We start from the raw sequence: 56961 nt of genomic DNA on the forward strand, positions 1-56961 counted from the left end.
CTCCGACGTGTTCAAAAGAACGCCTCCGTGGATATCGAGTGTGCGTTTCGCTCCATTGCGCAACGCTTGTGTTACAACACTATCCCGCCGGGTTACGGACGTCACATCGAGGGGGTAAATCTGCGCAGAAGCGGCGTTTTGGCCCTAATTCGACGCCCTGCCAGGCCTGCGATCGCCACGCGGAGTCCGGAATGCGGGGCGATTTCTGCTAGGGCGCTGTCTGCCAGCAGGGCGGCGTCGACCGCCGCGGCGTCGTGCGGCAGGTAGGCCGCGACGGGGATCTCGGGTCCGAAGCGCTCCCATGTCTCGGCAAGGGCCTGGCGCGGCGAGGCGCCGACATTGGCCGCGGAGACCTTGTTGAAGACCACTTTCATCTCCAGCTCCCCCAGCACCTCGTGCAATTCCTCCAGCGCCCGGATCAGTCTGGGCACACCGATGCTGTCGGCCGCGCCGACGGCGTAAATTTCATCGGCAACGCGCAGCATCGCCGCGGTGACGCCATTGCGTTGCGGGGCAGCGGTGTCGAAGGACAGTTCCTCGTCGAGTTCCAGCGGAGCCGCGACGTCGACGACGATGGTGTCGCAGCCTTCCTGCAGGGCAAGCACCGCCCGGCGCAGCGCGGTCGGGCGCAGCTCGGGCCACCGGCTGGCCCGCGGCAGCCCGGTGGCGACGCGCATACGGGCACCGGCAATCACCACTGGCGCACAGATTCGCTCCAGCTTCGTCGCATCGAACCTGCCCGAATCCACGGTGCGGCAAATCTGGGCTATGCCCGCTGCCTCGTCGAGCAGGCCCAACTGCACCGCCTGGGACGCTCCGTAGGTGTCGGCGTCCAGCAGCACCACGTCCTCGTCGCCCAAGGCACATTCAACCGCGTAGTTCAACGCCACCAGGGAGCGGCCAGGAGACCCGACCGGACCCCAGAAGACCACGACGCGGGCGCGCTTCCCCGTCGTCCCGTTCGCCGGTTCGCCGGCGTGGGCAGGGTCGGGTCCGCGCTCGCGGTGCCCAAGCTCGGCACGGGCGCGGGTGACCAGGATGCCCAGTTCCGCCGCCGGCGTTCCGGTTGGCGACATGTAGGCACCGGCGGCACGCAACCGCTGGCCCTGTGCAACGTCGTCGCAGAGCACCACCACCGGAACGCCGCGCTCGATCATGGAATCGATGTCCTGCGTATCCACCTCTTCCGCCGGACCGGCCAGGATGACCGCATCGGCGAGCCCGGTTTCGCACAGCGCGATCACTTCGGCTATTTCCGCACAACTGCGGGCAACCGTGAGGACGCCGCGGTGGCTTTCCAGCTTGTCCACCACGACACCGTCGTCCCCGTGCACCACCACGGAAATGTTCATGAGGCACTGGCTCCTGGATTGAAGACCACTGTGATGCGGGCATCGTTGGCCATGGCCTCGAGCAGGTCCGCCAACCCGGTGTCCACCACCAGGATCTCGACCAAGGTCCCGGCGGTGCCGCCGAATCCGGTGGCGCGTTCGGTGCGTGCCGTCACTTCCGCGGCGGGCAGCAGCAGGGTGGGTGGCGAATAGGCGTTGGCCGAGCGGTCCTTCAGTGACACCCAGACATCGACATGTGCACCGGCGGTGATGGCCGAAGGCAGGGCGTCGGGCAAGTCGATGGAGACCGGGCGGCGGTTGGTGCCGTCGTTCAGCCCGAGCGCGCTGCGCGGAAGCAGCTGCCCGGCGCGGATCAGGGAGTTGGCCCGCGTCCCGGACAACATTCCAGGATCCGCCGGCACGTAGCCAGCTTCCAGCGCGTCCAGCTTCACGTTGACCACGTGGAGCTTGTCAGCGGTGATTTCCTCGCCCAGCGAGATGTCCGACTTGGCCGAGTACATGGGCGTCGTGCGGTCCATCGAGCTGGTCAGGGCAACAACCCCCACGCTGGAAGCCAGCACGATGAGAATGCCGAGCAACAACCGGGGATCCTTCCAGCTCGGTCTGCCCAGCCGGCCCGCCGCAGCGGAAACCTGATCGTGTGCCTTGTCCATGTCCCACTGCACCCTCCGCCGCCCATCTCCCCGTGCGCTGACATCGGTCCGTTGTCCGGTGCGCACGATGGATGGAATGCTCCAACCCCGGGACCACTGGTCCCTTTCCGGTCCTTGTGGGCCACCCTACGCCGCGGCGGCGACCGGTGAACAGCAGGCCGCGTAACAATGTGGATAACTGGCGGCCGGTCGCTCAGCCCTCGCGGCGCACCCTGGCCAGCGCGGCGAATGGAATCACGGTCCTGCCCAACAGCGCGCCGGGCCGGCGAAACTCGTCCCGGGCATGCAGTGCCACCTCGAGGAAGTCCTGACCCACCTGGTCCAGGGTGCCGCTGGCCAGAAGCTGGCCGTCAATCCCGCCGACGCTGACCCGGGCCCGGTCGCGCACCAGCACGCGAAGGGCCTGGGAGAACCTGACCCTCCGCTCCCCCGGCTCGGGCGCGCTTCCCGCCTCGAGTGCCGCCCACCAGGCCACCGCCTGGACGGGGATCAGTTCCTCGCTACCTTCGTGCTGGAGCATCAGCCAGTCCTTGCCGATTCCGGCCAGGCGTCCACCGATGCGTTCGGCCCCCAGCAGCTGCACGTCAATGCGGGTGCCCACGTGCCGGGCCAGCCGCTGCATCAAGGACTGCCGTGCACGCTCGATCCGCACGAATTCCTGGATCTCGCTGTTCTGCTCCCGGGCAGCCTCGGCCCCGAATTCCGCTTCAAGATCTGCGAAGAGCGCTTCCCATCTCATGAGCACACCCTAGATGCTCAAAAGTTTTCCGCCTACCCCCTAGCTTCCTCCATCACGAAGTGCCATCATTCTTTTACAAACAACATCAAATGACATCAAATAACACCTAAGGAGATCGGCATGTTCACCCAAGGCGTCCGCGATACGCTGTCCCTCGCCGGCATTTCCTGCCTGTCACTGGGCATGCTTGGGGCAAGTGCGGGAATCTGGCGCTCCCTGGATGCGCGTTCCTTCACCGGGACGACGCTCGATGCGACGTCGCTGGAACAACTCACCGGATTCGTCCTGGGCCTTCTGGGCGGGCTGGTGCTCGCCTGGCTGCTGGTCTGCCTCGGACTGGCACTCGTGGCCCGTCTGGCATATGCCTGCGGCCACCGGCGCCAAGCAGCGATCCTGGCCGGAATCGTCCCCGCATTCGTTGCCCGGCTGGCACTTGCGGGCCTGGGTGGATCGCTGGTGCTGGCGACGTGCTCCCTCGCAGCCGGACCTGCCGGTGCCGCCACCGCCATTGCCGCTGAAGCCCCCGCACTGCCGCAAATGCGGCCGGAGACTTCCCCCGGGACACTCCCTGTCCACGAGGCCGTGAAGTTGCCGCCCGAAGCGGTTGTCCCGCCCGGCGAAACAGAGCTGCTCAGCCCTGGATGGATTCCCCACCGGGTCCCGTTGCAGATGCAACGGCTCGTCGGGGGCGGCAACACGCGCCCCGCCACTGAAGTGGTGGTAAGCCCCGGCGACAGCCTCTGGTCCATCGCCGCCCGAAACCTGCCGGAAGGTGCCAGCGCCGAGGAAATATCCGCATCCTGGCCGCGCTGGTACGAGGCCAACCGCCAGCTCATTGGCCCGGACCCCAACAAGCTTTACATCGGCATGGTGCTTCAGGCACCCCTAAGCGCATCACTGCGATCCTGACCTGCAGGTTCGCCACCCCTACCGACAACTTGCCCGCACACCAGGAGCCCCTTATGACCACCACAGCGATTACGCCTTCCACAACAAACGCCGAGCCGCTGCTCTTGCACGAGAACGTGTTTGCAACGCCGGGCAATGCAACGACACCGCCCATCGAGGTCAGGCGGTTCCCCGAAGCTCTGCGCGCTGGAGCCGGATCTCGTCCCCGGCGATGCCTCAGCCCCGAGCCGGGTCCCGAGTCACCGCCGCGCGGCGGGGTGTCCTCCGAAGATCGCCAAGCGAACTCCCCCGCGGAATTGGGTTGCGAGTCCGAGGAGGATTATCCGGCACGGACCCCGAACCCTGCGGTAAGAGTGGTGCTCGAACAGCTTTTCCCACCCACCAACGCACTGTTGGGCCTGGAAGAATCCGTGGCGGCAGTCGTCCATGCGGCGGCACCTGCGGTCCTGGAAGTGCTGGCAGGTGCCCGTCCCGTGCGCCAACTTCACCATGCCCTGAGCCCGAATTGCCTGGACAAGCTGGAGCAGCACATGCGTCTGGGTGCGATTCACCGGCCAGACCCCGCTGACTGCACGTACTCCAATCCGCGGGTCATGCGCATGCGCATCACCCAGGTCCTGCCGCTGGTCTTCGAGGCCGCAGTGATCCTGCGGGACATGCAAAAAGTCCGTGCCACCGCCCTACGAATAGAGCGGTGGCACGGACGCTGGCAGGTTACCGCCCTCGAAATCGGTTAGCGGCGCTTGCCCTTTTTCTTCTTGCCGCCGGCCGGCTTCGTGGCCTCGGCACCTGGCGTGCGCTCGATGTGCGTGGCCGCCTCGCCGCTCTCCTCCGGGGCCGTGTAGCGCAGGGTGGACGGGCGCGCCGGGGCTTCGAGCCCCGGGGTGCTCAGGACCGGTTCGTTGGTCATGGAACGGGCATCGGTGACACCTGGCAGCGAAACCGCAGGTGTCTGCCGGGTTTCAACCTCGATGTTGAAGAGCATGCCGATGCTTTCCTCGCGGATGGACTCCATCATGGTCTGGAACATCAGGAAGCCTTCGCGCTGGTACTCAACCAACGGATCGCGCTGGGCCATCGCACGCAGGCCGATGCCCTCCTTGAGATAATCCATCTCGTAGAGGTGTTCCTGCCACTTGCGGCCAATGACGGAAAGCACCACACGTCGTTCGAGCTCTCGCATGTTTTCGTGGCCGACGGCCTCCTCGCGTGCCGCGTACTGCAAGCGGGCATCGGAGAGGATTTCCCGTTCGAGCAGTGCGGGGGTGATGGCGTCGTGGTGCCCGGCCTCCTCGGCGACCTCTTCCAGGGTGATGGAAATCGGGTAGAGCTGCTTGAGGTTCGCCCAGAGCCGCTTCAGGTCCCAGTCCTCGGCATGGCCCTCGCCGGTGGACTCGCTGACCATGGCCTTGACCACGTCTTCGAGGAAGTGCGCAACCTTTTCATGCAGGTCCCCGCCCTCGAGGATGCGCCGGCGGTCGCCATAGATGGCCTCGCGCTGGCGGTTCATCACGTCGTCGTACTTCAGCACGTTCTTGCGCTGCTCGGCGTTGGTGCCTTCCACCTGGGCCTGCGCAGTCTCGATGGCCTTGGAAACGATCTTGGATTCCAGTGCCACGTCGTCGGGCATCGAGGGGTTGTTCATGATCCGCTGGGCAGCGCCGGCATTGAAGCGGCGCATCAACTCATCGGTCATCGACAGGTAGAAACGCGACTCGCCGGGGTCGCCCTGGCGCCCGGAACGGCCGCGCAGCTGATTGTCGATGCGGCGGGATTCGTGGCGTTCGGTGCCCAGCACATAGAGTCCGCCGGCGTCGGTGACTTCCTGGGCCTCGGCCTGCACTTGCTCCTTGGCACCGGCAAAGACGTCGTCCCAGACGCGTTCGTATTCCTCGGAGTTCGTCTCCGGATCCAGCCCACGGCGTTCCATCTCCGCGACGGCCAGGAACTCGGCATTGCCGCCAAGCATGATGTCGGTGCCGCGTCCGGCCATGTTGGTGGCGACGGTGACCGCGCCCTTCTTGCCCGCCTGCGCAACGATCGCGGCTTCACGGGCATGCTGTTTGGCATTCAGGACCTCGTGGCGGATTCCCTGCTTGGCCAACAGCCGCGCCAGATACTCGCTCTTTTCAACGCTGGTGGTGCCCACGAGCACCGGCTGCCCGGTGGCGTGCCGTTCGGCGATGTCCTGGACGACCGCGTCGAACTTTGCGATCTCGTTCTTGTAGATCAGGTCGGCCTGGTCCTTGCGCAGCAGTTGCTTGTTGGTGGGAATCTCCACCACGCCGAGCTTGTAGGTGCCCATGAATTCCGCGGCCTCGGTCTGGGCCGTACCGGTCATGCCGGCAAGCTTTTCGTAGAGACGGAAGTAGTTCTGCAAGGTCACGGTCGCCATCGTCTGGTTCTCGGCCTTGATCTCCACCCCTTCCTTCGCCTCAATGGCCTGGTGCATGCCCTCGGAGTAGCGGCGTCCTGCAAGCGAACGACCCGTGTGCTCGTCGACGATCATGACCTCGCCGTTGATCACGACGTAGTCCTTGTCGTTCTTGAACAGTTCCTTGGCCTTGATCGCGTTGTTCAGGAACCCGATCAGCGGGGTGTTGGAGGCCTCGTAGAGGTTGTGGATGCCCAGGTAATCCTCAACCTTTTCGATGCCCGGTTCCAGCACGCCGATGGTGCGCTTCTTCTCATCGACCTCGTAGTCGACGTCGAGGGACAGCCGGGTGACGAGCTTGGCGAATTCGGTGTACCAACGGTTCACGTCGCCCGAGGCCTGCCCGGAAATGATCAGCGGTGTACGTGCCTCGTCGATGAGGATCGAGTCGACCTCATCGACGATGGCGAAGTTGTGGGTGCGCTGGACGAGCTCGTCGGAGCTCCAGGCCATGTTGTCGCGCAGGTAATCGAATCCGAACTCATTGTTCGTGCCGTAGGTGATGTCGGCTTCGTACTGCTTGCGGCGCATTGCCGGGTCCTGATTGGACAGGATGCAGCCGTTGGTCAACCCCAGGAAGCGGTAGACCCGTCCCATGAGATCCGACTGGTATTCGGCCAGGAAGTCGTTGACGGTGACCACGTGGACGCCCTTGCCGCTCAGGGCATTGAGGTAAGCCGGCGCCGTGGCGACAAGGGTCTTGCCCTCACCGGTCTTCATTTCGGCAATGTTGCCCAGATGCAAGGCTGCGCCGCCCATGAGCTGGACGTCGAAGTGGCGCATGCCCAAGGTTCGGTCGGCGGCCTCACGGACTGCGGCAAACGCCTCGGGCAACAGGTGGTCGAGGGACTCGCCGTCGGCGATGCGCGCCCTGAATTTGTCGGTTTCACCACGCAGCTCCGCATCGGACAGGGCACGGAATTCGCTATCAAGCACGTTGATGGCGTCAGCGTACCCTCGCAACGTCTTCAGCGTTTTCTTGTCGCCGGTACGCAGGATACGTTCAAGCAGTGATGCCACGAGGCAGCTCCCAAATCTCAAGCACAGGAATTCTGGCGTGTTTAGTCTACGTGAGGGAATGCTCTCACCTGTGGCTTTTAGCTGAAATCGGGCGAGCTAAGTGAAAACTCCAAGGCTGCTGCCAGATTCCCCCGTGCCGAAACCACCACTCCATCGAGCCCCAACCACCGGGCCATGAGCCGCAATTCGGCTGCAAGCTCGTCCGCGGTCTGCGCTGGCGCGCCGGGCTCGGCGAAGGCCCCGCGGACCAAGAGCAGCTTGTTTGCCCGGTCCGCCTTCAAATCGACCCGGGCAACCAGATGCTCTCCCAGCAGGAACGGCAGGACGTAGTATCCGTAGACACGCTTGGCCTCGGGCGTGTAGATCTCCAGGCGGTAGGTGAACCCGAACAGCTTTTCGATGCGTCGGCGGTTGAACACCATCGAGTCAAAAGGTCCCAACAGGGCCCGGCCGGTCGCCGCCCTCGGAACGACGGTGCCGGGCAGCACATAGAATGCGTCCTTCAGCCCCTGGACGCCCACGCGTTCCAGCGCACCGCGCCCGGCCAGGTCTTCAAGCGCCACGGCGCTTTGCCGCAGCGGCAACCGGAAATAGTCGGCCAGGCAGTGCATGCTGCCCACCCCGTGCGCCTTGGCGGAAGCCAGCAGCAGCCGTTCCATCCCACGTCGGCGTTCCTGCTCCGTCGCGGGTGCCCGGGATTCGGGAAACACCTGGTGCAGTGAGGTGTAGCGGCGTTCAAAGGCACCGTTGCGGCCCTCGGTGCTGATCATACCCTCCGCAAACAACGCCTCCAGGGCGCGCTTGACCGCGGACCAGTTCCAACCCCAGGATTCCTGGTCCTTGACATGTTCATGGCCGAGTTCGGCGGCGACTTCCCGGGCTGTCAGCGCCGGTCCCTGCGCGAGCAACTCCAGGATCCGGTGCGCCAGCACTCGCCCCTCTTCGTCGATGGTCTTCATGCTTCCGGGCCAGGAGCGTTGCTGCCACGGCACGAGGTCGTGGAAATGCTCGCTGCGCACCAGGGAGGCCTCATGCGCCCAGTATTCAACGACCTTCCGCGGGTGTCTCACCGCGAGCCTGTCCAGAAGGTCCGGGGCGTAAGGGCCCAGCCGCGAAAAGATCGGCAGGTACTGTGCGCGGGCCAGGACGTTGACCGAGTCGATCTGGATCAGTTCCAGACGCGCAAAGGTCCGGCCCACCGCACCGAGGTTGATCGGTGCGGTGGGCCGGACCCGATGCAGCCCTTGGGCTGCCAATGCAATGCGGCGGGCCTGCGATGCGGAAAGAATCCTGCTCATGAACCCATCGTAGGTCCCGTGATGCTAGGCGTTGGCCGTTGCCGGTTCCGGGTCGCGGTATCGGCGGGTCTCCAGGGTCGCCTCGTCGGTGGCGTCCGGATCCAGGGTGATGGTGCCGTAGGAGTACTGCTGGGTGCCCTTGCCCTTGCGGGCGTACACGACCGAGTGTGCCCCGGTTGCCGCGTCCACGAAGAGGTAGAAGGGGTGGCCGATCATTTCCATGCGGTCAACCGCGTCATCGACGCTCATGGTTTCCGCAGGGAAGACCTTGCGCCGGATTTCAATGGGTGGTGCGCCGTTTTGGTCGGCTTCCGCGGCCAGCCGGGCTTCTTCTTCCTGCTGGGCCAGGCGCGTCGATTCGTGCAGCGGAAGCGTGCTGTTGGCCGGCTCCAGGTTGCTGGTGGCCTGGTGGACGGCCGTCGGGGTCTGGCGTCCGTGGTGGATCTTGCGACGATCCCGGGCCTTGCGCAAACGCTCCAAAAGCTTTGCAAACGCGGTGTCAAAGGCGGCGAACTTGTCCGCTGCCTTGGCCTCGGCGCGGATCGCGGGGCCACGGCCCAGGACCGTCAATTCGACGGTCAGAGCAGTGTCCGCGTTGCGGGCGTGTTGCTCCTTGGTGACCTTGATGTCCAAGCGCTGGATCTTCGTCGCAAGCTGGTCGACCTTGTCAATCTTCTCGTCGACGTACTCGCGGAACCGATCCGTAACACTGACATTGCGTCCGTTGATCGTCATCTCCATGGTGTCCTCCATCATTGCTCAGGTGACACATCAGCGACCGAGGAATTCACTCCTTTCGGTCGCTGAAGATGGGTTCTTTTCCCCTTGCGGGGTGCCCATACCTCACCCTATGACAGATGGAAGGATAATCAAGGATGTACGGATTATTACTTCATCGCGTTGAGCGAACACCGCGTTTTTCATCGGGTGCCGGAGTCGCCGCCAGGACAACTGCACCGCACACCTGCAGCCCCGCCTCGGCCAACACGCGTTTCGCCTCGGCAAGCGTCGATCCGGTGGTCAGCACATCGTCCACGAGCAGAACCCGGGCGCCCAAGACGGCGAGGCGGGCGGGCAATCCGCCTCCGCCCGCGCACATCGAATTCCGCACTGCGCCCCGGGCGCGTCGCCCCTTGCCCTTCTGCGCCGAGGTGAATTGCCGCGTCGCCCGGTAGCGCACCAGCCCGGCGACCAGCACCCGATCCGGGAGCACCCGCGTTCTTCGCAGCCGGCCCAGCAACAGGCCCACCGGGAAATAACCGCGCCGGTTGCGCGCCTGCAGGCGGGTGGGCACCGGCACCAGCACCACGGGCGCTCCGGGTTCAACAAGCGTGTCGATGGCGGACTTTACGGCGCGGGCCAGCGGCGGCACCAGCATTCCGACAAGGCCCGGCATCTGACGGTTCTTGAAGGCCAGGATGACGGCGGCCAGCTCGTGTTCGTAGGCGCCCGCCGCCACCACCGGCAGCGGCTCGTTGCGGTGATTCAGCGGCAGCGACTCGGCGCTGTGCTCGACCCTCCGGGGGCGGAGGCAGGCGGTGCGCATGGCCTTGGCGCAGGGGGTGCACAGCACGGAGTCCGGACGCCGGCAGCAGACGCAATCCACCGGTAGCAGCAGTGCCGCAGTGCCTTGCATTGCCGAGCGCACGGCGTACGCGGCACCGTGCGCCCACCAGGCATCGACACGCCCAAGCAGGGTCCGCGCCGGTGCGCCGGCGACGGGACGTGCCTGCTTGAAAATGGCGTCGGCATCATTTCGCTTCCGGTCCTTCATGCCTTCCAGCATGACCCCTCATGTTCCGTGCCGGGGACGCGCAGGCCACGTGCTGTGGACCATCCCGTCCCCGCACAAATCAGCCGGGGTAGGACAGGTCCCGCACCATGTCTTCCATTTCATGCCAGGAGCTGCCCACGCGCGAGTAGATTTCGTCATTCGTCTCGGCGTAGACGGGGCGGCGATCCCCGGGCCCGGCGGACAGGCCGACCATCCCCAGCAGCGGCAGGTACTTGACCCGGGTGCCGGTGAGGCTGATCTCCTCGGCCGTGACCCTTTCGGTGGTGCTGGCGGAAGAGACAATCACCGAGACATCCGAATTCCACACCGCCTGCGTCGCAGGTACGTCGGGATAGATGTTTTTCGGCGGCGCAAAGCCGCGCGGTGCGCCGTCAGCATCCCGCAGGATCCCGGCGATTGCCACGCTGGTCTGGCCGTCCTTGCTTGAGACGATCAACGCGCGCGTGCCGTCGCGCGAAACGCGCAGCGAGGAAACGTTGGCATCGGTGAGGCCGTCGGCGGTGATGGGGCGTACCTTCCCGTTCACGGTCGGGTCGGCGGGCACCGCCAGCACGCTGGTGGCCGAGGAGTTGTCCACGGTCCAGGTCCACCCGTGGGCGTCCATGGAGGGCCGCACCAGGTCTTCGCCGGTGGCGACCACGGAACTGCGGCCTTCCTCGTCGACGACGATAAGGGAGGTGAGGGATCCGTTCAGGAACGCATAGCGGTTCCCCAACGGGCTCATGGCCGGCAGCCGCGGCTGGTATCCGGCAATGTCTCCGATGCCGCCGACCAACCGCAGGGACCTGCCCTTGAGGTAGTACAGCGCATCGTCGACGACCCCGATCTGCGTGTCGGGAACGGCGGGATTGACTTCCGCGACCTCGAACTCCGGGTCCTTGGCTCCGATCTTTATCTCGGATTGCTCATCGCTCATCACCACCGAGCGCACGCTGCCCAGCCCTCCGAGGGTCAGCTCAAGCTGCTGTTGCATCAGCTGCCGCGAAAGCTCGGTGGATTCCAGGAACGTGGCCGAGCCAAGGTCCACCGTGGCCCGCTGTGATTCGATGGGCACCGAGGAACGGACCAGGCTGCTTCCTCCGGGGAAGGCGGAGACCACCGCGTTTTCCAGGTACTCGGAGGGGCCCGCCAGCAGTGCCTCGACCATGGCGGCCGCCACGCCCGTGCGGTTCGGGAACCAGCGTACGTCGGGCACGGCGTATGCGAAGGTGACGTCGTAGAAGTACAGCGTCTGCGGGGAGAAGACGTGGGCGAAGTTGGCGGTGTCCAGCATGATGCCGTCGGGCAGCTGCGAAATGCGCCACTGCCCGTCGACCTTTTCCAGCGACACGTCAAGCGCCCGGGTGGTGTGCGGCGGCATTTCGGTCATGATGCCCGCCTCGTCGATCTCCGAGACGAGCTCCAGCTGGATGGTGTAGGTGTTGGGGTTGGACCCGGGGATCACCGACGGGCGGTCATCGTAGACCAGGGACCGCACCGACCCCTTCCAGACACCTGACTGCTTCGGGGTCAGGTATTCGCGGGCGACCTTGTAGTCGTCCTGCGATGCGACGCCGGCCTGGATGAAGTCCTCGACGATTTCGCGCGGGCCGTCCCCCTCCGTCGGGCCCGGGGCCGTGAACTGCACGTCCCCGCCCTCCTCGTTGTTGTTCCCGTCCAGGGCGATGGACTGCACCGGCGAATTGCGCGGGATCTCCGAGCAACCGGTGAGCACCAGCACCACGCCCAGCAGCACGGCCAGGAGCGAGGCGGTCGAGGGACGTTTCCTAGTCATGCGGGTGGTGCCTTCCTGAGGTGCGCGCGGGGGTGCCCTGGACATCCGCGTCGCTGCCCGGGGTTTCCTCGGGGATCAGCGGCGGTGCCGGCTTGAAGCCGATGGCGGGGATTTCGCCGGTCAACGGGAAGGAGACGACCATGCCGTCGTCCAGTACCGCGTCCGCCAGTACGATGGGTTCCAGCGGCAGCGGCGAGGCGACGATCTGGTTGCCCAGGATCCGCGGCAGGGTCAGCCGGAAACACGATCCCACGCCGCGCTCCCCCCAGGTCTCGAGCCTGCCCTCATGCAGGCGGGTATCCTCCATCGCGATGGACAGGCCCAGCCCCGACCCCCCGGTGGTGCGGGCGCGGGCGGGGTCGGCACGCCAGAACCTGTCAAAGACCCGGCCGGCGGACTCCTGGCTCATGCCGATGCCGCGGTCGCGCACCGTGATGGCCACCGCGTTGGCGTTCCCGCCCACCGTGATGTCGATGGGGTTGCCCTCGCCGTGTTCCACGGCGTTCATCACCAGGTTGCGCACCACGCGCTCGATGCGCCGCGCATCCATTTCCGCCACCGCTCCCCCGGTCGGGGTGCCCAGGCGCAGCACCGAGCCCATGGCGTCGGCGTGCGGGGTGGCGGCGTCGATCACGCGCCGGGCCACGGAGACCAGGTCGGTGGGCTCAGCATCGAGAACCGCAACCCCGGCGTCGAAGCGCGAGACCTCCAACAGGTCGTTGAGCAGGATCTGGAAGCGCTCGACCTGGTTGTAGAGCAGCTCCGCGCTTCTCTTGTTGATGGGGTCGAAGTCCTCGCGCGCATCGTGAAGCACCTCGGCGGCCATCCGCACCGTCGTCAGCGGGGTGCGCAGCTCGTGGGAAACGTCGGAGACGAAGCGCTGCTGCATCTGCGAGAGCGTGGCCAACTGGTTGATCTGGTCCTGCAGTGACGCTGCCATGTGGTTGAACGAGTTTCCCAGCCGCGCGATCTCGTCCTCGCCGGAGACGACCATGCGTTCTTGGAGCTGCCCGGCGGCAAGCTTCTCGGAAACCTGCGCGGCGGCCGCCACGGGGCGCACCACGGCGCGGGTCACGTACCAGGTGATTCCTCCGACCACCAGCAGCAGCAGTCCGCCGATCAGGCCCATGGCCCGGTTGATGAAGTCGAGGGTGTCCTGCACGCTGGAGAGATCGTAGACCAGGTAGAGGCCGTATTCGCGGCCCGGGGGCAGGGTCACCTTGGTGCCGAAGATCAGGCCCGGCCCGGCGCTGTCCCCGGCGTTGACCTCGATGGACTGCCAGTAGGTCGCGTTGGACTCCTGGACTTGGGCGGCCATCGCCTCCGGGACGATGCGGGAGGTCAGGTTGCCGCTGGCGGTGGGGCCCACGTAGAGGTCGTCGGCACCGGGCAGCGGGACCAGCACGAAGTCGCGCGGCACCAGGGCCGTCTCGCCCTCGAGGATCTTCAGCGTGCTGGTCACCAGGGAGTGCGTGCTGGAGCGGTCGGTGGTGGCCGCGGAGTCGAAGATTGCGCGCACCTGGTTCAACCCGCGCAGGGATTCGGACTCGACCTGGTTGAAGCGCTCCTGGAACAGGCCGGTGGCGATCTGGTTGGACAGGAAAGCCCCGGCGCCCAGCATGGCCACGGCGCTGAGCAGCATCGCGGAGGTGACCGTCCTGAAGAGCAGCGAGCGGGTCCAGCGCGAACGCATGGTGTTGCGCGTGCGCACCAGCGCAGCCAGCGCGCGGCGGATCCAGGATGTCGCCCGGGCAGGTTGCGCCGGGGTTGCGGGTGCGGGTCGCACCGGCTCGACGGAGTCCATGCTTTCCGCCACCTCCTGCCTCAGGCCTGTCCCGCCTTGTAGCCCACGCCGCGAACGGTCAGCACGACGCCCGGGTTTTCGGGGTCGAGCTCGACCTTCGAGCGCAGGCGCTGCACATGCACATTGACCAGGCGGGTGTCGGCGGCGTGGCGGTAGCCCCACACCTGTTCAAGCAGCTGCTCACGGGTAAACACCTGCCACGGCTTGCGGGCCAAGGCGACCAGCAGGTCGAACTCCAGCGGCGTCAGGCCGATGGGATCCCCCGCGCGGGTGACGCGGTGGCCGGCGACGTCGATGCTCAGGTCGCCGATCTTCAGGGTCTCGGGGGCATGTTGTTCGCCGGGGCGCAATCGTGCGCGCACGCGGGCGACGAGTTCGGCCGGCTTGAAGGGCTTGGGGACGTAGTCGTCGGCACCGGATTCCAGGCCGCGGACCACGTCGGCGGTGTCCGACTTGGCGGTCAGCATCACGATGGGAACGTCGTCCTCGGCGCGGATCAGCTTGCAGACCTCTATGCCGTCCAACCCGGGAAGCATCAGGTCAAGCAGCACCAGGTCGGGCTTGACCTCGCGGAAAACACCCAATGCCTTGGCACCGTCGTAGCAGAACACGGCCTCGAACCCGTCGTTCTGCAACACGATGCCGATCATTTCGGCCAGCGCCTCGTCGTCGTCGACAACCAGGATGCGTGCCTTCATAATCTGCCCTTCCGTAGCCTTGCGCTGGACGCCGCGAAAAGCATGCGCCCGGATACCTCAAGACTACATGAGCATGCCGGGCAAATCGGCGCGGAAACGGCAATCCACCTCACCATTCACCCTCCCGGACCCGGCGCTAGACTGGAGCAAACCCAAGGGTCCGGCGCCTGGTTCCGAATCCTTGCACCACATGCGGGAACGCGACGAGAGCGGGAAGCGATGAATACAGACGGCAATTCACCGGCGCCCGGTCCCGGCGACCCCGCGGGCCCCGAGGGCGGCTGGGGCCAGCCCCCTCCCGGATGGAACGAGCCGGCGGGCGATGGCTGGCCGGCGGGTCGTGACCAGCCGCCCGGTCCGGCCGGACCCTCCGGCCAGTGGCCGGCACCCAGGCCCGGTGTGGTGGAATTGCGGCCCCTGGGCTTCGCCGACCTGCTGGATGCCACCTTCGCGGTGGTGCGCCGCGCCCCGCTGGCCACCGTGGCCAATGCAGTGCTCGCCCAGCTGTTGCCCGCGCTGGTCGCGTTGTTGCTGGTGCAGGGGCTCGATGTCCCGCTGGCCGTCCTCGAGCGCACGCTGGACCCGGATACTGCCGGCTCCGTGTCCTGGGCCGAAGTCTTTCCCCACCCCTGGCCGGTCTACGCGGGCACCGCGGTTGCCGTGCTGGCGCTGCAATTGCTGGCCAATGTGCTGGTCGTTGGACCGGCCGCCGTCGCGGGAATGCGCGCAGTGCTGGGGATGCCCACCGGATGGGGGCAGGGGCTGGCCCTGGCACGCGGCGGGATGCTGCGCATCGCCGGGTGGCATGTGTTGCTCGGTGCCGCGGCCATGGTCGTCGTCGCGGTTCCGGTGGCGGTTGCACTGCTGCTGGCCCGCTCGGTTGGCCTCGCGGTGGCGGCGCTCGGACTGGTGGGCATGCTCCTGGTGCTGGCGCCGTTGGCCCTCTGGATCGCCATCCGGATCTGCCTGGTGCCCACGCTGCTGGTGACCCGGCCACCGGGCATCCGTCGGGCCGTGCGGTCCTCGTGGTCGCTGACTCTAGGGTCTTGGTGGCGGATCCTGGGGATCCTGCTGGTGGTGGCAGTGGTGCTCGGCATCCTTGGCGGGGTGCTCTCGCAGCTTGCGGCCGTGGTCGGCGGCCAGCTATTTGGCACCGCTGCCACGACGGATGCGGTGCTGTCCATGGCCATCGTGGTCAATGCCCTGGTCGGGGCCGTGGGCATGGTGCTGACCCAGCTCATGCTCACCATGCTGCAGGTGGACCTGCGGATCCGCCGCGAACGCCTGGACTTGGTGCTGGCGGCCGAGGCGCAGGATCCCCGGAACCATCCCATTCCCGGCTACGGCGCCCGGGGCGCGGCGGAACCCCGAGGCTAGGCGTCGACGCGGACCTGGTTCAGCGCTTCCGCATAGCCGGCCAGGCGCCCCAGCACCGCGGTCGCCCCGGACGGGGAGAGGTCGGCCAGTCCCGCGGTGGGGCTCAGCACCAGTGCGCCCAAGGCCGAGTCCGGCAGGCCGAGCTGGCGCCAAGGGCGCCGGATCGCGTTGACGGCATCCACGACGCCGGGCGGTTGGGACCCCGGCTCCAGGCATCCCAGCCAGAGCCTGCTGCCGGATTCCACAGCTGCCGCCAGCAGCTCCCAACCCGGAACGGTGAGCGATGCCGCGTTGGCACCCAGCCCGTCGGCGCCGGACTCCAGCGCCGTGGTGGCCAGCGTCGTCCAGGTGCCGGGCTCGGCATCGGCGCCGATGACCACGGCGGCGGCTCCCGCCTGGTGCAGCCCGTCGGTGAGTTCACTCCACCAGCCGCGGATCTCGGCGGCCGGGACCGAGCGCAGCGTGCGGTAGCCGCTGGCGGTGGGCAGCGTCCCGTTGAGCACCGCACCGGCGTCGGGCTCGTCGATGTACACCGTGACCTGTTGCGCGCCGGTGGTGCGGGAGAGGGTTTGCAGGTGGCGAACGGCTCCCAGCGCCAGGGACTGGGCCAGGTCGCGGCGCGCCCCGTGGTCGGACACGGCACGCTCGCCGTGGTGCAGGTACAGGTTCGCGGCCAACGTGGCCGGGCCGGGGAACTGGATCTTCAGCTCGGTGCCGGGTTTTTCCTCGGCGCCGATGGCATCCGCCAGCACATTCAGGTCGGTGCGCAACGCCGAGGCGGCGCGCTTGGCGTCAATCCCCGGGGCATCGGCCAGGCGCCAGCCGTAGGGCTGCAGGTCCACCGCGAGGTCCTCGAGCAATTGCGCGCCGCGGCCGATGTTGTCGGAGCCGACGCCGCGGGCCGGGAGCTGCTGCAGGTGCGGCAGGTTCGGTTCCCCGATCTCGCCGCGGACCATCAGCACCGCTTCCAGCGGGTCGGTTCCGGGCATGGGGCCGTGCGCGCTGGCCTGCACCTGGCGTTCTGCCGGTTCGGCGGAAAGTTCCTCGTGCATGGGGTCCATCGGTGGCATCGGCTAGTTTCCGGACTCGGCGTGTGTGGCGGAAATGTTGTTGTGGTGCCTGATGACCTCGGAAATGATGAAGTTCATGAACTTCTCGGCGAATTCCGGGTCCAGGTGCGCCTCGTGGGCCAGACGGCGCAGGCGCTCGATCTGCGCTTTCTCCCGTCCCGGGTCACTCGGCGGCAGTGCGTGCACGGCCTTGAGGTGGCCCACGCGCTGGGTGGCCTTGAAGCGTTCGGCCAGCAGGTAGACCAGCGTGGCGTCGAAGTTGTCGATGCTGCTGCGGATCGACAGCAACTCCGCCATGACCTCATCCGGAACGGTGTCGGCCAGGGAGCTGGCAGTGGGGTCGTAGGCGCCGGCTTCCGCGTCGTCCGCGGCCTGCGGGTTCTTCTGTTGGCTCATGGTTCAAGTCTAGGGTTGCCACTTCATTGCGCCCAACCGTGACGTGCTGCCCGGGAGCCAGTCAGCCACGGGCTGACAGGGGGGCGGTGCCCCCGTGCCGCTCCCCCGGCCACGGATGATTCCCTGGCGGCGACCGACGGAAGCCGGGGGTGCGGTTCTGAAACCTCGGTGGACCGCACCCCCCGCGCCGGGCGCTGCGATCCTCAGACGGCCTTGAGGAAGGCCTGCCGTCGCACCGCCTGTTCCACCGGGTCCGGCACCGGCAGCGAGGCGATGAGCCTGCGGGTGTACGGGTGCTGCGGGTCGCCCATGACCTGGTTCCCGATGCCTTCCTCCACGAGCTTGCCGCGGTAGAGCACCCCCACCCAGGTCGAGAGCATGTCAACCACGGCCAGGTCGTGGGAGATGAACAGTGCCGCGAAGCCGAGCTCGGCCTGCAGTTCCTTGAACAACTCCAGCACCTTGGCCTGCACCGAGACATCCAGCGCACTGGTCGGCTCGTCGGCGACCAGCAGCTTCGGGTCCAGGGCCAGCGCCCGGGCCAGCGAGGCACGCTGGCGCTGTCCGCCGGAGAGTTCGTGCGGGAAGCGTGCGGCGAACGCGGCCGGCAGCTGCACCGCCTCGAGCAGCTCGTCGACCCGCTTGCGGGCGGCCCGGGCATCGAGCGCCTTGTGCACCAGCAGCGGTTCGGCCACGCATTCGCCGATGCTCAGTTGCGGGTTGAAGCTGGCCGCCGGGTCCTGGAACACAAACCCGATGTCCTGGCGCAGCTTCTTGAAGCTGCGCTCCTTGAAGTCGAGCATCTCGTAGCCAAAGACCTTCAGCGAACCGGAACTGACCTTGTTCAGCCCGGCGATGGCCCGGCCGATGGTGGTCTTCCCGGACCCCGACTCGCCCACCAGCCCGTAGACCTCCCCCGCGCAGATCTGCAGGGAAACGTCGTCGACGGCAGTGAACGAGGGTGTTCCCAGGCGGCCGGGATAGACGATGGACAGGTTGGTGGCCTGAACCAGCACCTCCTTGTCCTGTCCGGAGCGGGAGGTCATCCCGGCGGAGGCGGAGTTCCTGCCCAGGTGCGGGACCGCGGCCAGCAGCGCCTTGGTGTAGTCCTCGCGCGGGGCGGTAAAGAGCTCCGAGCTCGGCGCACTCTCCACGATCTTGCCCTGGTACATCACCACCACGCGGTCAGCCAGGTCCGCGACCACGCCCATGTTGTGGGTGATCAGCACGATCCCGGTGTTGAAGTCGTCGCGCACCTCGCGCAGCAGCTCCAGGATCTCTGCCTGCACCGTGACATCCAGGGCCGTGGTCGGCTCGTCCGCGACGATCAGCGCCGGGTTCAGGGCCAGGGCCGCGGCGATGATGACGCGCTGCTTCTGCCCGCCGGAGAACTGGTGCGGGTAGTAGTTCACCCGCTTCTCCGGCTCCGGGATGCCGACCTTGCGCAGCACCTCGATGGCGCGGGCCTTGGCCTCCTTGCGCCCGACCTTGCCGTGGGCGCGGATGCCCTCGGCGATCTGCCAACCCACGGTGTACACCGGGTTCAGCGCCGTGGAGGGTTCCTGGAACACCATGGATACCTCGTCCCCGCGCACGGCGCGCAGCTCGCGGGCGCCCAGGGTGAGCATGTTGCTGCCCTTGAGCACCACCGCCCCGCGGGCGACCGCCGTCTCGGCGAGCAGCCCCAGGATGGTGCGGGCCGTCACCGACTTGCCGGAGCCGGATTCGCCGACCACCGCGACGACCTCCCCGGCGGCGACCTCGAAGCCGACCCCGCGCACGGCCGGAACCTCGCCGGCGTCGGTGGTGAAGGTGACCTCGAGGTCCCTGATTTCCAGGACGGTGCCGTCGGCGCGGCCGATCACGTCCCTGCGGTGTGCGTTCATGCTGTGGCCTTTCCGCCGCGACGCTTTGCTTTTCGGCGCATCCGCAGGCGCGGGTCTGCCAGGTCGTTCATGGATTCGCCCACCAGGGTCAGCCCGAGCACCGTAAGCACGATGGCGGCGCCCGGGAAGACGCCGGTCCACCAGATGCCGCTGGTGGCGTCCGAGAGTGCACGGTTCAGGTCAAAGCCCCATTCGGCGGCCTTGGTCGGTTCGATGCCGAAGCCCAGGAATCCCAGGCCCGCCAGGGTCAGCAGCGCCTCGGAGGCGTTGAGCGTGAAGATCAGCGGCAGCGTGCGGGTGGCGTTGCGGAAGATGTGCTTGGCCATGATGCGCACGTTGGAGGCACCGACGACCTTGGCGGATTCGACGAAGGGCTCTGCCTTCAGCCGCACGGTTTCGGCACGGATGACGCGGAAGTACTGCGGGATGAAGACCACGGTGATGGATATCGCCGCGGCCATGATCCCGCCCCACAGACTCGACTGGCCCCGGGAAATCACAATGGACATCACGATGGCCAGCAGCAGCGAGGGGAAGGCATAGATGGCGTCGGCCAGCACCACCAGCACCCGGTCCAGCCAGCCGCCGATGTACCCGGAGAGCAGTCCCAGGATCACGCCGAGGAAGATGGAGAAGACCACGGCGACCACGATCACCGCGACCGCCGTCTGGGCGCCCCAGAGGGTGCGGGAGAAGACGTCGAACCCGCCCACCGTCGTGCCCCAGAGGAACCTGCCGCCGGGGGCGGCCTGCGTGGGGAAGTTTCCCTCGGCATCGGAGGCCTGGGCGTAGCCGTAGGGCGCCAGCAGCGGGGCGAAGATCGCCGCCAGCAGGAAGAGTGCGGTCAGGACCAGGCCCGCCACGAGCATGCCGCGCTGCAGCCCGGCGCTCATCCTGTAGTGGGAAATGATCGGCAGCCGCGTCCACAGCGGCTTCCTGGCCCCGAGGGCCGTGGGCGTTGTGGTGGCCATGGCTAGAACCTCACTCGGGGGTCGATGAGCGCGGCGATGATGTCCACGATGAAGTTGGTGAGCGCGACGATGACCGCCAGCAGGACCACGATGCCCTGCACGGCCACGAAGTCCCGGGCAGTGAGGTACTCGGCCAGCTGGAAGCCCAGGCCCTTCCACTCGAAGGTGGTCTCGGTGAGCACCGCGCCGCCGAGCAGCAGCGCGATCTGCAGGCCCATGACCGTGATGATCGGGATCAACGCGGGGCGGTAGGCGTGCTTGGTGAGCAGTCGGTATTCGGAGACCCCGCGCGAGCGGCCGGCCTCCACGTAGTCGCGGCCCAGGGTGCCGATGACGTTGGTGCGCACCAGGCGCAGGAACACCCCGGCGGTGAGCAGTCCCAGGGCGACCGCCGGCAGGATCGCGTGCTCGATGACGTCGGATGCCGCGGCCATGTTCCCGGAGCGCAGCGCGTCAAGCAGGAAGATGCCGCTGGGGTTCTGCAGCGATGTCAGGGCAAGTTCGGCGTTGATCCCGGCCCGGCCGGCAATGGGCAGCCAGCCCAGCCAGACGCCGAAGATGAGCTTGAGCAGCAGCCCGGCAAAGAACACCGGGGTGGCGTAGCAAAGGATCGCGAAGACGCGCAGGATCGCGTCGGGCCAGCGGTCGCGCAGTTTGGCCGAGAGCAGGCCGAAGGGAATGCCGATCAGCAGGGCGACGACCAGCGAGTTGAAGGCCAGCTCGGCGGTCGCGGCGCCATAGGTGGCCAGCACCTCGGTCACCGCGCGGTTGTCGGTGAGGGTCCGGCCGAAGTTGCCGGTGAACACCTGTCCGAGGTACTCGAAGTACTGGACCAGGACCGGGCGGTCATAGCCCGCGGCGGCGATGCGCTCGGCCAGCTGGTCGGGGGTCAGGCGACCGCCGAGGGCGGCGGTGATCGGGTCTCCGGTGACGCGCATCAGGAAGAACACGAGTGTCACCAGGATGAAGATGGTGGGGAAAATCAGCAGGAAGCGTGTGACGAGGTAACGTACAAAGCTGCCCCCTGCCTTGGTTGCCGTTGCTGCCGGTGTCGGTGGTGGCGACTCGGCTTCGGCGAGGTCGGTCATGATGGCCATGGATGGTGCGTCCTAGCTAGGTTGGGGCTGTGGGAGGCGGGCCTGACATGGCCCGCCCCGGCTCCCCTCCATCGAAGGGGAACCGGGGCCGGGGTGTCGGCGGAACCCGCCGGGGTGGGTGGCTACTTGGAGATGACACCCATGCGGAACTTGAACGACGGGTCGAGGGTCTTCTCGACTCCCGAGACGTTGGCTCCCGCGACGGCAACCTGGGCACCCTGCAATAGCGGAATGGTGGAAAGGTCGCCGGCGACCTTGGTCTGGATTTCCTCGATCAAGGCGGTGCGCTTGGCAGCATCGGTTTCCACACGCTGTTCGCTGATCAGCGTGTCCACTTCCTTGTTGTCATAGGCGTTTCCCAGGAAGTTGTTCTTGGCGAAGAACGGGCTCAGGTAGTTGTCGGCATCTGAGTAGTCCGGGTACCAACCGAGCTGGTAGGACGGGTAGTCGGTGACGCGCGACTTCTGGTAAGTCACCCATTCGGTGGACTGCAGGTCGACCTTGAACAGGCCGCCCTTTTCCAGCTGGCTCTTGACCAGGGCATATTCATCGCCCGAGCTGGGGCCGTAGTGGTCGGGGTTGTACTGGAGCTTGAGGTCGACCGGTGTAGTGACCCCTGCCGCCTCGAGGACCGCTTTGGCCTTGTCCAGCGACGGCTTCCCGTCTTCCCCGTACATGTCCTTGAGCGGTTCGATGGCCCCGGTGAAGCCCTGCGGCACGAAGGAGTACGCCGGCAGGTAGGTGCCCTTGTAGACACCGGTGGCAATCGCCTCGCGGTCAACCAGGTTGGCCGCCGCCTGGCGGACGGCAAGCGACTTCGCCGGGTCGGCGTCATCGGTCTTGGCACCGAACGGCATGATGTCGAAGTTGAAGACGATGTAGCGCAACTCGCCGCCCGGTCCGGTGAGGACCTTGACCTTGGAGTCCTTGCCCAGGTCCTCCACATCGGTGGGCGAAAGCGCGCGCCACGCGACATCGATATTGCCCTGCTGCACGTCGAGCTTCAGGTTGTTGGAATCCGCGTAGTACTTGATATTGGCCGCGCTGTTCGCCGGCGCCCCGAGCAGACCCTTGTAGCTTTCATAGGGCTTGAAGGAAACCAGCGAGTTCTTGGCATAGCTTTCGATCGTGTACGGACCGGCAAAGGACTTCGCGGCGACAATGTCCTCGTCGGAGGCGACCTTGTCGGCGGGGAAGGCCTCGTCGTCGACGATCGGGCCGACGGGGCTGGTGAGCACCTGCGGGAAGGTCTGGTCGTTCCCGCTCTTGAGCGTGAACACGACGGTGGTGGCATCCGGTGCCGCGACGCTGTCCAAGTTGCCAAGCAGCGAAGACGGCCCGTTGGGATCGGCGATCTTCACCTGGCGGTCAAAGGAGTGCTTGACGTCCTTCGAATCGAGGGCAGTGCCGTTGGCCCACTTCAGGTCGGCTTTGAGCTTCACGGTGTACTCGGTTGGCGTGGTGAACTCGGCCGATTCGGCAATGTCGTTCACCGGGTCCGCCGAGCCGGGTACCGAGTTGAGCAGGAACGGGAAGACCTGGTTCATGACCATGAACGAACCGTTGTCGTACGAGCCTGCCGGGTCGAGCGAGGTGACCTTGTCCGTGGTTCCCACGGTGATTGGGCCGCTGGCAGGGGCGGTTTCGCCGCCGGTGCCGGTGCTGGGTGTTTCGGCCGGACCGGTGCAACCGGTCAGGACCAAGGCGGAGATGCCGATAACGGCTGCGGCGAGTCGCAGTCCGTTTTTCTTGCGGGCCATGAGCATTCCTTTTCTGTCAGCGAGCATGCGAGGTGATAGAAAACACATGCTTCATACAGCCTAAGTGATCATCGTCACTAAGCGCCATCAACTGTCGCCCTCAGTCGTATCGAAATGAAAATGTAACCAGGCAGTCCGTTCCCTTCCGCCGCCGGCAGGCCCCACCGGCGCTTTGCCCCCGTCCGTCCCCGCTCCCCGGCGAAGTGGCCTAGGGTTAAGCACGATGATGACACGAAGAGACGCTGCGATTGCGTTGGATATCCCCATGGAAATGGCCAAGCGCCACGGCATCCCGCCGCGCCTGAGCGAGGCCGCATTCGCCGAAATGAACGCCAATCCCCCGGCTTGGCTCATCCAGTCGCGCGCCAACCGCACCGGCAAGCGCCCCGTATGGGTTCACCTGACCTGCGCCGTTTGCGGTTTCGCCGAGACCGAGCGACCCAAGAAGTGGTGGCCGGAATTCGATTTCGTGCACTGCGCCGAGCACGGCCCGGCCCAGCTCCCGCGGCTCGAAGCTGGCAAGACACGCCTGGAATACCCGGACATCACCCCGCGCATGTACGGAATCGTCGACGAGGCCAAGGCCTAGCCGCACCTTTTGCATAAAAACGTCCCGTGTTCCGTCCCGCTTCCCGTAGGGACGGAACACGGGACGTTTCGTGTGGAATGCGCCACGCGGATGGTGGGAACGTGCCCTCGAGTGCGCTTCCCCGAGCTGTGGGAACCGGGAACGAGTGCGCAGGGCCTCTGGCCCAACGGCTGCCGGTCCGAAGAGGCAACCGAAACAATCCCGCGGTTCATGGCGGTCGGCGGCGGGACCAAGCGGGAATCTGGATTCGCCGGGTTGAGGGATTGCGCGTGCACCGGAGTACGATCTTGGCCGATCGATCGAGACCGGATGGGAGCAACGCTGGGTTATTGCTCGCTGTCGATGGCCTTGGCCGTGTCTACCGTTTCCGGAGGTCCCTCGAGCCGCCGGTAGCGGACCAGCATCACACCGCTTGTGAAGGACCTCGGCGGCTCGACCACTTCGAAGCGGGTCGGGACCGTGCCTGCCGGAAAGAGCCGCTTTCCCTCCCCGATCACCACCGGGCAGACCCACAGGTTCACCCGGTCAACCAGGCCTTCGCGAAACAGGGTCTGCAGGAGGTTCGCGCTTCCCCAGGTGTGGATCTGCTCGTGCCTCTGCCGCAGGTCGCGAACCTCCTGTGCGGCATCGGAAACCTGCGTGCTGGTGGCCCAGGTCAACTGCGGCTTGCCGCGGGATGCCACGTACTTGGGCACCCGATTGAAGACGCTTCCGATCTCGTCGGTCGCGCTCGGCCAGTAGCCGCGGAAGATGTCGTAGGTCGTCCGGCCCAGCAGCAGCGCGTCGGATGCCTGCACGTCTTCTACCAGCAAGTCGGATGACTCTTGATCCCAATATGGACGTTCCCATCCGGCGTACTCGAAGTCCCCGTCTTGTTCGTTTGGGCCTCCATTGGCCTGGATCACGCCGTCAAGCGTGATGTTCATATTGACGTGTAGCTCGCCCATGATGCCGTTCCCCTGATCATTCGCACAGTGTCCGCCGGACCACCCCTGCAGCCAGTATCCGACCCGGGCCTCGAATCGACAACAGGCAGGCCCTGCTGTTATGCGTCGGGGGGGCCGCTGCGACTTTGCCATTCACATGGCCCAAGGCCAATGAGTTGCTGCGGACCAATGTTCCGCCCTTCAGGGCAGGGTGTCTTAATGTTGGTTCTTGACGTCCTGCACGGAACGCGACAGCAGGCAGAACTCATTTCCCTCGGGATCACCCAAGACGACCCAGCTGACATCCCTTCCCTGGCCCACGTCCTTCCGCTTCGCGCCAAGGGCAAGCAGGCGCTCAAGCTCCTCGGCCGTGGACACGCCATCCGCCCTCAGGTCGAAATGCAGCCGGTTCTTCACGGTCTTTCCCTCGGGCACCGCGAAAACATCGATGGAAGGCCAGGTTTCGTCTTTTGGCGCGATGCTGATTCCATCGTTGTCCTCTTCGACAATGTGCCAGTCCAAGACGGCGCACCAGAAATCCGCCACTACCCGTGGCCTGATCGCATCGATGGCAACGGCAGCTATACGACTGGACATGGGTTCACAGTAGACCAGGACGTGGTGCCATGGACAGGTCCACCAATTCTCGATTTCACTTCGGATCAAGAGCGTCCCGCATGCATCACGTGAATGATTCACCCGCGGCATCGGCCTACCGCGGACCGGGTCGACAGGTATGCGCTTTCGATCCAGGGGGCACAGGTGGTCACGGTTTGGGGACCCTATCGGACGGTTTGCGATGCGGAGGCATGGAAACTGGCAGTAGTTCCGCCGGCCTGTCTGCCTAAGACTTGATAGGCACGAGGGTGTAGAGGTCAAGCCCACATTGGTTGGCCCCAAGTTGGAAGCCGCGTCGGGTGAGCAGCTTGGCCGAAACGGTGTTGGCCGGATCCACGCGGGCAAAGAGTTCCCGGGATTTGTAGACCTCGGGAATCGTCGTCAGCGCGCCATCGAGCATGGCACCGGCAATGCCTCGACCCCAGAGTTCCGGTGACACCCAGTATCCGATCTCGATGCCCTCGTCCTTCCGAGTGGAAACCACGATGCCGACAGGTTCGTCTGCCTCCATGGCCAGGAACCAGCGCGATGCTCCCGCGAGATCGAGGGCGTCCTCCGCAAGCGCTGCACGAACACGGTCATTGATGGTTTGCCGGTCCCAGGGCCGACCGTCACCAACGAAGCGGGTCACCCGTTCGTCGGAGGCCATGCCGGCGAAAAATGCCGCATCGGACTCTTGAAATGGTTGCAGGGTAATGGGCGGAGGTTGCTGCATTGAGTCTCTTTCGCAGTTGGCGGGGACTTGGCCAACCTATCAAGGGCCCGGGATTGCGGTGCATCGCCTGGCGGGCCCCGGCATCCTGAGACTTGGCTGTTGGTCGCGGTCGGCCGGATACTCGGCGCCGACCGCGACCATGCCCCTCTAGTCTGCGATGAGTTCCACGACACGGCCCTGGTGCAGTGCCCTGTAGATATCGTCGCGCATGAGATTGGCTTCCCGAGCGGTGAGGGTGCTTTCGATCGGCCGGAGCGTAATGCGAATCAGTGCGTTCGCCTGCCCTGGTTCGATCTGCAGCCTGTCCCGTGCCGCCGCAGGCAGGTCCTCGCAGTCGGTCAGTCCAAGAAGCTCAACCGATTCAAGGTCGTCCATGCGTTCCTTCAGCGCTTGTCGGACTTCGTCGCCCAGGATCTCCTCGTCGAAGGACGTGGGGACGACGATCGAGATGTCACGCCGAATCGGGGGAAGAAGCGAGACCGGTTGCCACGGCGCCAGATCGAGCATCTGGGATCCGATGCGTTGGTCGCGGGCACGCAGGAGTCGAATGTCGGGAATGCCCTTGCGCAGCATCAGGGCCCGGTCCAGGCCCATGCCCAGGGCGAGGCCCGACCACTGTTCCGGGTCGAGTCCGGCCCCGGCGAAGAGGTGCGGCGCCATCATGCCGCACTCGGCGAGTTCCAACCATGCGCTGCCAACCATGACATCCACTTGCAGCCCCTTGGTCGTGTAGGGATGGACGGCAGGCACCGTGCGCCATCGGGCACCGGGCAAGACCGCTTCGACGAGAACGGCGATCATCGATTCAAGGTCGACCGGCCCCAGTGCCGGGGATGGAAATATCCGCCAGAGGTCCACCTGGTGGGGTGCGCCGACGTGTGTCCGGTCGATGGCGTCCCGTCGATACACCAGCCCGGGCATAACGACCAGTTCGTCCAAGGCGCCGGTTCGCGGCAGATTTCTGAGCAACGAAGGGACCGATGCCGAGGTGTGGCTCCTGAGCATCACCGTGGGGCTCACGTATCGCGAATACCGTTGGTCGCGGGTCACGGTCGACGCGGAGAAGCCCAGGTTGTCGTAGTTGTCGGCGACCGAGACCAGCGGGCTGTTTCGCACCGTCTTGGCGGCTACGCCCCAATGGCGGGTGAGAGCCGCGGTGACCTGGCCCAGCAGCTCCTGCATCGCGTATGGGCCGTGCTCGGGATTGGAGAGGTCACGCATCGTGAGAGCGCCGTGGAGTTCATCGGCGGAAAGATAAGTAGTCATGGAAAGTCCTTGGGTGGGTTTGGATCGGTGGATAATCCCCCGATCCGCTCCGCCGCCAGGACCTAGGCGCGCGCCTCAGAGCCCTCGCGACCGGCGACCGGTCGGGGGCTGATAAATCGCAGTGAGTTACGCATGTAGCCGAGGCTAGCAGGTCGCCCATTTCCGTCCAAGGAAACGGCGAGACTCATGAAAAGTGCCCACAAAATGGGGTCCGTGCCTCAATATGGAAAGTGCTCGCGAAGTCTCTGGCGCACGTCCGGATACCTTGGTGTGCAAGTTCCGTGGCCCCGGCGAGCAATACGGGGAACCTTCGACGGGGTTTTCCAACAGAGTCTGACCCATGGGCCACGTCCACTGGCCGGGCACGCGGAAGGCCCCACCGGTTGGGCTGATCCAACGGGCGAGGCCTTGCCGGCGCTGCGGTAGGGGTGACTCAGGACACCAGTGACGGGTCCCAGGCGGTGGAACGGGCCGAATCGATGGTGGCTTGGCCCAGCACGCGGGTGCCCTGGTAGATCACCATGGTCTGGCCCGGGGCAACCCCGCGCATCGGCTCGATGAGCGTGGCGACCAGGACGTTGGACCCGTCTTCCTGCGGCTCGACGCGGGCGCGGGCATCGACGGGGTCCCCATGCGCACGCACCTGGACCATGCAGTCGAACTCGGTGCCGGCCTCGGCATCTTTGATGGGCAGCCCGGCCCAGGAGATCCTGATGCCACGCAGCTCGTCGACGGCCAGCAGGGCCTCGGGGCCAACGATGACCTTGTTTTCCTTCGGGCGGATCTCCAGCACGAAGCGCGGCTTGCCATCGGCCGCCGGCGTGCCGAGCTTCAGGCCCTTGCGCTGGCCGACGGTGAAGGCGTGGGCGCCCTCGTGCTCGCCTAGGGCCTTGCCCTCCTGGTCCACGATCTCGCCCTTGGTCATGTCAATGCGCTCGGCGAGCCAACCGCGGGTGTCCCCGTCGGGGATGAAACAGATGTCGTGGCTGTCGGGCTTGTTCGCCACCGAGAGCCCGCGGGCCTCGGCCTCGGCGCGGACCTCGGCCTTGGAGGGGGTCTCGGCCAGCGGGAAGATGCAGTGCTCCAGCTGCTCGTGGGTGAGCACGCCCAGCACGTAGGACTGGTCCTTGGCCCAGTCGGCGGCGCGGTGCAGCTCCGGGTTGCCTTCCTCGTCGCGGATCACCTTGGCGTAGTGCCCGGTGCAGACAGCGTCGAAGCCCAGCGCGATGGCCTTTTCCAGCAGCGCGGCGAACTTGATGCGCTCGTTGCAGCGCATGCAGGGGTTGGGGGTGCGTCCTGCCTCGTACTCGGCGATGAAGTCGTCGACCACGTCTTCCTTGAAGCGCTCGGAGAAGTCCCAGACGTAGTAGGGGATGCCGAGCACGTCGCAGGCACGCCAGGCGTCGTTGGAGTCCTCGACGGTGCAGCAGCCGCGGCTACCGGTGCGCAGGGTCCCGGGCATACGGCTCAGGGCCAGGTGCACGCCGACGACCTCGTGGCCGGCCTCGACGGCGCGTGCCGCCGCGACCGCGGAGTCGACCCCGCCGCTCATTGCTGCCAAAACCTTCATCGTGTAAACCCTGTCCCTGCCGTTTGGATGCTGCTGACTTGTGCGGCCATGCCGGCCTTTTTTGCCCGTGCATAGGCCTCGGGCAATGCCGCCACCAACTTCTCAACGTCGGAAGCGCTCGTTGTATGCCCGAGAGTGAAGCGTTGTGCGCCACGTGCCGTCGCTTCGTCCCGCCCCATGGCCAAGAGCACGTGGGAGGGTCGCGGCACCCCGGCGGTGCACGCGGAGCCGGTGGAGGAATGGATCCCGAGCATGTCCAGCACGAAGAGCAGCGAGTCTCCCTCGCAGCCCGGGAAGGTGAAGTGCGCGTTGCCCGGCAAGCGGGTGCCCGCGTGTCCGGGATCCGCGGTGCCGTTGAACACGGCCCCGGGAACCAGCCTGGATACCCCGTCGATGAGGGCGTCGCGCAGCGTGGCCAGGCGCTCTGCTTCGGTCGCCAGGTTGGCTGCGGCATGCATGGCTGCGGCGGCGAACCCGGCCGCGGCCGCGGCGTTCAGCGTGCCGGAGCGCAGCGCGCGTTCGTGCCCGCCGCCGTGCTGCACGGGGGTGAGCACCACGTCGCGTCGCACGAAGAGTGCGCCGATTCCCACCGGCCCGCCGATCTTGTGCCCGGAGACCGCCATCGTGGCCAGCCCGGAGTCGGCGAAGCGGGTCGGCACGGAGGTGAAGGCCTGGACCGCGTCCGAGTGCACGGGGATGCCGTGGGCGTCGGCGAGCGCAACCACCTTGGCCACGGGCTGCACGCTGCCGACCTCGTTGTTGGCCCACATGAGGGTGATGAGGGCAATGTCGTGGGGGTTCTTCGCGATTTCGCCTTCGAGGGCGTTGAGGTCGATGACCCCGTCGGTGTCCACGTTCAGCCAGGTGACGTCCGCCCCCTCGTGGGCTTGGAGCCATTCCACGGTGTCCAGCACCGCGTGGTGCTCGATCACGGAGCAGAGGATGCGCTTGCGTGCCGGGTCGGCGGCGTTGCGGTTCCAGAACAGGCCCTTGAGTGCGAGGTTGTCCGATTCGGTGCCGCCGGAGGTGAAGACGACCTCCGAGGGGTGGGCCCCGGCCGCGGCGGCCAGCTGCTCGCGGGCTTCCTCGGTGACGCGGTGGGCGCGGCGGCCGGCGCCGTGCAGCGAGGAGGGGTTGCCGGTCTGCGCCAACTCATGGGTCATGGCGGCGAGCGCTGGGCCGGACATGGGTGTCGTGGCTGCGTGGTCTAGGTAAATGGGGCTCGTGGACACCGAACAATTCTAGCCCTGTTGCCGGTCTCCGGGGCGGAGTGATTCCTCACAGCGCCCCCGCATCCCCCTCCCACGCGCCCACAGGGGGCTAGTTGCCTTCCCCCTGGAAGTACTCCCCCGCCAGTTCCTCGGGATCGAAGGGTTCGTCATCCGCCGCCGGCAGCTCGTTGCGGGTGTCTCCGGCCGCATCGAGCCGGGAGTCGGCGTCGACTTCCCAGGCCTCGATGCCGGCGCAGCCCAGCAGGGCGTCGATGAGCCCGCGGCTGCCGCCGACGATGGTGGAATCCTCGTAAAGCTCGGTGGACATCAGCCAGGCGCGGTCTTGGGGCCAGGCGAGGTTAGGCGACTGGCGCTGTTCACCCAGGGAGGTCCGTGCCCACAGTGGGCTGGCCAGGTCTTCCGCATCGCCGCGGAAAACGTAGAAGGAGCGGTAGCCGGAACCGATCTGCAAGGTCGGCGCGTTCCTGACCTCTTCGGAAAATGCCGGTGCCTTGGCACGGGCGGCAAGTTCCTCGGCGCGCCTTGCGTTTTCTTCCTCGGTGAGGGCGGGGTCGTTCTCGATCACTACCTCGACCTGGTCGCCGCCGTGGATGAACGCCAGCCCGTTCCAGAGCGCCAGGTGGATCTCGCCAGGGGTTCCGGTGTGCGCCGCCAGCAGCGGGGCGATGGCGCGCAGCTCGGCGGCACCCAGCCCGTCCCAGCCGGGGGCTTCTCCCTCCCAGGAGTCTTCTGCCAGTGGCACCCCGTCCTCGCCGATCCCGGAGAGCGCGGCGAACTGCGCCAAGGCGTGCATGGTGCTGCCGCGCCGTTTGGCGATCTCATCCCAGCGCACGGGCTGCCCGTCGGTCCCCATGGCCGGGTGGAAGATCCGTGCATAGGCGGCAAAGCCGCGGGGCACCTGCCCGGCAACCAGGTTTGCCGTGTCTGCGTCCCGGCCTTGTTCCTGCAGGGCCTGCACTATCCATGCGCCGGCATCGGGGGCGACGAAGTTCAAAGTCATTCATACAGGGTACCCAAGCCCGCGCCCGCGGTGCGCCGTGCCGTCCGGCCGTGGAGCCTTGCAATGGGCTTCATCCTCCCCAAAGCTTCTAAAACTGGTAAGAATGGTCTAACAGATCATTGCTAGGAGCCCGCATGAGCATGTACCTACCCGCACTTCGCCACCCGGTCCACCGCTTTGCGCACCGCAGTATTGATTTCAGCGCGCGGGTCGCGTTGATGGCGATTATCAACCGCACGCCCGACAGTTTCTATGATTCCGGGGCCACCTTCGCCCTGGGCTCCGCGGTGGACGCTGCGCTGGAAGCGGTGGACGCCGGGGCCGACTGGATCGACATCGGCGGGGTGCCCTTCTCTCCCGGGCCCGCGCTGTCTTGGCAGGAAGAGGCCCAGCGGATCGTCCCCGTCATCCGGGCGGTTCGGGCGCAAAGCGACGTGATCATCTCAGCCGACACGTTCCTGCCCGAGGTCGCTTCCGCCGCCATGGCCGCGGGAGCCGACGTCATCAACGACACCACCGGGCTGAGCGACCCGCAGCTCGGGCGCGTCGTGGCCGAGGCCGGGGCGCACCTGGTCATCACGCATTCGCTCGCCGCACCGCGCACCATCTACCCGCGCCCCACCTACGACGACGTGGTCGCGGAGGTCACGGGGTACCTGCGTCGGAAGGTCGACTTCGCACTCTCCCTGGGGATCGCCGAGGAGAAGATCATCGTGGATCCCGGCCACGACCTGAACAAGAACACGCTCCACACCCTGGCCATCACCGCCGGGTTCGAGGCCATCGCCGCACTGGGCTACCCGAGCCTCGCTGCGGTCTCCAACAAGGACTTCATCGGCGAAACCCTGGATGTGCCCAAGTCCGAACGCACCGCCGGCTCGATGGCGGCGGCCAGCATGTGCATCATGAACGGGGCACGGATCATCCGCATGCACAACATCCCCGAATCGGTCTCCACCATCCGGATGCTCGAGGCGGCCATGGGGTGGCGCGAGCCGGCGTACCTGGTGCACAACATGGGCGAGGTCAATCCCCCGGCGCACCCCGGTGCCCCGTCCGGTTCCCCGGTTCCTGATGACCACTCCGTCCGCAGAACCGCCCGGGAAGGTTCCTGATGCGGCGCCTGCTCCCCGACCCCGCCCCGGACCTCGACGACACGGCCCTGCTCGAGTCCTACGCGCCGCCGGGCTCGGGGGATCCCTTCGTCCGCTTCAACTTCATCTCCTCGATCGACGGTGCGGCAACGCTCGGCGGCCTTTCCGGTGACCTGGGCACGGATGCCGACAAGCGCGTGTTCATGCTGCTGCGCCGGGTGGCCGATGTCATTTTGGTGGGTGCGGGGACGGTGCGGGCCGAGGGCTACGACGGCGAGTTGCTCGATGCCCCCTCGCGCGCCTGGCGCCTGGAGCGCGGCATGCCCGAGCGCCCGTTGCTGGCGGTGGTCTCCGGGCACCTGGACCTGGATCCCGGGAGCGAACTGTTCACCACGAACCCCGGCAAGATCCTGCTCCTCACCTCGGGCGCCGCGGATCCGGAGCGGGCGGCGGCCCTGGGCGCGGTGGCGGAGGTCATCGCTTCCGCGGAACCGGGGCCTGCCATCGACCCGCGGTGGATCATCCGGACGCTGCATGGCAAGGGCCTGCGCATGATCCATTCCGAGGGCGGGCCCACGCTCCTTGGCGACTTCCAGCGGGCCGATGCGGTGGACAGCCTCTGCGTGACTTTCTCCCCGCTGCTGGTGGGCGGGGATTCGCGCCGGATTGCCCGCGGCACCCCCACGGATGTGTCCCGCGAGATGTCCCTGCACCTTCTGCTCGAGGAGGATAGCGGCCTGCTGGCCGAATACCGGCGGGCGCACGTGAGCGGTCCTGCAGGGCAAACGTCCATCGGCAACCGGTAAGATCGCTTGAGCAACATCGCGCATCGATGCCTGCATTCCCGATCCGAAAGGCAGCCACGTGGCCCAGCGGAAAACCCATTACGAGGTCCTGGGCGTTGCCCCCACCGCCAGCGCCACCGAGATCAAGTCCGCCTACCGCAAGGCTGCCCGCCTGACCCATCCGGACCACGGCGGAGACGCCCGGGACTTCGCCGCCGTGACGCTGGCCTACGAAACGCTGATCGACCCCGCTGCCCGCACCCGCTATGACCGCAGCTACGGCACCGAATCAAGCTACCGGCGCGGCAAGGCGCCAGCCCCCGAGGCCGGCGGAAGCCCGTCCGACGGCGGCTCGATGCGTTTTGGGACCGGCAATGCCCGCCCCTCGGCCACCGACGCCACGACCTACCTCCCGGCGCTCGATGTCCCCGGTGCCATTGACCGGGAAACCTCGGTCCGCCAGGTGCATGGCACCCCGCGCAAGCGCGGGATCTTCGGTGCCCAGGCCCGGCTGGCGCGGGAGAACCGCACGGTCCAACTGCTGGTCCGCAGGGTGCTGCCGTCGCTGCCCTCCACGCGTCTGGTCAACGGGCTGCATGCCCCGGGCGGGGGCTACATCGACCACGTCCTGCTGGGCGGCTACCGGCTGGCGCTGATCCACTCCATGATGTTGCCCAAGGGCGTCTACCGCTGGGACGGTGCCTCGCTGCTGCGCGACGGCAAGCACATCGACCCGCCGCGCATTGCTCCGCTGGTGCACGAGATGCAGCGCCTCTTCCCCGAGCTGAACGTCACCGGCTGGACGGTCATCCTGTCCCCGGACGGAAACCTGCACGAACCTGTCATCGACTATGCCCGCGGCGCCGAACCCGGCCCCATCAACGCGCTGAATGTCGTCAACGCCATCAACCTGGTGCGGGAAATGAAGATGTTCCTGGGCACCGGGCCCGCCCCGCATGTGGTGGATCGCACCATTTTGGCGCGCCTGCTGGGCGGAATGTACTAACCACGCGGCACAGCTGCCCGCCCGGGCGGACCGCGGGCCGCGCCATGGACCGGGCCCCTGCGGGCGTCGAGGCCCCGGCACCGTAAACTGGGGGGCGTGTTCCGAATCCTTTTTTACACTCCCGAAATTCCCGGCAATACCGGCAATGCCATCCGCCTGGCCGCCGTCACCGGCGCGCAGCTGCACCTCGTCGAGCCGTTGGGCTTCGACTTCGAGGACTCCAAGCTGCGCCGCGCGGGCCTCGATTACCACGACCTGGCAGTGGTCACCGTCCACAAGGACCTCGAATCGGCGTGGGCGGCGCTGGCCCCCACACGCGTCTTCGCCTTCACCTCCGAGGGAGAGACCATGTACACGGATGTGGCCTACGAGCCGGGCGACGTGTTGCTCTTCGGCCCCGAATCCGTCGGCCTGCCCACCGTGGTGAAGCAGGACGCGCATGTGACCGCCACGGTGCGCCTGCCCATGCTGGAGGCCCGCCGCTCGCTGAACCTGGCCAACTCCGCCTCGATCGCGCTGTACGAGGCCTGGCGACAGCACGGCTTCGCCGGCACCGGCACCGGCACGCGCTAGGCGCCCGGTGCATGCGGCCGGTCTCCGGCCGGCACACACTAAACACCTAGGCTTCTCGCCTATGCTTACACGTGGCATTCCCCGGCCACCCCAACTCGATTTCCGAAGGACGGCAACTCATGACCGGCACCGATCCCGCCACCCCCGCGCACCGCGGCGACGAGAACGAAGAGGACCTCGGCATGGATCTGGTGGACCAGGTGTCCACCGATGCCGAGCGCCCGGCCCGACGCCCGCTCAAGAGGTGGGTGCTCGTGGTTGCAGGCCTGGCAGTGCTCCTGATCGGCCTCATCGCGGGCCTGTCGACCCTGGTCCCGACCAACTACGTCTCCAAGGTCGAGCGAGCCTCCGACCAGGTCGTCGTCCAGGCGGAGCTGGAAGGCGGCGGGAACGCGGTGCTCACCACCTCGGCGAAGGCCGATGCAGGCATGATCGAGCTCACCGGCCTGCCGGACGTGGGCTCGAGCGAGACCTACTCGGTGTGGCTCATCGAGGCCTCCACCGACAGGCCCACCCTGCTGGCCAACGTCGTTCCCGGGGAGGAACCGGCGCAGGAGGGATTCAACGGCGTCGAGAAGATCGCCTCCGTCATGGTCTCGCTGGAGCCCGCCGATGGCAGCAGCACCGCCCCAAGCTCCGCGCCGCTTGCCGTGCTTGACCTTCCCGAGCCGAAGTAGCGATTCATCGGCGCACCGGCGCCGCAGACGACGGTGGGCCGTCTTCCCCTACGCGGGGAAGACGGCCCACTGTGCTCTGGTCCGATGAACGCTAGAAACCGGCGATGGTGTCGGCCGCGTTGACCGCCACCACGTGGAAGGCCTCCGCCAGGGCGCCGGGGGCCAGGCCCGCCTTGGCTCCCTGGTCCGCGCTCTGGGCCCGCACATAGCGTTCCATGGCCGGCACGTCGGGGTGCTGGCTCAGGTGCTGGCGAAGCGCGGAGAGCTTGAGGTCGAACACCTGGGTGATCTCCACCCGGTGGTTCTCCCTTTCCGCCGGTGCCCCGTAGAGCCAGAGCCACGGCAGCTTGTACGCCTCGAGCCCGGCCTCCAGCAGCTCCGGGTAGGAGAAGGGGTTCTCCACCGCCGGGTAGATCGCGCGGGTCACCGCCTCGCCGCAGGCCAGGTGGTCAGGGTGCGAGCGCTGGATCCGCTCCCAGTTGCGTTCCGGGTGCATGGCCACCACCACGTCGGGGCGCAGCGTGCGGATCAGCTTGACCACCTGTTGCATGACCCGGTGGTTGGGTTCCAGGAAGCCGTCGGCCTCCCCCAGGAAATGCACGGTTTGAACGCCCACCAGCGCGGCGGCCGCGCGCTGCTCGGCGTGCCGGGTGGCGGTGATCTCCGCCGCGGTTCGCGTATCGAATCCCCCGGCGTCACCGTCGGTCATGATGCAGTATTCGACCTGCACGCCGGCAGCGGTCCAGGCCGCCACGGTGCCCGAGGCCCCGAAGTCCAGGTCGTCGGGGTGCGCGCCGAAGCACAGCACCCGGTTGACCGGCTCCGTCTCCGGGTCAAAGATGCCCACGCCCGCTAGCCCTTGCGCCGGCGGATCTCGGCGGCTGCCTGCGGCAGCACCGTGGCAAGGTCCCCCACGATTCCCAGGTCCGCGATCTCGAAGACCGGGGCGTCGGGGTCCTTGTTGATCGCGATGATGGTCTTGGCCGTCTGCATGCCTGCCTTTTGCTGGATGGCCCCGGAGATCCCGGCGGAGATGTACAACTGCGGGGAGACAGTGGTGCCGGTCTGCCCGACCTGCGCCGAGTGGTCGATCCAGCCGGCGTCGGTGGCGGCGCGCGAGGCGCCGACCGCCGCGCCCAGCGCATCGGCCAGGTCCTCGACGGGACCGAAATCCCCGTCGACGCCGCGGCCCCCTGCCACCACGAAGCGGGCCTCGGAGAGCTCCGGGCGCCCGGTGGCGGTGTGCGGTGCGGTGGCGGTGATGCGGGCAGCCGGAGCCGTGTCGCCGATTTCGAGTTCGTGCACCGGCGCGGTTGTGCCGCCGGCGGGCGTCGCCTCGGGCACCTCGATGCTGTTGGCCTTCAGCGTGATCAGTGCCGGCCCGCGGGTGGCCTGTGCCTTTACGGTCCAGCTGCCGGCGAGCACCGGCTTGGTCACGGTCAGCTCGGCGTCCACGTCGATGGCGTCGGTGATGACTCCGGCGTCCAGGCGCACCGCAGTCCGGGCGGCGATTTCACGTCCCTCGACGCTGTTGGGCAACAGCACCGCCGAGGCGCCCGATGCGCGCACCGCTGCCTCCAGCAGCGAAACGGCGGGGGCGATGAGCCCGTCGGCGTCCAGGCCGCCGGCAGCGGCATAGAAAGCGGTGGCGCCGGCTGCGCCAAGCCCCGCCAGTGCCGCGTCGTCGGCCGGGCCGCCGAGCACCGCGCTTGCATCGCCCAGCCGGGCCGCCAGCGCCAGCAGCTCGCGCTGGCCCTTGGACGGCGTGCCGGCGGGGGCGTGGATGTAAACCAATATCTTCATCATGCGTGTATCCCCTTGGGTAGGTGCTAGATCAGCTTGGCGTCGGCAAGGAAGTCAACCAGCGCGATGCCGGCCTGGCCGGAGTCGGTGATGATTTCGCCGGCGGCGCGCGGCGGGCGCGGATCGGCGCCCAGGACGCGGGTCGCGGACCCGGCGGCGCCCACTGCCGATTCGGCCAGGCCCAACTCGGCGAGCGTGAGCGTGGTGACCTTCTTCTTCTTGGCTGCCAGGATCCCGCGGAAATTCGGGTAGCGCGGCTCGTTGGCCTGGTCGGTGACCGAGAGCAGCACCGGCAGCCCGGCTTCCAGGGTCTGTGCCCCGTCCTCGCCCTCGCGCACCGCAGTAACCGTGTTGGATCCGGGGTCGAGCTCGACCTTGGACAGGTTGGTCAGCTGCGCAATGCCCAGGCGTTCGGCCAGTTGCGCCGGCACGAGCGAGGTTTCCGCATCGGTGGAGGCCATGCCGGTCAGCACCACGTCGAAGCCGCCCAGCTGCTTGATGGCCGTGGCCAGCACCAGGGACGTGGCCCCGGCGTCGGAGCCCGCCAGCGCTGGATCGGAAATATGCACACCCTTCGCGGCACCCATCTGCAGGGACTTCTTCACGGCGTTCGCCGCAGCGTCCGGGCCCATCGTCATCGCGGTGACGGTGTTGCCGGCCTTGTCCCCGCCGCGGGACTCGGACAGCGCCAGGGCGGCCTCGATGGCGTACTCGTCGAGTTCCGACAGGACGGAATCCTTGCGGTCCAGTCGGTTGCCCGGACCTGTCAGCTGGCGCTCGAATTGGACATCTGGCACGTGTTTGACCAACACGAGAATGTTCAAGGGCGTGCCGGTGTTCTGGCTCATTGCTGCCTTTCTGAAAACGTGGACAGATCTGGGGGGAAACGGCGGCCGGTGCTCACCGGCTTCCGCCAAAGGCGGGCGGGACCGGCCCTTCCCCTCGTATATCGTATCGGTGCCTGGCACCGCCCGATGGCATTGCCCGGGCCCCGGGAGCTGCCCGTTCCCGGCCCCGACGCACCAAACGCGGCGTGCCTGCAGGAAGGGGGTGTGGTCCTTGTTGCAGGCACGCCGCGTCCCGTGACATTTCGCAAGGTTGCGGCGTGTTGCGCCGCGTTGCGGGCGGCGGGACCGGCCGTGTTACCCCGTGTGGCGGGCGGGCCCGGAATCAGCTGGCCGGGGATTCCCCGACCGTCACATTCGCGGTGGCAGCGTTCCCTCCGCGGATGTAGTGGATTTCCGCTTTTCCACCGGAAGGGAGCTCACGGATCGCGGCGGTCAGCGAGGTGCTGTCGGAGATGGTGCGGGCATCCACCCCGGTGATCACGTCCCCGACCTCCAGGCCGGCGGCGGCCGCCGGGCTGTCGGCAACGACCTTCTTGACCTCGGCGCCGACGCTGAAGGACGACGATCCGCCGTTCTCCACGGATGCGGGCTTGGCCAGCACCTCAACCCCGAGCATGCCGTGCGAGGCCGAGCCGTCGGCGATGATGTCGTCGGCGATGCGCTTGGCGTAATCGATCGGGATCGCGAAGCCGACGCCGATCGACCCGCCGTCCGAGGAGCCCTCGGAACCGGACCCGGAGGAGGCGATCGCGACGTTCACGCCGATGATGTCCCCGTTGACGTCCACCAGTGCGCCGCCGGAATTGCCGTGGTTGATGGCCGCATCGGTCTGGATCACGTTGATGAAGATCGAGCCGGCGGACCCGGACTGCTGCTCCGGGACACCGGGGAACTGGAAGTTGAACTGGTTGCCGTCCCCGTCTCCCTCCGCGCTCTCGTCCTGTTCGGGCACCGCCGAGGAGGCCACGGAGATGGTCCGGTTCAGCGTGGAGATGATGCCGTCGGTAACGGTGCCGCTCAGGCCCAGCGGTGCACCGATGGCTACCGCCGTGTCACCCACGTTCAGCTCGGACGAGGCGCCCAGCGTCGCCGGAACCAGGGACGGCGCATCGATCTTGATCACGGCCAGGTCCGAGAGCGGGTCGGTTCCCACCAGGGAGCCGTTGTGCACCTTCCCGTCCGAGGTCCGCACAGAGATCGACGGGTCGCCGGTGGTGCCGCCCAGGGTCACCACGTGCGTGTTGGTGAGGATGTGTCCGGCGGTGTCCAGGATGATGCCGGAGCCCGAGCCGGCCGAGCCGGAGCCGGAGACGTCGATGGTCACGACGCTGGGGCTGGCCTTGGCGGCAGCGGCGGTGACAGCGGTGACGTTCTCCGGGTTGTTGATGACCACGTCGCCCTGGGGCGTCTGGGTGCTCGAAGAGACGGTGGTCCCGTTGGAGGACATCACGTAGTTGGCGCCCACCGCGCCGCCGGCACCCACGAGCGCTGCTGCAACCATGCCCACGATCAGGGCGCCGGAGGTGAACTTCTTCGGGGAATTGTTCTGGGCAGGGGGCACGGCGAAGGCCGCGGCGTGGTCCTCGGGGGTCGGGGACCCGTAGGGCGAGGCCGAATGCTGTCCCTGCGCGTTCCAGGCTTGTCCGTAGGCAGGCTGCTGCACCGGCTGCTGCGGGCCGGTGGCATCCTGCTGCGCGGCGGTGTGGCGCGGCATTGACTGCGTCTGGTCCGCGGCGCCCTCGATCTTGTCCACCGGAGCCCGCCCTTCGTCCGCGGCGGGCTGCTCCATGGCAACCGGCTGCGCGGCGTCCGGACCGCTGGAGGGGGTGGTTGGCGGTGCCACGGGGCGCGGCGGCACGGCGCCGGCTTCGGGCTGCGGCCGGGCGTCGGCCGGGGTCCCCGGGTTCTGTGACTCGTTCTCGCTCATGGCTTTCTTCCCATCCTGAAGGTGGATAATCCTGCATTTCCTGGTTACAACTATGCCCTTTTGGGCTGTGGCGGCGAAAAGGGGCACCTGAGTGTTAGCTGTGAGAATGCGTTGTTCGCCATCAGCATCCGGATGATCCGGCGATTCTGTGGACTCGCGTGCATCGCCCCCCATAGACTCAACATCGACAGCAGAAACCGGAAAGTTGCGAGTATCCACGCATCCGACCCGACGTTTCCGCGGCCGACCATGCAAGGGTGAAGGAATAATATGAAGTCGCTCCCCCGGCGGATGGCACTTGTTGCCTCCGCAGGAATCTTGTCCCTGTTCATGCTTGCACCGCCGGCCTCGGCCGATTCCCCCGTGCAGATTCCCCCGGGCGAATTCGTGGTGGACCAGGCCCGGGTTCTGGGGTCCGACGCCACCGAAGTGACCGACGCCGTAAACCAGCTGCGCCTCGACACAGGGCAGTCGCTCTTCGTTATCTACGTGGATACCTTCTCCGATCCGGCCGACCCCGACGAATGGGTTAATGCCGTTGCGGAGTCCAAGCAGATGGGCACCAGCGACGCGGTCCTGGCCATCGCCGTGGAGCAGCGCAACGCGAAGTTCGTCGCCCACGAGGACGGTGACATTTCCGCCGAAGACAGCAGCACCATCTACAACAGGATGGTCGCCCCGCAGTTGTCCCAGCAAGACTGGGCGGCCGCTGCGCTGGCAGCGGTCACGGGCATCGAGAACGTGGCCAACGGCTTGTCGCCCACCGGCGGCGAGCCCGCTTCGAACGAATCGGGCGGCTCCGGCGGCGGCGCCGGTTGGATCCTTGTCGGCGGCGTCGCGGTGGTCGGCGGTGCCACCGCCTGGGCGCTGGCACGCCGCAAGAAGCTTCCCGCAGGTCCCCCGCCGGTGGCCACGGGCCCCGACGGCAAGCCGCTGGATCCGCTGGCATCGCTGAGCATCCCCGACCTGCGCACCAAGGCCGGCAGCCTGCTGATTGCCGCCGACGACGCCATTCGCTCCTCCGAGCAGGAGGTCGGCTTCGCGCAGGCCCAATTCGGCGAGGCCGCCATCAAGCCCTTCGCCGAGGACATTGCTGCCGCCAAGGAGCACATGTCCGAGTCCTTCAAGTTGCAGCAGCAGCTGGACGACCACATCCCCGACACCGAAGCCGACCAGCGTTCCTGGCTCGGGGAGATCATCCGCCGCTGTGAGGCAGTGAACGAAACACTGGAACTGCACACGGAGGAGTTCACCTCGTTGCGCGAGCTCGAACAGAACGCACCTGCGGCCGTCGCCTCGCTCAAAGCGCAGATCGAGCCCATGCGCCAACGTGTCGGCACCGTGAAGGACCATCTCGCCGAACTCGCCACCCGCTACACCGAGGGCGCGCTGCACCAGGTCCACACCAACATCGCCGAGGCCACCGACCGACTCGACTTCGCCAACACCGCGGTGCTGACCGCAGAGGCGAAGATCGCCTCGTCCGAGACCTCAGAGGCCGCCGTGGCCGTGCGGGCCGGCGAGGACGCCGTGCACCAGGCAACCGTGCTGCTTGAAGCGATCGCCCACGCCGGAGACGACCTGGACAAGGCCCGGGCGGACCTCGAATCCTTGGTTTCCACCGCCGCGAAGGACCTTGCGCAGGGCCGCGCCCTTGTCGCCAACGGTTCCAACCCCGAGCTTGCCGGTTCCGTCGCCCGCCTTGAGGCAGCGCTGTCCTCGGTCCAGTCCCAGGTCGGCAGCGGCCTGGTGGACCCGGTGGCGCTCGTCTCGGAGGTCGATGCCGGTCTTCGCCCGCTCAATGAACAACTGAACCAGATCCGCGATGCGCAGGAACGCGCCAACCGCGCGGCCGAGTCCCTGCAGTCCGCCATCCGCACCGCACAGATGAAGATCAGCGGCACCGACGACTTCATCAGGGCCAGGCGCGGCGGCGTCGGTGCCACCGCGCGCACCCGTCTCGCCGAGGCCCAGCGCAACCTTGAGGAGGCCCTGCGCCTGGCCCCCTCGGATCCATCCACCGCCCTGTCCCATGCCGAGCATGCCTCCGCACTGGCCGACCAGGCAGCACGCGAGGCGGAAAACGATGTCGATGGCTTCGGCGGCGGTTTCGGCGGCGGCGGTTTCGGCGGCGGCGGCTTTGGCGGAGGGCGCGGAGGCGGCAGCGGTCTTGGCGGTGCCATCCTCGGCGGCATCCTTATTGATTCCATCCTGCGCGGCGGTTCGCACTCGGGCGACTCCGGCGGCGGCCTCTTTGGCGGCGGCGGTTTCGGTGGATTCGGCGGCGGCGGAGGCGGCGGCTTCGGAGGCGGCTTCGGCGGTGGCGACGGGGGCAACTTCTAGGCAGGTGCCGCCCCGGCCGGCCTGACGGCCACCTGCCACGGCCAGCCCCGCCCCTTGATTGCAGTAACGCAGTTCCGGCACACGGAAGCGCGACAGGGAAAAGTTCAACAAGACAGTCAACGAAAGGTCTCACCGTGGTAAAGCAGTCTATTTTTGGTCGTGTCGCACAGCTGGCCAAGGCCAATATCAACGCCATGCTCGATTCCGCGGAAGATCCGCAGAAGATGCTCGACCAAATGGTGCGCGACTACACCGACAACATCGCCGAGGCCGAAACCGCCGTGGCGCAGACCATCGGCAACCTGCGCATGATGGAGGAAGACTACACCGAGGATGTCCAGGCCGCCTCGGATTGGGGCAACAAGGCACTGGCCGCCTCCGGCAAGGCCGATGAGTTCCGTTCCGCTGGCGACGGCGCAAATGCCGACAAATTCGATTCGCTGGCCAAGGTCGCCATCCAGCGCCAGATGCAGTCCGAGTCGGAGGCGAAGTCCGCCGAGCCAACCATCACCTCGCAGCGGGACATCGTTGACAAGCTCAAGTCGGGCCTGGACGCCATGAAGTCCAAGCGCCAGCAGCTCCTTTCCAAGCGCGACGAACTCGTTGCCCGCGCCAAGTCCGCCCAGGCGCAGAACCAGGTGCAGGAAGCCGTGAAGAGCATCGACATCATGGATCCCACCAGCGAAGTCAGCCGCTTCGAGGAAAAGATCCGTCGCGAAGAAGCCCGAGTGCGCGGTGCCGCCGAACTCGCCTCCTCGTCGTTGGACGCCCAGTTCAACTCGCTGGAGGACCTGGGCGAGCAGACCGAGATTGAGGCACGTCTCGCGGCGCTGAAGGCACCGAAGTCCGCGCCGTCGATCACCACGGGCGCCGGCGAGTAGCCTTCACCCCCACCCGCCATGGCAGCCCGCGCTCTGCCGACTGAGGGGGCGGACGGCGGCGGAGCGCACCGGAATCGATCCGGTGCCCCGCCGCTGTCCGTCCCCTTTAGGCTGCCCGGTGACGGGAGCCGAGCTTCGTTCAGACGCATGAATCCCGCGAACGAGGCAGGGCGCTCCCCCGCACAAGGGAGGGCTCTCCTGAGCTTCTGGAAGCCAACCTCGATGGCTCGGCAGCGGGGCTTGTCCACAGATTTTCGACGCCTCTGGAAACGGGGTCGACACATCAGCCATGCTCAATGGCATACATCGAGCAATTCGACCGGAACCGGAGGAACGGCCCCGGGCACGGCGGCCACCCTTCCAGGCCCGGCCACGCAGTGGCCGCGGTCGATCATCTGCGCTCATTGCTCGCCGCGGAGGAATTCTTCGTCGCCACCGCCACCGAACTGGCCATCCAGACCACCTCCCCCACCGAAGCAGCCGCACTGGCGCTGGTCGTGGAACGCGCGGAACGACGTGTACTGCTTTCGTCTAGATCCTCGCGGCACTGGGCGCCCAACGCACCCTCGCCCACGAGTTGTCGCTTGACTCACTCGAACAGCTCTCCGCCGCGATCGCCCACCCGGCGGCGTGACCAGCGCCGAGAATTCTGGTCCGGGCTGCAGTGCCCACCACCATGACTTCCATCCTGGGAAACTGAACTTGGTCCGGGACATGAACGGCTTGCCTGGAGTCCTGCTGCCCAAGTACATGGACCCGGAACAGATTCCACGCCGAAATGACCACTGGCAACATCGACGCATAACCAACCCAACAATGTTTTAAGCAGGTGGGGCCTGAATAGACGATTACTCGTTAACGCAAGAAACGCCCTGCGGATCCGAAGATCCGCAGGGCGTTCATTGTGGAGATGGGGAGAATTGAACTCCCGTCCGATGTGGTGTTGCCAGGTCTTCTCCGGGCGCAGTTTGCGTTGGATTTTCTCTGCCCCAGCCGTCATGCAAACAAGCGGCTGATCCGGGCACAGTTACCTAAATTATGCAGGTCGTTCCGGTAACGATAACTTCCCGCAGTGGCTATCTAAATGACGTAAGGAACAGGGGCGATAGCATCCCCTGGCTTACGGACTGTCTGGCTGCTTAGGCAGCGAGAGCGAAGTCAGTGCGCTTTGAGTCGGCACTTATTGTTTTGCAAAGAGCGTTAACGAGATAACTTTGCATCCTCGGCCCGCTTCACATGTCGCGACTCACACCGTCGAAACCGATCATCCCCGTATTTTGTTGTCAACGGGCAGCTTGCGCCGCCCCAACCACACGCATCAACCGTGCATATCTAGTCTAACGCACAATCGTCTCACGTCTATTCCCTGTGGACTGCGGCCATCGGAGTGGAGAGAACCGGTGGGCTCCCTACCCGAGGATGCGACAACTACTCACGAGCTCCGCGATTACGCTCCCGCATGGTGCGAAGCGCCTCGCGATTGTCCTGTTTTTCACGCAGGCTCTGGCGTTTGTCGTATTCCTTCTTACCGCGCGCAACGCCAATTTCGATCTTGGCACGCCCGTTCTTGAAATACAGGCTCAGCGGTACGATCGTCAGACCGGATTCATTGATCTTGCGTTCAATTTTCAGCAGCTCTTGGCGGTGCAGGAGCAGCTTGCGTCGCCGCCGGGCTGCATGGTTCGTCCACGAGCCATTGAGGTACTCCGGGATGTAGACATTCTCCACATACAGTTCATTGCGGTAGAACTGGCCGAATCCATCAACCAGCGAAGCCTTGCCCTCGCGCAGGGATTTCACTTCAGTTCCGCTGAGCACCATTCCGGCTTCGTAGGTATCGAGAATCTCGAAGTCATGTCTGGCCTTGCGGTTGCTGGCAATAATCCGCTGTTCCGAGTCTTTCTTAGACACGTTGGCAACTCCTCTCCGCGAGTGGTTTCGTCACTTGGCGAGCTTATAGCTTACCGCTAGAGAAGTCCCAATGGGTTTACGGCCGCACCATTAAGAATCGTTTCGAAGTGCATGTGGCAGCCGGTGGAGTTGCCGGTCGTTCCGACGTAGCCGATGAGCTGGCCCTGCTGAACGTTCTGGCCGACACCGACCACAATCCGCTGCATGTGATGGTAGTTCGTTGCCAGTGCCCGGCCCTTGACCACGCCGTGGCTGATCGTGACCTTGTTTCCGGAGCTTCCGCCCCAGCCGGCCATCCAGACCTCTCCGTCCGCAGCTGCGCGCACTGGAGAGCCGCATTGTCCGCCGAAGCCCCAGTCCACTCCGGCATGCACGTAACCGCCTCGTCCACCGTAGTCGATGGTTCCCGCAGGAGTGGGCCGCCAACCGAAGCCCGAGGTCTGACGTCCGCCGCTCACCGGCTTGATCAAGCCCCATGAGCTTCGTTCTGGCGGAGCCGCTTGCGGAGCGGGTGCAACGTACTTGGGTTTAACGTACGTGTTCTTCTTCTTCTGTCGAGCGGCTTCTTCCCTGGCCTCCTTGGCCCGAGCTGCCTCTTCACGTTCCCATTTCGCTTTGGCCTCAGCCTTGCGCTTGCGCTCAGCCTCGGCAGCCTTGCGCTTGCGCTCGGCTTCCTCACGGATCAGGCGCTCCTGGCGCTCCTTGATTTCCCCGTTGATCCTGACCTGGTCAGCCTCTTCGGCGCGCAGCTTCTGCTGAATGCGCGGACGCTGGGCGAGGAGCTCGGCACTCAGCGCGTCCGTCTGGGAGATGATCCCATCAAGTTCACGCTTCTTGGACTCGGCATCGTCACGGGCGACTTGCTCGCGCGCCAGCGCCGCATCGGCGGCGGACTTGAGGTCGGTAATTTCAGCTTCCACTGCAGCCAGACGCAATTTCGCGTTGGCGTCGGTCGCCGACTGTTCGGACAAGGCATCGAGGGCGGCGTTTTGCGACCGCATGGCCTGGTCTGCTAGATCCATGCCCGCAGCCAGATTGCCGTCGGAAGTGGCGTTCATGAGCAGTGAGAGGTCCGAGGAGACTCCGCCCCGCTTATAGGCTTCCGTTGCAATCTGTCCGATGATTTGCTTGGAATCCTCAAGCTTCGCCTTGCCCTCGGCGATTTTCACGTTCAGCTGATCGCGTGTTTCGCGAGCCGCTTGGACCCTCCGGGCTAGATCGGCCGCTTCATCCGCGGCCCTTCGCACCCGGCCCTGTGCATCTGCCAGGGCTTGTTCAGCCCCGGGAAGCTGAGCCTGCAGTCCTCGAAGCTTCGCATCGGTGACCTTGATATCGTCATCGAGGACTTCCAAGTCCTCGGAGAGGTGATCGATGTTCTGTTCAACTTGGCGCTTTTGGTCATCTAGCTCATCCGCGTGGGCACCCACGCCCCCGGAAACCAAGAGGGCGATCGACAATGCGCCCACGGCTCCCGAACGCGCCATACGGCACCATACTGCTTTGGCTAACATAAATGTCCTTTGAGTCCTCGGTGAACTGAATTATTCATAGGTAGGCGGCGTCCTAAACCTTCAAGTACCGCCGCAAGGTTACCAACGACGATACACCAGCCAAAACCACGCCCAGCAGGATCAACCACGGTGCCACCAGGAAAACTTCGCCGGTGGATATGAAGGCAGTGTCCTTGTAGTCGAGCGCAAGCTTCCCGTCGATAAGGAACCTTACCGCCGCCCACAAGACGCCACCGGCCAACAACGCGCCAATCAATGCCGAGATAACGCCTTCCAAAATGAAGGGCAACTGGAGCGAGGATTTCGAGGCCCCCACCAGGCGCATGATGCCAGTTTCGCGGCGACGTAAGTAGGCGGACAGGCGAATCGTTGTTCCAACGAGCAACACCGCGCAAAGGATCATTACGCCGGCAATGCCGATGGCAACGAAGGATGCGATGTTGATGATGGAGAAGATCTTCTCGAGCAGCTCCCGCTGGTCGACCACCACATCGACTCCGTCCATCGAAGAGAAGAGTTCCTTGATGATCTGGTATTTTTCAGGATCAACCAAGGAAACCCGGAACGACTCCGGAAGCTGGTCGGCAGTCACGGTTTCGCTCATGGACGAGTTTTCGAACTGTTCGCGGAAGTGGGTGAGGGCTTGTTCCTTCGATTCGTATTCGAAGCTGTCAACATACGGCTTCACCGCCGAGGAGCCCAACATCGAATCAATTTCGCCGCGTTGGTCCTCGGTTACGGCACCTTCGGTGCAGTTGGTTCCTTCGTTGTGCTCACCGCACAGATAAATGGCCACCTGGACCTTGTCGTACCAATAGCCCTTCATCTGCGAGATCTGCATCTGCATGAGCGCCGCGGTACCCACGAAAGTCAACGAAATGAAGGTGACCAAGACTACGGAGACCACCATGGAGAGGTTTCGGCGGAGGCCAGTGCCTACTTCGCCGAGAATAAATCCGAGTTTCATGGCAAGTCGTCCTCAGTGTCAAACGGCGCGAAGGCCTGGCTGCGATTCGACGGTTTCTGCCACGTACTGTGATCGGCCTGCCGCAATTCGCGTGTTCCGTCCTGATTAATCACCGGGATCATCGAGGTGTACTCGCCAGAGCTCTCATCGCGCATGATCCTGCCCAAGGAAAGCTCAACGACGCGTCGACGCATGGAATTGACGATTCCATCGTCGTGCGTTGCCATAAGGACCGTAGTGCCGTTTTGGTTGATGCGGTCCAAGACGTTCATGATCCCGACGCTCGTAGCCGGGTCCAAGTTTCCGGTCGGCTCGTCGGCAAGCAAAATCTGCGGCTTGTTGGCAATGGCGCGGGCAATGGCCACACGCTGCTGTTCGCCGCCGGAAAGTTCATCTGGCTGGCGCTTTTCCTTGCCCTCCAGACCCACGAGCTTTAAGACCTCGGGCACGTGGTCGCGGATTGCACTTCGGCTCTCCCCCACCACCTGCATGGCAAAGGCGACGTTCTCGAAAACGTTCTTCTGCGGCAACAGGCGGAAGTCCTGGAACACGACACCGATGCCGCGACGCAGCTTGGGCACGCGCCATGAGGGAATGCGTGCAACATTTTGTCCGGCGACATGGACGGAACCACCGGTGGCGACGATTTCACGCAGGATGAGCCGGAGGAAGGTGGATTTGCCGGAGCCGGAGGCACCAACAAGAAACGCAAAGTCACCACGGTCAATTTCAATGCTTACGTCGTCGAGGCCAGGGCGCGCATTCTCCGAACCAAGGCGCGACTTCTGGTCATAGACCATCGTGACGTTTTCGAATCTAATCATCGCAACTCTGCCCGCGGGATCGCCGGCGCATGATCCAGGCACGGGACTTTGTTGAAGGAAGTAGCAAAGCCAGCCCTTGCACTCTATCCGTCCCGGCGGCACACAGTCGGCACAAAAAGCGGGTGTGTCACGAATCTGTGAGCCAGGTGAACGCACCCTGCGTGACCGATTCCCGGCTCACTGCATTACCCGCCAGTCAGCAAGCCCGGTGGGACCGTCCGCCGACCGACCCACGGCGCAACCACCGATTGGCCTCGGGTTATTCCGACCAGCAACGCACGGTTGAAACTCCTACGGTAGCGCCAACGGTGCGTCGGTTGCGGCCCTGATCTGTTCAGGAGTGACACCGGGGGCGCATTCGACCAGCTGCAAGCCGCTGGCTGTGACGTCTATTACGGCGAGATCCGTGATGATGCGTTGCACCACCGCACGGCCCGTTAGAGGCAAGGTGCATTCCTTGAGAATCTTCGCGCTTCCGTCCTTCGCAACATGCTCCATCAAGATGATGACGCGCTTGGCTCCCTGGACCAGATCCATGGCACCGCCCGGGCCCTTGACCATCTTGCCGGGGATCATCCAGTTGGCGAGGTCTCCGCCGGCGGAAACCTGCATTGCACCGAGGATCGCTGCATCGATCTTGCCACCGCGGATCATCGCGAAGCTCGTCGAGGAATCGAAGTAGCTGGCGCCCGGAAGCACCGTCACGGTTTCCTTCCCCGCATTGATCAGATCGGGATCGACATCTGCCTCCGAGGGATATGGGCCGACCCCAAGGATCCCGTTCTCCGATTGCAGCACCAACGTGCGGTCCGCGGGAACATAGTTCGGCACCAGCGTGGGCATGCCGATGCCGAGATTGACATAGGCACCGTCTGGCAGTTCAAGCGCCGCACGGGCCGCCATTTCATTGCGTGACCAAGGCATTGGTTAGCCCTCCTTTGCAAATGGTGCGTCGTTGGACGCGGCACCGGCCGACTGGACCGTCAGCTTTTCAATCGGTTTCTCAATATCGGGCCCCACCTCCACCACGCGGTGCACAAAAACCCCGGGTAAATGGATCGCATCGGGATCAAGCTCGCCGGGCTCCACCAAGTGCTCAACCTGGGCAATGCAGATCCTTCCCGCCATTGCGGCCACGGGAGAAAATTGCCGCGCAGCCTTGTTGAACACCAGGTTTCCATGGCGATCTCCGTATGCGGCGTGGACCAGGGCGTAGTCGGTAACGATGGCTTCCTCCAATACGAAGGTCCCCGGCTCGCCGCCGGGCGCGAAGTCACGCTGGTCCTTGGGCACGGAAGCCTGGACAATCGCGCCGTCGGGACCGTAGCGCTGGGGCAGTCCTCCATCGGCTACCTGGGTACCTACGCCGGTGCGCGTGTAGAAGGCAGCGATGCCAGCACCGCCGGCACGCAGCTTCTCGGCAAGCGTTCCCTGCGGGGTCAACTCCAGCTCCAATTCGCCGCTGAGATAACGGCGTGCAAATTCCTTGTTTTCGCCGACGTATGAAGACGTCATCTTCGAAATCCTGCCGGAACGTAGCAGGATGCCCAGCCCGTGGTCGTCGGTTCCACAATTGTTAGAGACGACCTTCAGGTCGCCGACCCCGGTCTCTAGCAGCGCCTGTATCAGTACATTTGGGTTGCCCGAAAGCCCAAAACCGCCCACGGCGATGGACGCGGACTCCGGAATGTCCGCCACCGCTGCATTTGCTGATTCGTAGGTCTTGTCTAGCATTCCTGCGCTCCTGGGATTGCGGGTGGACGGTGCGATAGGCCACGGGCCTGTCTGCACCAGGCTTATCGCGCGGCGGAATTGGTCCCCGGCTTGCGACTACCCTGTAGCCACATCGTAGGACGTCCAGTGGCGGAATTCACCCATCCGGACACAATCGTTCCAGCAACGTGTTCTTGGAGCGATGTGCCTTGCGCCGTTGCAGGAGGTACCCCAAACTAACAAGGAGGCCCCCCGGGCACGCGATGAACGTGCCCGGGGAACCTCCCTTGTCTTCGTCCGCTGTGCGGCTCGGTGCCGGGCCGGTGTTCGGCCGGAGTGAATGTCTAGGACTGCGGACGGCGCTGTGCCGCCCTCCAACGTATCCCGGCGTCGATGAAGTCATCGAGCTCGCCATCGAACACGGCGGAAGTGTTTCCGACCTCGTGTTCGGTGCGCAGGTCTTTGACCATTTGGTAGGGATTGAGCACGTAGGAGCGCATCTGGTCGCCCCACGAGGCTTTGACGTCGCCGGCCATCTGCTTCTTTTGTGCGTCCTGCTCGGCCTTTTTCACCAGCAGCAATCGCGACTGGAGCACGCGCAGAGCCGCCGCACGGTTTTGGATCTGCGACTTTTCGTTCTGCATAGACACCACAATGCCAGTGGGGATGTGCGTCATGCGCACCGCCGAGTCGGTGGTGTTCACTGACTGTCCACCCGGACCCGAGGAACGATATACGTCGACGCGGATCTCGTTTTCCGGGATCTCGATGGAATCGTTTTGCTCAATCAGGGGTATGACCTCAACAGCGGCAAATGACGTCTGGCGTCGGCCCTGGTTGTCGAAGGGCGAGATGCGCACCAGGCGATGGGTTCCGGCCTCAACCGATAGCGTGCCAAACGCGTAGGGCGCGTTGATTTCGAAGGTGGCTGATTTCAAGCCAGCCTCTTCGGCGTAGGAAGTGTCCATGACCCGCGTAGAGTAGCCGTGCTTTTCGGCCCAGCGCATGTACATCCGCATCAACATTTCTGCGAAATCGGCGGCATCCACGCCTCCGGCACCGGCACGAATTGTCACAACCGCCTCGCGTGCGTCGAATTCACCGGAGAGCAGCGTCACCACTTCCAGGTTCTCCAATGCCTTGCGCACCGACTTTAGCTCGGTTTCCGCTTCCTGCAAGGTATCGGCGTCAGCCTCCATCTCGGCGAGTTCCACCAGCACTTCCAAGTCGTCGATGCGGGTGCGGATGCTCGTCAGACGCTCAAGCTCAGACTGGCGGTGCGAGAGCTTGGATGTGACCACCTGCGCCGCGGCCGGGTTGTCCCAGAGATCGGGAACACCCGCTTCCTCGGAGAGCATCGCGATGTCGGCGCGGATGCGCGGCACATCGGAGACCTCTTCGATGGAGGCGTAGGTGGAACGCAGTGATTTGATTTCGGCAGAAAAGTCAGTTGAAGCCATGGTAGTTTCCAGCCTACGACATATAAGGCGCCACAATTTGCTTCGGGGCTTGGTTATGACAGATGAAGCCCCATCGGTGATCCTGATGGACGCCGTGGTCCAGTCAACGGCGAGGGCGGATCCACCCGTTCCCGCTGGCGGCCTTGGCCAGGTGCATTCCGCTATTCAACGTGAGAGCAACGTGCGGGCGTGGGATTCGACGTGGATAGACACCCCGCGCGGGACCACCCAGCCGATGATCGGTGGATGCACCACCGCGCCCAGGCGCACGTGCGCCGTAACTCCGTCGGGTTCCACGCCGGCGCTGACGATTCGCAGGTTCGAGAACCCTGCCCGGGCGTCAATGTCCGCAAGGTATTTTTCCGCTGCGTTTCGGACCTCGGACGGCTGCAACCGAAGCGAAGCGATCTCTCCGCCGCCTGCCGAGAGCTCAAAGTTGTCGGCGGCCGCGGCGACAGCCCCGTCTGCCACCGAAAGGAGCTTGTGTGCCTGCACGTTAACAGCCGTGGCCGCAAGCACCACGCTAATGGCCAGCAGCGAGATTGCGACCATGCCGATGATCAATATCATCGACTGCCCGCTTTCCGCTCTGGACGGGGAAGGTGACCGGGTGGCGGGCATTGTTGCGGTGTCAATGACGCGTCCAGCGGCCCCGCTGCTGCTACCCATATCGATCGACCCGCTGGGTGGCCTTGGATCCCACGTTGCCCGTGCGCCAGTTCCAGCCATCGGGAAGCATCGGCAGGACGGTCTCGACCGACACATTGATTGTCACGGTGCTTCCGGGTGAGAGACATGTCCCCTGGCAGCTGTAACTGAAATTGGTGCGTCCAGGCCCGATCTCCATGTTGGCGGCTGCCCGCTGAACGGCATCCGCCGCCCGGGCACGTCCCTGGCCCTCGCTTTGCGCCGTGACGAAGACCTTGGCGGCGTGGTCAGCCGCGCCGACCGCCGCGTAGCTTGCCGCCTGGACCTGTGCGGCGCCCACCACGAGGTACACCAGCGGCACCAGAAGCAATACCACCAGGAAGATGAATTCGATGATGGAGGAACCACTCTGAGGCCCGGGTGCCTCGCGATGGTCCTGCGGCGGGCTAGCCATATCGCACCGACTCTCCGTGCACCACGAACTCACCTGCGAACGGGATCATGCCGATGAGTGGAATTCCCGCCCGGACGGTGATCCGCACGCCGGGAGTTCCCCCGATGCTGATGGCGTTGGCCTGCACATTGGAAGCAAAGCGATCGCTCAGTGCTCCGCGGATGATGTCCTGCGTGCGACCCACACCGTCACCGGGACCACGGTCTGCCAACGTGCCATACCGGGCACCGGCCGCTGCGGCATCCATCAAGGTATTCCTGACGTGAAGCGCAAGAGTGAGCTGCAGGATGGCCAGAAACACGGCGATGAGCAGCGCGGAGACCATCACAAATTCGGCAACGGCCGATCCGCGCTGGTCGCCCCGCACTTCTTTCATTGAGGGCACGGCGAACCCTGGCATGCCCGTCCCTTTAGCCCAGGCCCGAAACCCGGTTGATTGCCTGGTTGAACAGCTCTTCCAGCCGGGGACCGGCGATAGCCAGCAGCGCTGCAACCAACAACGCGCTCATCAAGGTGATCATCACCCATCCGGGCACGTCGCCACGTTCATTGCGCTTTACGCGTTCGGCCAACTCCGTGGCGCGGGTACCTGCCCACATGCCCATGCCGAACATCAACAATCCAAACTGCCGTGCGATCCTCATGTCATTTCTCCTTGCCGGTTTGTTGCCGCGCCGTCCGCCGGCGCGAGTGCCTGGTGCTGCTAGCCATGAATTTGGTGCCGCTCCGTACCTGCCGAGTTCCCGCGACAGTCGGACACGTCGGGATCCCGTCCGGGTTCCGCTGCTTGCCCTGCTTCTGCACCTTTCGTTAGTAGTTCATGTCGATCAGCGAAAGTCCCGGATACACCGCGAAAACGATGGTCAGGGGCAGTATGCCGAAAACTATGGGTACCATCATGCCGATTTCCTTCTTGCCCGCGGTCTCCATCAGCTCCCGCTTGGCAGCGTCACGCACGTCTTGGGCCTGCGCCCGCATGACCGCGGCGATTGGCGTCCCGCGCTCACTGGCCACGATGATCGCGTCGACGAAACGCGTCATTGCCGTGAGCTGAATGCGGTCGGACATGTCGGACAGGGCGCCGGCCAGTGTCGCGCCGGCGCGGACATGGGCAAGGGTGAGGGAAAATTCCTCGCTGAGTGCACCTCTGGATGTGCGCGCCACCCGTTCAATCGAGCCCACAGTACTTTCCCCCGCGGCCACGGCCAGCGCCATGAGCTCGGCGATCGTGGGGAATTGGTTCAGGATTCGCTTGCTGCGGCGGGTGGTCTGCTCCCCGAGGTACCAGTCGCGCAGCAGGTAGCCGCCCACCGCACAAAAGACGAGGACCACCAGTGCCAGCATCGGGTTGAAGCGACCGGCCACAATGTTCAGGCCGATCAGGGCGGCGCCGAGCAACGTCAACCCGGCCGACCACAGAAGCTGTTGGGCGCGAAAATCCAACACGCCGATCCGCAGCCCTGCACGCGCCAGTCGCCGTGCCAGGGCCTCGTTGCTCGGATTCAGCCGCTGCGACATTCGTGCCACATCGGCCAGGACCGGACCCACGATGCGCCCGAGCGGTCCAAAGGGGGTTTGCGCGGCGAGCGGTTCGACGAGGATTCGTGAACCGCTCCTGCCGGCGCGAAGGTGGGGAGCCAGACGCTGGGAGAAAGTCACAGGGCGCATCGCCGGGATCCGGACCAGCACGAGCCATAGTCCGCTGCCCAGACACAGACCCAACACCAATGCCAGGATCGTTGTGGTGCTCATCGAAACACCCGTTCTTCCTCGGGCAGGCGTCCGATGCGCATCATCGCCCGGTAACAAAGGAAGGACACCGCCAGGCCGCCGGCGAGCACCAGCATCCCGGTGACCGTGGAATACGCGTAGACCGCCGCCGGCTGCCCGGCCAACAGCAACAGGATGACCCACGGGGCGGCGATGGCAAGCCGGGCCGCCGACACCGTCCAGGACTGCCGGGCCTCGAGCTCACCGCGAGTCCGGGCAGCATCGCGCAGGAAGGAGCTGAGTGTGCCGAGCATCTCTCCCAAGTCGGTGCCTCCGACTTCGCGGGTGATGCGAAGGGCCTCTACAATCTTGTCGGCGACCGGATCGGCCAAGCGTGCAGCCAGACGTTCGAGCGAATCGTTGAAGCGTGCCGTCGCCCGGTAGTCCAGGCCGAATTCCGTGAATGCCGGACGCAGCGCCTCGGGCCCCTGTTGCCCCAGCTGGGTGAGCGCCTCGGGCAACGACATCCCGGCTCTGATTGCCGATCGCAGGTGGTCGACAACGTCAGGCCATTGTTCCCGGAGATTCGCGGCGCGCTTGGTGGCCTGGTGCGCCACGAGCACCCACGGGGCACCCGCGCCGAACCCGGCGAAGGTCAGGGCGATCAGCGGCGCTCCGGTCAGGATGAGAACTACCAGTCCGACGATGACCCCGGCGGTGATCGAAGCGGAGATGAATCCGCCCCGGGTCACCTTGTCCAGCCCGGCATGCAGCAGCAAGGTTTCGATATGTCCATTACCGGCTCGCGATCCCGTTCCCGCCACAGAGGTGAAAGAGCGATAAACCAGCAGCAACCCGAAGCCGAGGGTGAGTCCTAGGAACACACTCACGCCACCAGCCTCCCCAGTTCCGCGACGTCGATGCCGGCGTCAAGCAATTTCGGGTGTGCAAGGTCCGCTGCGGGTTGCAGTTCCAGCACCCCTTCAACGTGCTCGAACAGCGTCGTTGTTTCGATCGCACCATTTTCCACGCGCCGGCCCAGCGCCATGATCTCCCCCACGAAGCGCTTTCCCGCCGCGTCGCGCCGGCAATGCACCACCAGGTCGATGCAGGCCGCCACCGTCGGGATGACGAAGTTCGGCGAGATGTTCTCTCCTGCCAGCAACGGCAAGGTGCAGATCTTGGTCAACGCGTCATGCGCGGAATTCGCGTGGATTGTTGAAAGCCCTGGCAACCCGGAGTTGAGAGCGATCAGCATGTCAAGTGCCTCGGCCTCACGGACCTCGCCAATGACCAACCGGTCAGGACGCATGCGCAATGCTTCCTTGACCAGCCGCCGCATGTTGATTTCGCCGTTGCCCTCGAGGTTCTGTTGCCGGGTCTGCAGTCCCACCACGTCGCGCAGGTTGATCTTGAGTTCGAAAATCTCTTCAATCGTCACCACGCGCTCTCGGCTGCCTATCGAGGAGGCAAGGCAGTTGAGCATCGTCGTCTTCCCGGCCTGCGTGGCCCCTGAAACCAGCACGTTCAACCCGGCTCCGACGGCGATATCCAAGTAGTACGCCGCTTGCCGGGACATCGAGCCGAGCTCCACCAGGTGGTCAAGCCGGCTGGCCCTGGCGATGAACTTGCGAATGTTCACGGCCCAGTGTCTTCTGGTGATATCCGGGATGACCACGTGGAGTCGTGAGCCGTCTGGCAACTGACAGTCAACGAAGGGCTGGGAAAGATCCAGGCGGCGCCCGGAGGACTTGAGCATGCGCTCGACCAGTGCCGGAATCTCGGCCTCGAGCAATCTGATCGAAGTCAGCTCCGAGGTGCCTCCGCGAGCGGCAAAAACCTCGTGCGGACCGTTGATCCAGATTTCCTCGACGTCCGGGTCATCGAGCAGGGGCTGGAGGGCACCGAGACCGGCAACAGCGTCCATGACCCGTCGGCGGGCGATGCCCAATTCCCCCAGCGCCGGCAGCACGCCGAGCAGGGAACGTTCGTCGTAGTCGCGGACCACTTCGTCAACCAGACGCCGGACCTCGCCCACCTGGGTGGATGGGTCGAGCCCATGCCTGCGGATGAGCTCGCGTACCTCATCCTCGACTATCGCCAGTCCGTCAGCCATCGTGCTTCCCTACCGTGACCCGTCCCGGACACTGCCGGGAGCGGCGCCGTTCGCCGAAGCGCGTGGGGAGGCGGTTCTTGGCGGTGGCCATGCTCGGCATCCCTTTGTGCTGGTGAGCGACGGTATCCAGTTAGTTGCTAGACGCAATATGGCGACCCTATCCCGCGCGCCGTGCCAGCTTCAAGGCTCCTGCCAAATCTGTGGACAAATGACTATGTATCGGTCCCCCGTCCACAGACGGGCAAGGTCGCGGTGGTTGCCAGTCTCCGGATTCCCTAGATTGGGAGGGCGCGCCGCCCGGCGCCGAGAACGTTGCCGACTACGGCTTCCGGCAAAGTCCGTCAAAGGCACAAGGGCCTAAACCAGCAAAAGGCGGTGCACGTGGCAGGGAAACTCCACATCCGGCTCAATTCCCCCGCATTGGGCCAGCCGGTGCTGCTCGAACTGGCGGCAGCAGAACCCGTCAGCGGCCTTCGGCTGGCCGGTGTCCTGGCCCCACGCTGGCCCGGCATTATCTGGCATTGGGCGGGAAAAGCACTCACAGACGTCCCGCGGCTGCCGATGTCGGGAAGGATCCTGCTCTCCGACTCGCCGGTGGGGCCCGAACCCCACCAGCACCCTCGCTCGGACGGGCATGATCCCGCCGTGCTGGTGGTGATGCGGGGTCCCGATCCCGGCGGAGCCCTGCCTCTTCGTCGCGGGGTCTATGCACTGGGACGCGGCGAAGTCGACCTGCCCATCGGCGATCTGGGGCTCTCGCG

The 56961-nt window shown here is 65.7% G+C and carries 53 protein-coding genes and 1 other RNA gene (1 of these 54 cut by a window edge); 12 read left to right on the plus strand and 42 right to left on the minus strand.

Going from position 1 to position 56961, the window contains the following annotated elements:
* Window positions 1-101: 101 nt before the first annotated feature.
* The 3 genes from Q2T94_RS00240 to Q2T94_RS00250 form a co-directional block, all read right to left on the minus strand.
* The gene (locus tag Q2T94_RS00240; protein ID WP_302262453.1) at window positions 102-1352 is read right to left on the minus strand and encodes a CpaE/TadZ family protein; all 1251 of its coding nucleotides are present in this window, start codon (window positions 1350-1352) and stop codon (window positions 102-104) included.
* A complete protein-coding gene (locus Q2T94_RS00245) occupies window positions 1349-2005 on the minus strand; it encodes an SAF domain-containing protein (protein WP_264270698.1) in 657 nt (218 codons plus the stop codon). Before Q2T94_RS00245 ends, Q2T94_RS00240 begins: the two co-directional genes overlap by 4 nt.
* Before the next feature lie 193 nt (window positions 2006-2198).
* Window positions 2199-2744 (minus strand): hypothetical protein, encoded by a 546-nt coding sequence (locus tag Q2T94_RS00250; RefSeq protein ID WP_302262454.1) that lies wholly within the window; start codon window positions 2742-2744, stop codon window positions 2199-2201.
* A gap of 120 nt (window positions 2745-2864) precedes the next feature.
* Here Q2T94_RS00250 and Q2T94_RS00255 point away from each other — a divergent pair, with 120 nt between their 5' ends.
* Both Q2T94_RS00255 and Q2T94_RS00260 read left to right on the plus strand, forming a co-directional pair.
* A complete protein-coding gene (locus Q2T94_RS00255; protein WP_302262455.1) occupies window positions 2865-3653 on the plus strand; it encodes a LysM peptidoglycan-binding domain-containing protein in 789 nt (262 codons plus the stop codon).
* 53 nt (window positions 3654-3706) lie between these two features.
* Window positions 3707-4390 carry an Rv3235 family protein gene (locus tag Q2T94_RS00260; RefSeq protein WP_302262456.1) on the plus strand — a complete coding sequence of 228 codons (684 nt, stop codon included), beginning with the start codon at window positions 3707-3709 and terminating at the stop codon, window positions 4388-4390.
* Here Q2T94_RS00260 and secA read toward each other — a convergent pair.
* From secA to mtrA, 7 genes are all read right to left on the minus strand, one after another.
* Window positions 4387-7107 carry a preprotein translocase subunit SecA gene (gene secA / locus Q2T94_RS00265; RefSeq protein WP_302262457.1) on the minus strand — a complete coding sequence of 907 codons (2721 nt, stop codon included), beginning with the start codon at window positions 7105-7107 and terminating at the stop codon, window positions 4387-4389. The genes Q2T94_RS00260 and secA overlap by 4 nt on opposite strands.
* A gap of 77 nt (window positions 7108-7184) precedes the next feature.
* Window positions 7185-8405 (minus strand): winged helix-turn-helix domain-containing protein, encoded by a 1221-nt coding sequence (locus Q2T94_RS00270; RefSeq protein WP_302262458.1) that lies wholly within the window; start codon window positions 8403-8405, stop codon window positions 7185-7187.
* A 24-nt stretch (window positions 8406-8429) separates the two neighbouring features.
* On the minus strand, window positions 8430-9146 hold the full coding sequence (gene hpf, locus Q2T94_RS00275) for a ribosome hibernation-promoting factor, HPF/YfiA family (RefSeq protein ID WP_264270704.1): 717 nt from the start codon (window positions 9144-9146) through the stop codon (window positions 8430-8432).
* A gap of 151 nt (window positions 9147-9297) precedes the next feature.
* Window positions 9298-10191, minus strand: coding sequence for a ComF family protein (locus Q2T94_RS00280; RefSeq protein ID WP_302262459.1), 894 nt, complete (start codon window positions 10189-10191; stop codon window positions 9298-9300).
* Window positions 10192-10258: 67 nt separating this feature from the next.
* Window positions 10259-11974 (minus strand): LpqB family beta-propeller domain-containing protein, encoded by a 1716-nt coding sequence (locus Q2T94_RS00285; RefSeq protein WP_302262460.1) that lies wholly within the window; start codon window positions 11972-11974, stop codon window positions 10259-10261.
* The gene (gene mtrB, locus Q2T94_RS00290) at window positions 11967-13778 is read right to left on the minus strand and encodes an MtrAB system histidine kinase MtrB (protein WP_436836799.1); all 1812 of its coding nucleotides are present in this window, start codon (window positions 13776-13778) and stop codon (window positions 11967-11969) included. The genes Q2T94_RS00285 and mtrB overlap by 8 nt, the downstream gene beginning before the upstream one ends.
* 20 nt (window positions 13779-13798) lie before the next feature.
* Window positions 13799-14476 (minus strand): MtrAB system response regulator MtrA, encoded by a 678-nt coding sequence (gene mtrA / locus Q2T94_RS00295; RefSeq protein ID WP_264270707.1) that lies wholly within the window; start codon window positions 14474-14476, stop codon window positions 13799-13801.
* Between the two features lie 219 nt (window positions 14477-14695).
* Here mtrA and Q2T94_RS00300 point away from each other — a divergent pair, with 219 nt between their 5' ends.
* Window positions 14696-15853, plus strand: coding sequence for a hypothetical protein (locus tag Q2T94_RS00300; protein ID WP_302262461.1), 1158 nt, complete (start codon window positions 14696-14698; stop codon window positions 15851-15853).
* Here the strand turns inward: Q2T94_RS00300 and Q2T94_RS00305 are convergent.
* The 6 genes from Q2T94_RS00305 to Q2T94_RS00330 all read right to left on the minus strand — a co-directional run bounded on the left by Q2T94_RS00305 (window position 15850) and on the right by Q2T94_RS00330 (window position 23033).
* Window positions 15850-16905: a uroporphyrinogen decarboxylase/cobalamine-independent methonine synthase family protein gene (locus Q2T94_RS00305; protein ID WP_302262462.1), complete on the minus strand. Its 1056-nt coding sequence runs from the start codon at window positions 16903-16905 to the stop codon at window positions 15850-15852. The two genes, Q2T94_RS00300 and Q2T94_RS00305, sit on opposite strands and share 4 nt — an antisense overlap.
* Before the next feature lie 21 nt (window positions 16906-16926).
* A complete protein-coding gene (locus Q2T94_RS00310; RefSeq protein WP_302262463.1) occupies window positions 16927-17319 on the minus strand; it encodes a chorismate mutase in 393 nt (130 codons plus the stop codon).
* A 203-nt stretch (window positions 17320-17522) separates the two neighbouring features.
* A complete protein-coding gene (locus Q2T94_RS00315; protein ID WP_302262464.1) occupies window positions 17523-19205 on the minus strand; it encodes a dipeptide ABC transporter ATP-binding protein in 1683 nt (560 codons plus the stop codon).
* Window positions 19202-20176, minus strand: a complete 975-nt coding sequence (locus tag Q2T94_RS00320) for an ABC transporter permease (RefSeq protein WP_264270712.1) — start codon at window positions 20174-20176, stop codon at window positions 19202-19204. Before Q2T94_RS00320 ends, Q2T94_RS00315 begins: the two co-directional genes overlap by 4 nt.
* 2 nt (window positions 20177-20178) lie before the next feature.
* Window positions 20179-21264 carry an ABC transporter permease gene (locus tag Q2T94_RS00325; protein WP_372342938.1) on the minus strand — a complete coding sequence of 362 codons (1086 nt, stop codon included), beginning with the start codon at window positions 21262-21264 and terminating at the stop codon, window positions 20179-20181.
* Between the two features lie 131 nt (window positions 21265-21395).
* Complete coding sequence (locus tag Q2T94_RS00330; RefSeq protein WP_302262465.1) at window positions 21396-23033, minus strand: ABC transporter substrate-binding protein; 1638 nt, start codon at window positions 23031-23033, stop codon at window positions 21396-21398.
* A 223-nt stretch (window positions 23034-23256) separates the two neighbouring features.
* On the opposite strand from Q2T94_RS00330, the gene Q2T94_RS00335 reads away from it, so the two are divergent.
* Window positions 23257-23622: a hypothetical protein gene (locus tag Q2T94_RS00335; RefSeq protein ID WP_264270715.1), complete on the plus strand. Its 366-nt coding sequence runs from the start codon at window positions 23257-23259 to the stop codon at window positions 23620-23622.
* Window positions 23623-23948: 326 nt separating this feature from the next.
* On the opposite strand, the gene Q2T94_RS00340 is transcribed toward Q2T94_RS00335, so the two are convergent.
* The 7 genes from Q2T94_RS00340 to Q2T94_RS00370 all read right to left on the minus strand — a co-directional run bounded on the left by Q2T94_RS00340 (window position 23949) and on the right by Q2T94_RS00370 (window position 30949).
* The gene (locus Q2T94_RS00340; protein ID WP_264270716.1) at window positions 23949-24569 is read right to left on the minus strand and encodes a dihydrofolate reductase family protein; all 621 of its coding nucleotides are present in this window, start codon (window positions 24567-24569) and stop codon (window positions 23949-23951) included.
* Window positions 24570-24764: 195 nt separating this feature from the next.
* A complete protein-coding gene (locus Q2T94_RS00345; protein ID WP_302262466.1) occupies window positions 24765-25145 on the minus strand; it encodes a VOC family protein in 381 nt (126 codons plus the stop codon).
* Window positions 25146-25392: 247 nt separating this feature from the next.
* The gene (locus Q2T94_RS00350; RefSeq protein ID WP_302262467.1) at window positions 25393-25881 is read right to left on the minus strand and encodes a GNAT family N-acetyltransferase; all 489 of its coding nucleotides are present in this window, start codon (window positions 25879-25881) and stop codon (window positions 25393-25395) included.
* A 147-nt stretch (window positions 25882-26028) separates the two neighbouring features.
* Window positions 26029-27147, minus strand: coding sequence for a PheS-related mystery ligase SrmL (srmL, locus tag Q2T94_RS00355; protein ID WP_302262468.1), 1119 nt, complete (start codon window positions 27145-27147; stop codon window positions 26029-26031).
* 433 nt (window positions 27148-27580) lie between these two features.
* Window positions 27581-28717 (minus strand): tRNA 2-thiouridine(34) synthase MnmA, encoded by a 1137-nt coding sequence (gene mnmA / locus Q2T94_RS00360; RefSeq protein ID WP_264270721.1) that lies wholly within the window; start codon window positions 28715-28717, stop codon window positions 27581-27583.
* Window positions 28714-29949, minus strand: coding sequence for a cysteine desulfurase family protein (locus Q2T94_RS00365; RefSeq protein WP_302262469.1), 1236 nt, complete (start codon window positions 29947-29949; stop codon window positions 28714-28716). Before Q2T94_RS00365 ends, mnmA begins: the two co-directional genes overlap by 4 nt.
* 88 nt (window positions 29950-30037) lie before the next feature.
* Window positions 30038-30949, minus strand: coding sequence for a hypothetical protein (locus tag Q2T94_RS00370; protein ID WP_302262470.1), 912 nt, complete (start codon window positions 30947-30949; stop codon window positions 30038-30040).
* Window positions 30950-31083: 134 nt separating this feature from the next.
* Here Q2T94_RS00370 and folP point away from each other — a divergent pair, with 134 nt between their 5' ends.
* The 5 genes from folP to Q2T94_RS00395 all read left to right on the plus strand — a co-directional run bounded on the left by folP (window position 31084) and on the right by Q2T94_RS00395 (window position 35084).
* A complete protein-coding gene (gene folP, locus Q2T94_RS00375; protein WP_302262471.1) occupies window positions 31084-32064 on the plus strand; it encodes a dihydropteroate synthase in 981 nt (326 codons plus the stop codon).
* A complete protein-coding gene (locus tag Q2T94_RS00380; protein ID WP_302262472.1) occupies window positions 32064-32849 on the plus strand; it encodes a pyrimidine reductase family protein in 786 nt (261 codons plus the stop codon). The genes folP and Q2T94_RS00380 overlap by 1 nt, the downstream gene beginning before the upstream one ends.
* A 58-nt stretch (window positions 32850-32907) precedes the next feature.
* Window positions 32908-33834 (plus strand): J domain-containing protein, encoded by a 927-nt coding sequence (locus Q2T94_RS00385; RefSeq protein WP_302262473.1) that lies wholly within the window; start codon window positions 32908-32910, stop codon window positions 33832-33834.
* Window positions 33835-33930: 96 nt separating this feature from the next.
* Window positions 33931-34407, plus strand: a complete 477-nt coding sequence (locus tag Q2T94_RS00390; RefSeq protein WP_302262474.1) for a tRNA (cytidine(34)-2'-O)-methyltransferase — start codon at window positions 33931-33933, stop codon at window positions 34405-34407.
* Window positions 34408-34526: 119 nt separating this feature from the next.
* Window positions 34527-35084 (plus strand): anti-sigma factor, encoded by a 558-nt coding sequence (locus Q2T94_RS00395; RefSeq protein ID WP_264270728.1) that lies wholly within the window; start codon window positions 34527-34529, stop codon window positions 35082-35084.
* Window positions 35085-35175: 91 nt separating this feature from the next.
* Here Q2T94_RS00395 and Q2T94_RS00400 read toward each other — a convergent pair whose 3' ends face one another.
* From Q2T94_RS00400 to Q2T94_RS00415, 4 genes are all read right to left on the minus strand, one after another.
* A complete protein-coding gene (locus Q2T94_RS00400) occupies window positions 35176-35931 on the minus strand; it encodes a PIG-L deacetylase family protein (RefSeq protein WP_264270729.1) in 756 nt (251 codons plus the stop codon).
* 5 nt (window positions 35932-35936) lie between these two features.
* The gene (locus Q2T94_RS00405; protein WP_302262475.1) at window positions 35937-36890 is read right to left on the minus strand and encodes an electron transfer flavoprotein subunit alpha/FixB family protein; all 954 of its coding nucleotides are present in this window, start codon (window positions 36888-36890) and stop codon (window positions 35937-35939) included.
* A gap of 23 nt (window positions 36891-36913) precedes the next feature.
* Window positions 36914-37735, minus strand: a complete 822-nt coding sequence (locus Q2T94_RS00410) for an electron transfer flavoprotein subunit beta/FixA family protein (RefSeq protein WP_302262476.1) — start codon at window positions 37733-37735, stop codon at window positions 36914-36916.
* Between the two features lie 322 nt (window positions 37736-38057).
* Window positions 38058-39662, minus strand: coding sequence for a S1C family serine protease (locus tag Q2T94_RS00415; protein WP_302262477.1), 1605 nt, complete (start codon window positions 39660-39662; stop codon window positions 38058-38060).
* A 270-nt stretch (window positions 39663-39932) separates the two neighbouring features.
* Here Q2T94_RS00415 and Q2T94_RS00420 point away from each other — a divergent pair, with 270 nt between their 5' ends.
* Complete coding sequence (locus Q2T94_RS00420; RefSeq protein ID WP_302262478.1) at window positions 39933-42005, plus strand: TPM domain-containing protein; 2073 nt, start codon at window positions 39933-39935, stop codon at window positions 42003-42005.
* Between the two features lie 134 nt (window positions 42006-42139).
* Window positions 42140-42886, plus strand: a complete 747-nt coding sequence (locus Q2T94_RS00425; protein ID WP_264270734.1) for a PspA/IM30 family protein — start codon at window positions 42140-42142, stop codon at window positions 42884-42886.
* 902 nt (window positions 42887-43788) lie between these two features.
* Here the strand turns inward: Q2T94_RS00425 and ssrA are convergent.
* The 15 genes from ssrA to Q2T94_RS00500 all read right to left on the minus strand — a co-directional run bounded on the left by ssrA (window position 43789) and on the right by Q2T94_RS00500 (window position 56200).
* Window positions 43789-44158: a transfer-messenger RNA gene (gene ssrA / locus Q2T94_RS00430) on the minus strand.
* 156 nt (window positions 44159-44314) lie between these two features.
* Window positions 44315-44797, minus strand: a complete 483-nt coding sequence (gene smpB, locus Q2T94_RS00435) for an SsrA-binding protein SmpB (protein WP_264270735.1) — start codon at window positions 44795-44797, stop codon at window positions 44315-44317.
* 56 nt (window positions 44798-44853) lie between these two features.
* Window positions 44854-46224, minus strand: a complete 1371-nt coding sequence (locus Q2T94_RS00440) for a peptidoglycan DD-metalloendopeptidase family protein (RefSeq protein WP_302262479.1) — start codon at window positions 46222-46224, stop codon at window positions 44854-44856.
* Window positions 46225-46360: 136 nt separating this feature from the next.
* Window positions 46361-47275, minus strand: a complete 915-nt coding sequence (gene ftsX / locus Q2T94_RS00445; protein ID WP_264270737.1) for a permease-like cell division protein FtsX — start codon at window positions 47273-47275, stop codon at window positions 46361-46363.
* Window positions 47272-48099: a cell division ATP-binding protein FtsE gene (gene ftsE, locus Q2T94_RS00450; RefSeq protein WP_264270738.1), complete on the minus strand. Its 828-nt coding sequence runs from the start codon at window positions 48097-48099 to the stop codon at window positions 47272-47274. The genes ftsX and ftsE overlap by 4 nt, the downstream gene beginning before the upstream one ends.
* A gap of 291 nt (window positions 48100-48390) precedes the next feature.
* Window positions 48391-49023: a CoA transferase subunit B gene (locus Q2T94_RS00455; RefSeq protein WP_264270739.1), complete on the minus strand. Its 633-nt coding sequence runs from the start codon at window positions 49021-49023 to the stop codon at window positions 48391-48393.
* A 3-nt stretch (window positions 49024-49026) separates the two neighbouring features.
* The gene (locus Q2T94_RS00460) at window positions 49027-49833 is read right to left on the minus strand and encodes a CoA transferase subunit A (protein ID WP_264270740.1); all 807 of its coding nucleotides are present in this window, start codon (window positions 49831-49833) and stop codon (window positions 49027-49029) included.
* Between the two features lie 323 nt (window positions 49834-50156).
* Window positions 50157-51272, minus strand: a complete 1116-nt coding sequence (gene prfB, locus Q2T94_RS00465; protein WP_264270741.1) for a peptide chain release factor 2 — start codon at window positions 51270-51272, stop codon at window positions 50157-50159.
* Between the two features lie 165 nt (window positions 51273-51437).
* A complete protein-coding gene (locus tag Q2T94_RS00470) occupies window positions 51438-51842 on the minus strand; it encodes a hypothetical protein (protein WP_264270742.1) in 405 nt (134 codons plus the stop codon).
* Window positions 51843-51933: 91 nt separating this feature from the next.
* Entirely contained in the window at window positions 51934-52374 is a 441-nt protein-coding gene (locus tag Q2T94_RS00475; RefSeq protein WP_264270743.1) for a hypothetical protein, read from the minus strand.
* Window positions 52367-52774 (minus strand): TadE family protein, encoded by a 408-nt coding sequence (locus Q2T94_RS00480; RefSeq protein WP_302262480.1) that lies wholly within the window; start codon window positions 52772-52774, stop codon window positions 52367-52369. Before Q2T94_RS00480 ends, Q2T94_RS00475 begins: the two co-directional genes overlap by 8 nt.
* A gap of 10 nt (window positions 52775-52784) precedes the next feature.
* Entirely contained in the window at window positions 52785-52979 is a 195-nt protein-coding gene (locus Q2T94_RS00485; protein WP_264270793.1) for a hypothetical protein, read from the minus strand.
* Window positions 52980-53184: 205 nt separating this feature from the next.
* The gene (locus Q2T94_RS00490) at window positions 53185-54126 is read right to left on the minus strand and encodes a type II secretion system F family protein (protein WP_264270745.1); all 942 of its coding nucleotides are present in this window, start codon (window positions 54124-54126) and stop codon (window positions 53185-53187) included.
* Entirely contained in the window at window positions 54123-54974 is an 852-nt protein-coding gene (locus Q2T94_RS00495; RefSeq protein WP_264270746.1) for a type II secretion system F family protein, read from the minus strand. The genes Q2T94_RS00490 and Q2T94_RS00495 overlap by 4 nt, the downstream gene beginning before the upstream one ends.
* A complete protein-coding gene (locus tag Q2T94_RS00500) occupies window positions 54971-56200 on the minus strand; it encodes a TadA family conjugal transfer-associated ATPase (protein WP_264270747.1) in 1230 nt (409 codons plus the stop codon). The genes Q2T94_RS00495 and Q2T94_RS00500 overlap by 4 nt, the downstream gene beginning before the upstream one ends.
* Window positions 56201-56581: 381 nt before the next feature.
* Between Q2T94_RS00500 and Q2T94_RS00505 the strand changes: the two genes are divergently transcribed.
* Window positions 56582-56961: the 5' portion of an FtsK/SpoIIIE domain-containing protein gene (locus tag Q2T94_RS00505; RefSeq protein WP_302262481.1), read on the plus strand. Its footprint extends 3736 nt past the window's final position; 380 of the gene's 4116 nt are visible here — the first part of the coding sequence; the start codon lies at window positions 56582-56584; the stop codon falls past the right edge of the window.

Origin of the sequence: Paeniglutamicibacter sulfureus (assembly GCF_030512175.1) — a bacterium.
Classification (GTDB): domain Bacteria; phylum Actinomycetota; class Actinomycetes; order Actinomycetales; family Micrococcaceae; genus Paeniglutamicibacter; species Paeniglutamicibacter sulfureus.

Coding starts and splice junctions, on each gene's coding strand:
- Q2T94_RS00240 (WP_302262453.1), bottom strand. CDS start 1,352: ATGAACATTTCCGTGGTGGTGCACGGGGACGACGGTGTCGTGGTGGAC.
- Q2T94_RS00245 (WP_264270698.1), bottom strand. CDS start 2,005: ATGGACAAGGCACACGATCAGGTTTCCGCTGCGGCGGGCCGGCTGGGC.
- Q2T94_RS00250 (WP_302262454.1), bottom strand. CDS start 2,744: ATGAGATGGGAAGCGCTCTTCGCAGATCTTGAAGCGGAATTCGGGGCC.
- Q2T94_RS00255 (WP_302262455.1), top strand. CDS start 2,865: ATGTTCACCCAAGGCGTCCGCGATACGCTGTCCCTCGCCGGCATTTCC.
- Q2T94_RS00260 (WP_302262456.1), top strand. CDS start 3,707: ATGACCACCACAGCGATTACGCCTTCCACAACAAACGCCGAGCCGCTG.
- Q2T94_RS00270 (WP_302262458.1), bottom strand. CDS start 8,405: ATGAGCAGGATTCTTTCCGCATCGCAGGCCCGCCGCATTGCATTGGCA.
- hpf (WP_264270704.1), bottom strand. CDS start 9,146: ATGGAGATGACGATCAACGGACGCAATGTCAGTGTTACGGATCGGTTC.
- Q2T94_RS00280 (WP_302262459.1), bottom strand. CDS start 10,191: ATGCTGGAAGGCATGAAGGACCGGAAGCGAAATGATGCCGACGCCATT.
- Q2T94_RS00285 (WP_302262460.1), bottom strand. CDS start 11,974: ATGACTAGGAAACGTCCCTCGACCGCCTCGCTCCTGGCCGTGCTGCTG.
- mtrB (WP_436836799.1), bottom strand. CDS start 13,778: ATGGACTCCGTCGAGCCGGTGCGACCCGCACCCGCAACCCCGGCGCAA.
- mtrA (WP_264270707.1), bottom strand. CDS start 14,476: ATGAAGGCACGCATCCTGGTTGTCGACGACGACGAGGCGCTGGCCGAA.
- Q2T94_RS00300 (WP_302262461.1), top strand. CDS start 14,696: ATGAATACAGACGGCAATTCACCGGCGCCCGGTCCCGGCGACCCCGCG.
- Q2T94_RS00305 (WP_302262462.1), bottom strand. CDS start 16,905: ATGCACGAGGAACTTTCCGCCGAACCGGCAGAACGCCAGGTGCAGGCC.
- Q2T94_RS00310 (WP_302262463.1), bottom strand. CDS start 17,319: ATGAGCCAACAGAAGAACCCGCAGGCCGCGGACGACGCGGAAGCCGGC.
- Q2T94_RS00315 (WP_302262464.1), bottom strand. CDS start 19,205: ATGAACGCACACCGCAGGGACGTGATCGGCCGCGCCGACGGCACCGTC.
- Q2T94_RS00320 (WP_264270712.1), bottom strand. CDS start 20,176: ATGGCCACCACAACGCCCACGGCCCTCGGGGCCAGGAAGCCGCTGTGG.
- Q2T94_RS00325 (WP_372342938.1), bottom strand. CDS start 21,264: ATGACCGACCTCGCCGAAGCCGAGTCGCCACCACCGACACCGGCAGCA.
- Q2T94_RS00330 (WP_302262465.1), bottom strand. CDS start 23,033: ATGGCCCGCAAGAAAAACGGACTGCGACTCGCCGCAGCCGTTATCGGC.
- Q2T94_RS00335 (WP_264270715.1), top strand. CDS start 23,257: ATGATGACACGAAGAGACGCTGCGATTGCGTTGGATATCCCCATGGAA.
- Q2T94_RS00340 (WP_264270716.1), bottom strand. CDS start 24,569: ATGGGCGAGCTACACGTCAATATGAACATCACGCTTGACGGCGTGATC.
- Q2T94_RS00345 (WP_302262466.1), bottom strand. CDS start 25,145: ATGTCCAGTCGTATAGCTGCCGTTGCCATCGATGCGATCAGGCCACGG.
- Q2T94_RS00350 (WP_302262467.1), bottom strand. CDS start 25,881: ATGCAGCAACCTCCGCCCATTACCCTGCAACCATTTCAAGAGTCCGAT.
- srmL (WP_302262468.1), bottom strand. CDS start 27,147: ATGACTACTTATCTTTCCGCCGATGAACTCCACGGCGCTCTCACGATG.
- mnmA (WP_264270721.1), bottom strand. CDS start 28,717: ATGAAGGTTTTGGCAGCAATGAGCGGCGGGGTCGACTCCGCGGTCGCG.
- Q2T94_RS00370 (WP_302262470.1), bottom strand. CDS start 30,949: ATGACTTTGAACTTCGTCGCCCCCGATGCCGGCGCATGGATAGTGCAG.
- folP (WP_302262471.1), top strand. CDS start 31,084: ATGAGCATGTACCTACCCGCACTTCGCCACCCGGTCCACCGCTTTGCG.
- Q2T94_RS00380 (WP_302262472.1), top strand. CDS start 32,064: ATGCGGCGCCTGCTCCCCGACCCCGCCCCGGACCTCGACGACACGGCC.
- Q2T94_RS00395 (WP_264270728.1), top strand. CDS start 34,527: ATGACCGGCACCGATCCCGCCACCCCCGCGCACCGCGGCGACGAGAAC.
- Q2T94_RS00405 (WP_302262475.1), bottom strand. CDS start 36,890: ATGATGAAGATATTGGTTTACATCCACGCCCCCGCCGGCACGCCGTCC.
- Q2T94_RS00410 (WP_302262476.1), bottom strand. CDS start 37,735: ATGAGCCAGAACACCGGCACGCCCTTGAACATTCTCGTGTTGGTCAAA.
- Q2T94_RS00415 (WP_302262477.1), bottom strand. CDS start 39,662: ATGAGCGAGAACGAGTCACAGAACCCGGGGACCCCGGCCGACGCCCGG.
- Q2T94_RS00420 (WP_302262478.1), top strand. CDS start 39,933: ATGAAGTCGCTCCCCCGGCGGATGGCACTTGTTGCCTCCGCAGGAATC.
- ftsX (WP_264270737.1), bottom strand. CDS start 47,275: ATGAAACTCGGATTTATTCTCGGCGAAGTAGGCACTGGCCTCCGCCGA.
- ftsE (WP_264270738.1), bottom strand. CDS start 48,099: ATGATTAGATTCGAAAACGTCACGATGGTCTATGACCAGAAGTCGCGC.
- Q2T94_RS00455 (WP_264270739.1), bottom strand. CDS start 49,023: ATGCCTTGGTCACGCAATGAAATGGCGGCCCGTGCGGCGCTTGAACTG.
- Q2T94_RS00460 (WP_264270740.1), bottom strand. CDS start 49,833: ATGCTAGACAAGACCTACGAATCAGCAAATGCAGCGGTGGCGGACATT.
- prfB (WP_264270741.1), bottom strand. CDS start 51,272: ATGGCTTCAACTGACTTTTCTGCCGAAATCAAATCACTGCGTTCCACC.
- Q2T94_RS00470 (WP_264270742.1), bottom strand. CDS start 51,842: ATGATATTGATCATCGGCATGGTCGCAATCTCGCTGCTGGCCATTAGC.
- Q2T94_RS00475 (WP_264270743.1), bottom strand. CDS start 52,374: ATGGCTAGCCCGCCGCAGGACCATCGCGAGGCACCCGGGCCTCAGAGT.
- Q2T94_RS00480 (WP_302262480.1), bottom strand. CDS start 52,774: ATGCCAGGGTTCGCCGTGCCCTCAATGAAAGAAGTGCGGGGCGACCAG.
- Q2T94_RS00485 (WP_264270793.1), bottom strand. CDS start 52,979: ATGGGCATGTGGGCAGGTACCCGCGCCACGGAGTTGGCCGAACGCGTA.
- Q2T94_RS00490 (WP_264270745.1), bottom strand. CDS start 54,126: ATGAGCACCACAACGATCCTGGCATTGGTGTTGGGTCTGTGTCTGGGC.
- Q2T94_RS00500 (WP_264270747.1), bottom strand. CDS start 56,200: ATGGCTGACGGACTGGCGATAGTCGAGGATGAGGTACGCGAGCTCATC.